A 41185-nucleotide genomic window follows, 5' to 3' on the forward strand; every position below is an offset into this window, starting at 1 on the left:
GGGAGAAAAATACTGGTATATAGATTCATGGCATATCGATCTGTCATGCTGGCAATCATATCACATACGGATCGTTTAAGGAGATTTTTTTCAGCATCCCATGGGGCCATTTCCATTTTTTCCAACTCCCGTTGAAGGGCATTGGAATCGTTTAAAAAATAATTATATAGATCAATGATCACTTTTTTTGCCTTTGAAAATTCGTTATGAACCGCAGGCGATCGATAGACTTTCTCATATAAAAATTTGCGCAGGATGATCATGGCATGAAAGGTATCTTCACCCATATTCAGGATTAATTTGCCATTTTTGGGTCCACTGTTATAAACCAATTGTTCGATCATGATGCTGGCTCTCTGGGAGTGTGTTTTTCCCAGCTTTTTAACACAGATATCAGGAACGTCTCGCAAAGAGACGACTTTGCCCCTTAATGCATCATCAAGGTCATGGTTTAAATAGGCGATGATATCAGCAATCCGGACAATTCTGCCTTCGATGGTAATGGCAGTTTCTCCGGGGGTCGTGGGAATGATATTGCCAAAGCCTTTGGAATGTTTGAGAATGCCGTCTCTGACCGCCCAGGTCAGATTAAGGCCTTCCCCCTTGTTCTCCAGGGAATCCACCACCCTTAAGCTTTGATCAGCATGGGAAAAATGAGGGGAATAAACCTCGATTAATGCAGCTTCGCCGCCATGACCAAATGGTGTGTGACCCAGATCATGGCCCAGTGCAATCGCTTCGGCCAGGTCCTCATTAAGGCGCATGGCCCGGGCAATATTCCTTGAAATTTCGGCAACTTCAAGCGTGTGGGTCAACCGGGTCCGATAATGATCACCCAAAGGGGAAAGGAATACCTGGGTTTTGTGTTTCAATCGTCTGAAAGCGTTGGAGTAGACAATTCTATCCCTGTCGAGCTGGAAGGGTGTTCGAATATTACAGGTGATGGTTTCCTGGGCCCGCCTTCGGGCATCAATACTTAACGTTCCGTATTCGGAAAGAAAGTTTTTCTCTCTGATCTGGAACCGCTCCCGTATGGACAATGTTTCATCCAATGGGTTTTCATTGGCATATCGATTTTTTTTTGCTTTCATAAATTTTTATTGAATATTTATTAAAATTCAATACAATACCATAATTAATTAAAAAAAATAAGTTTTTACGCAAGTATACTTGAGCATACGGTGCCCATTTTGTAAAGGCCAAATTTACGGACAAGAGAGGTTTTAAATTGGAATATGAACACGGCATGGGGCTGGCATTGGAACAGGCCCGGATAGCATTTGCAAGAGGGGATTTTCCCGTGGGGTGTGTGATTGTCCAGGAGGGACGCGTGATGGCCGTCGGCGCAAGGCAGGGAACGAACAGGGAAAGGGGGGTTTCCAGTGAAATAGATCATGCTGAAATAAATGCTTTAAAACATCTCGAAACCATTGATCTGCCGGTTGATCCTAAACGATGCATCCTTTTTTGTACCATGGAGCCTTGTTTGATGTGCTTTGGCGCCATTATCCTGTCCGGTATAAAAAAGATCGTCTATGCGTATGAAGATCCCATGGGGGGCGGGACCCGGTGTGATTTAAAAAATCTGCCGCCGCTGTATGAACAATGCGGTATTGAAATTGTCTCTGGTGTATTACGCGAAAAAAGTCTTGACCTTTTTTATAATTTTTTTAATAAAGAGAGCAATCGTTATTGGAAGAACAGTTATTTGGAAGCCTATACCCTTACTAATCATCAACGAGAACGCGTGACAAAATAAAAATGCTTGCATTTTTATAGGCAAGCTCATATAATAGAAGGGTTATACTTGTTCTGTCAAAAGATAAATAAGAATCGGATAGTTGCAGGAGGTGTAGGATATCTAAGCAAGGAAGACAGGATCAGACAAATGTGAATAAGGGAATCCGGGCCAGTCAGGTTCGTGTCATTGGCTCTGATGGGGAACAGATTGGAATCATATCCATTGAAGAGGCCTTAAAGGTTGCAGGGAATGAATCTCTTGATTTGGTTGAGGTCTCTCCGGATGCAAAACCACCTGTCTGCAAAATCATGGATTATGGGAAATTTAAGTACGAGCAGACCAAGAAAAAGCAGGAGACCCGACGGAAACAGAAAAGTACTCAGATTAAGGAAATAAAGGTACGGCCAAAAACAAATGACCATGACCTTGAAACCAAAGTAAAGCATGTTGAGAAGTTTATCAGTAAAAATGATAAGGTCAAGATTACGCTGGTTTTCAGGGGGAGAGAATTCATGCTCAAAGAACAGGCCAACGACGTACTGAATAAAATTATTGCCCTGACTGAACCGTTTGCGCAAGTCGAGCAGCATCCAAAGTTTGAGGGCCGTGTCCTCACCATGCTTTTGGGACCCAAATAATCTAAATTGCTTTTTTAAAACAGCAAAACTGTCTGAAGATACATAATAAATGTATGGTGGTACATTGTGCGTTTCGGCTTTGTACCACCATATCTTTTTATAAATGAAATACAGGAGAGGATAAAATGCCTAAGATTAAAACATGTAGAGCGGCTGCAAAGCGGTTTAAAAAAACAGGATCAGGGAAGTATAAATTCCGGAAATCCCATGCCAGCCATATCTTAACCAAGAAAAGTACGAAAAGAAAAAGATCGTTAAGGTTGGATCAGATGGTCGATAAAGATAATATGCAGGAAGTCAGGCGTTTGTTACCCAACGGATAAATACCGTCTGGATCAAAATTAACAAAAAATGATCCAAGAGAATACTTAAGAATTTAGGAGTTTGACAAAATGAGAGTCAAAAGAGGATTTAAGGCCCGAAGACGCAGAAATAAAGTGCTTAAACTGGCAAAAGGGTTTAGGGGCGGAAGAAGTAAACTATACCGCACTGCAGCAGATGCTGTTGATAAAGCATTGATGTATGCTTACCGGGATAGACGGGTTCGTAAGAGAGAGTTTCGAAAGCTTTGGATCGTTAGAATTAATGCCGCAGCAAGGATGAATAACCTGTCATACAGCAAATTTATAAACGGCCTTAATCTGGCAGGCTGTGAATTGGATCGTAAGGTATTGGCGGATCTGGCAATTTGTGATCCTGCAGGTTTTTCTCAGTTGGCATCACATGCCAGTGCTCAGTTTAATTAGATTAAACGGGTTGTGGGGGTATTTTGCAAAACAATATTATCGATATTGAGAAAGAAGCCATTGAAAGCATAGCACAGGCAGACGATTCAGACCAACTGGAACAGCTTTCCATTAAATATCTTGGCAGGAAGGGAGTGCTGACTAAATTTTTAAGAAACATTTCTTCTCTTCCTGAGTCGGAGCGCCCAAGTGCCGGTCAGAATGCGAATATTCTTAAGGGAAAGCTTGACACCGCATTTAAGGCAGCCTTTTTAAGACTTGAGGCGCTGGATGACAAAGGGCCTGCCGGTATTGATGTGACGCTTCCGGGGCGCCCGGTCCAACAAGGGGCACTTCATCCGATAACCCAGGTGGCCAAAGAGATTAGTGATATTTTTTTAAGACTTGGGTTTGATATAGCAGAAAGCCCGGAAGTTGAAACGGATTATTATAATTTTGAAGCCTTGAATATTCCCAAATATCATCCTGCCAGGGATATGCAGGATACCTTTTATGTGTCGGAAAACATCGTATTGAGAACGCATACGTCTCCCTCCCAGCCCCGGGTAATGGAAAGTACGAATCCGCCGGTGAGAATTATTTCACCGGGAAAGGTGTTCCGATGTGATTCAGACCTCACCCATACCCCCATGTTTTATCAGATTGAAGGCCTGATGGTGGATGAAAATATCTCCTTTGGTGATTTAAAAGGCATATTGACCACCTTTGTCCATCAATTCTTTGATAAGGAAACATCTTTAAGATTTCGGCCCAGTTTTTTTCCGTTTACTGAACCCAGTGCTGAGGTGGATATTCGTTGTGTTATGTGCAAGGGCCAAGGCTGTCGAATCTGTTCAAAAACCGGGTGGCTGGAAGTATTGGGTTCTGGAATGGTTCATCCGGCGGTCTTTGAAAATGTTGGCTATGATACCGACAAGTATACGGGGTTTGCATTTGGCGTTGGGATTGAGCGTATGGCCATGCTTAAATACGGTATTGATGATATCAGAAAATTTTATGAAAACGACATTCGTTTTTTAGGGCAATTTTAATATGAAAGTCAGTTTAAGCTGGTTGAAAGAGTATATTCCGGTTGACCTTGAACCTTCTGTGATCGCAGAAAAGTTGACCATGGCAGGTCTTGAAGTTGATGCGGTGGAAGAAAGATATGACTATCTTAACCATGTTGTGGTGGCCAGGGTAGATGCGGTCAAAAAACATCCCAATGCAGACAAGCTTTCTGTCTGCACAGTTGATGCGGGCGGGGAGCAGCAGATTCAAATCGTTTGCGGTGCGCCCAATGTCCGGGAAGGTATGTTTGTGCCGTGCGCACTGCCCGGAGCGGTGCTGCCTGGCGATGTGAAAATAAAAAAGGGTAAGCTTCGGGGAGAAGTTTCCCAGGGCATGTTATGCAGTGCGGCTGAATTGAGACTCAATTCAGATGCATCCGGAATCATGGATCTTGATGGTGAATTTGTTACGGGAATCCCCCTTGCACAAGCCCTGAATGTATCGGATACGGTGTTTGAAATTGACTTGACCCCCAACAGGCCGGATTGTTTGAGTTATATCGGTGTGGCCCGGGAGGTAAGGGCTTTCATGGAGCCGAAACAACCGTTAAGATTGCCGGATTTTACCCTTGCCAATGACAAAATAGGGAATGAATCCATTCATGAGTATGCAACCGTCCAGATCAAAGATCCGGATCTTTGCCCGAGATATTCAGCCGGCCTTTTGCTGGATGTTACCATAAAACCGTCTCCGTTCTGGCTCCAGCAAAGGCTTGAATCCATAGGGCTTACACCCATCAATAATGTGGTGGATATAACCAACTTTGTCATGATGGAGACGGGTCAGCCCCTCCACGCCTTTGATTTTGATGAGGTGGCAAAAGGGCAGATTATCATCAGGCGGGCTGGCAGTGATACGGATTTTACCACCCTTGACAGTAAAGACCATACACTTGAACCGGATATGCTCATGATTTGTGATGGTGAAAGACCGGTTGCCCTGGCCGGGGTAATGGGGGGGGAAAATTCAGAAATTTCAGATGACACCACCCGGGTGCTTGTGGAAAGTGCTTATTTTAATCCTGTTTCCATCAGGAAAACGGCTAAGAAAACCGGGATCGCCACTGACGCCTCACATCGGTTTGAAAGAGGGGGAGACCCGGACGGAACCGTCAAAGCCTTAAAAAGAGCGGTTTCACTTATGGCTCAACTTTGTGATGCAACCATTGCCAGGGATATCATTGATGAATATCCGAATAAGGCTGTACCCCTTGAAATTGACGTGAATACGGATCGTTTGAATATCCGGCTGGGCACAGATTTAGACGCGGATGCCATCCATGAGATACTCAGTTCAGTGGGATTTGAAGTGGAGAAGACCCATGCGGCACAGCTTAAAGTGGGGGTACCGTTTTTCAGGGTTGATGTCACCCGGCCGGAAGACCTTTCTGAAGAAGTGGCCCGGTTATGGGGCTATAACAATATCAAGACCCGTTATCCGCTGGTCCCTGCGGAAGGCAGACCATTGGACCCAAAGATTCTTCTTAGAGAAAAACTCAGACAGATCATGATCGGATTTTCTTTTTTTGAAGCCATCAACTATAATTTCATTCATGAAAAGTTTTGTGACAATTTGAATTTAAGGGGTGACGACCAAAGGCGACGGGTGGAAACGATTTTAAACCCGATTTCAGATCAGATGTCGGTTTTAAGAACCTCCATGATTCCAGGGCTTTTGGAAACCATGAAAAGAAATATTTCCCAGCAGACCATTTCGTTAAAGGTTTTTGAAATCGGGAAAATTTTTTATGCCACCCAGAAAGGGTTTTTGCCGGAAGAACATGAAATGATGGCCGGTCTGATGACCGGGAACCGATCGGTTCAGTCCTGGCATTCAAAAAAATCTGATGTTGATTTTTTTGATTTGAAAGGTGTGGCTGAAGGCCTTCTTGGAGCGTTTAAAGTCAAGAACCCGGTTTTTGAACCAGTGGTAGATGACACCTGTCCGTATTTTAAAACCGGGTATACCGCCCTTGTTAAATCCGGTGACCATTTGATCGGCACGCTGGGAAGGATTGATGATAAGGTGTTAAAAAATTTTGGATTAAAGCAGGCGGCATTTGTGTTTGATTTTAGTCTGAAATCCATACTGGAGGTCCTTCCCGACGTTGTAGAAGCCGAACCGCTGCCACGATTCCCTTCTGTTTCAAGGGATATTACCATTATTGTTGACAGATCCGTAATGGTTGGCGCAATATTAAAGCAGCTTGACCTTATTTCCCAACGAGAGACCCTGATTGAACGAGTCTTTCTTTTTGATGCCTTTGAAGGACACCCTTTGGCTGAAGATAAAAAATCCCTGTCTTTCAGGGTTATTTACAGATCAGCCAATAAGACCTTGACAGAAAAAAATATTAAAAAACTGCATACAAAAATTTCAACGGCTGTTCTTGATCAGTTTGATGGAGATTTGCCGGAATAAGTGTAACCGATTAATAATCGGTATTTTGACCGTTGCTAAGGCAAAGGTTGAAATCTGTTATTGACAAAACACATAAAGATTGGTATGTTGTTCCGCTAATGCGGGCATAACTCAGCTGGTAGAGTGCAAGCTTCCCAAGCTTGATGTCGCGAGTTCGAATCTCGTTGCCCGCTCCATCTTTATACGGTTGGGATGGCGGATGTGTTCCATTATGGAGTTAATATATGATCTGAACCAGTGATTGTGTTTTTTGGGGAAGATTTTGTAAGTGTTGTACTTAGGAACGGGCATCTGCCCGTTTTTGTATTTGAGGACTTTATAAAAAATAGGTATTTAAGGCGATATATGGGTGCCAGGCAGAAGCGAGACAATCACATTTTAGTGAAAGAAATTAAAAAAGTTGCACAGCCATTGTGCCAGGCTGAAAATTTCGAGCTTGTCCATCTGGACCATGTTCAAAGTGATCGGGAAACCATTTTCCGCATTTTTTTGGATAAGCCCGGGGGGATTACATTAGATGATTGTGTTGATATCAGCCGTCAACTGGGTGATTTGATTGATGTTCAGATTGAGAATATAGGCAGTTACCGGCTTGAAGTTTCTTCACCCGGGCCGAAACGGCCTTTGAATAAAAAAGAAGATTTTCATCGTTTCAAGGGCGAGCGGGTAAAAATTGAGACAAATGAATTGATTGAAAATAAAAAAAAATTTACCGGAATTCTTGAGACGATTAATGATGATTCTGTTGTGATTGCTGTTGATGAAAAACGGCTGGAAATATCAGATCATGTGATCAGCAAAGCAATGCTTGCAGGTCAGTAATATGGAGAATGCTTAGTAATGTTTATCACAGATATTAAAAGGGTTATTGATCAGGTAAGTCGCGAAAAGGGTATTGAACCGGAAGTTCTCATTAACACCCTGAAAGAGGCCATTATTTCTGCAGCCAGAAAAAAAATTGGACCCCGAGCTGATATAGAGGTTCATTATGATAATAAGACCGGTGAAGTTGAAGTTTTCCATTTTAAAGAAGTGGTGGAAGAGGTTGAATACCATGACAGTGAACTGACGCTTGAAGACGGATATGAATATGATCCGGAATGCGAGATTGGCGACAGTCTAGGTATCCGGATAGATACGGAAGAATTTGGACGAATTGCTGCCCAGTCCGCCAAACAGGTCATTATACAGAAAATGAGGGAAGCCGAAAGAAATGCCGTTTATGAGAATTTTATCCAGAAAAAAGGAAAAATTATCAATGGTATTGTTCAACGGTTTGATCGCGGCAGCATTATCGTAAATCTGGGGCAGACTGAGGCGGTTTTAAGGCCCAGGGACCAGATGCCAAAAGAGAATTACAAACGGGGTGACAGGGTCAGGGCATATGTCCTGGATGTACTGGAAGAATCAAAGGGTGCACAGATCATTTTGTCCAGAACCCATCCGGAATTTATTGTGGAATTATTTAAAACGGAAGTGCCTGAAGTTTCCGAAGGAATTGTCACTGTGCGCGCCGCTGCAAGGGTTCCCGGCCTCAGGGCTAAAATTGCCGTATCCTCCATGGATTCGGATGTGGATCCGGTGGGGGCCTGTGTTGGGATGAAGGGAAACAGGGTTCAGAGCATTGTTCAGGAACTTCGGGGTGAAAAAATTGATATTGTTCAATGGAGTCCGGACATTGCCAGATTTGTGTGTAATTCCCTATCGCCTGCCGAGATTTCCAGGGTCATTATTGATGAAGATAATCGATCCATGGAAGTCATTGTAAGCGATGAATACCTTTCTATTGCCATTGGCAAGGGAGGGCAAAATGTTTCTCTGGCCTGTGAAATAACCGGCTGGCATCTTGAAGTGACCAGTGAAGAGGACTACAGCCGGGAAGTTAAAGAAGGGTATAACAGCTTGATGAAGCTTGCCGGGGTGGGCTTGTCCCTGGCGGAAACGCTGTTTAAGGGGGGATATTCTTCTCTTGAGGATATATGTGAAGCCAATGTTGAGGATATCGTTTCCATCACAGATTTTGACGACGCTAAAGTTGAAGAAATGATTGAAGATGCAAAAAATATCCTGGAAATGGAATTAAGCCAGGAAGCGCAGGATCAAGGTCCGGAGGGCAGCCAAGAGATCCAGGGCAGCCAAGAGATCCAGGACAGTGAAGAAATTCAGGACAGTGAAGAAATTCAGGACAGTGAAGAAATTCAAGATGCCGAAGACGGAGATGAATTAGTGTAAACGGCTGATGAATAAAGGTTAGCAGGCGAAAAAAGAATATAAAAAAGAGTATTACTTGGGGGCAACAAATGGCGAAGGTCAGAGTATATGAGTTAGCTAAAGATCTTAACATGACGAACAGAGCGCTTCTTAATAAAATGAAAGAATTGAAAATTGACGTTAAAAGCCATATGAGTTCTCTGGAAGATAGTGATGTTAATGTGATCAAAAGAAGTCTTTTGGGAAAAGAAAAAAGAAAGACCGATGTTAAGATAAAATCATCTGTCATCCGCAGAAGAAAGCGGAAGGTTGAAGAGATTGTTGCGCCAAAAGAGGAAGAAGAACCTGAGCAGGTTGTCGTACCAGAAAAAGAGGCACCTGTGACCGATGAGGGAACTGAAGCTGTATCCGCTGTTGAGCAAACAGAGGGTGAAGAATCATCCAAATCATTGGAAAGTAACGTTTCGTCTGATATGCCGGATTCTGTGCAAAAAAAAGACAAATCCAAACCAACGAGCAAAAAAAGCCAGCCTGCAAAGATTATCAAACCTGCCATCATAGTGAAACCCGTCGAAAAACCTGAAACAATCGTCCCAGCCCCTGAAATAGACGTTATCGAACCGCCCCTATCAACAGAAAAAGACCCCAAGATCGAAGAAACGAGTATTGAAAAAGAAGGAAAGGCCTTGGATATCCCGCCTGAAGACAGTATCGAAAAAGAAACAAAAGAGGCCGTCATACAAGAGGAGACAGAGTTGGTAGACGTTGAAGATATAGAGAAAACGGTTAAAAAGAAAAAGAAAAAGAAAAAGGCCACCCCTGCAAAGATTGTTAAAATTGCAGATCCTTCTGTGCTTGAAAACTTAAGGAAATCCTCATCTGGTGAAGATAAAAAATGGGCAAGTACAAAACATGAGGTCAAAAAAGACGGGCCACCTAAAAAATCGTTTCAAAAGAGAGACCCTGTGACATCAACTTCTGGGATTCCTAAAAAGAGTTCAGTAGTGAAAAAGGATGTTTCGGCAGAAACAGATATTGGAAAACGCAAAAAAGAGAAACGAAAAGTGGTTTTTGGCGAGGACAAGCCCGCCGCCGGCAAAAGAGTGCAACGCAAGAAAAAATCCGTCATTGAAAAGGATGCGCTTTACAATAGTCCCCGGGGTAAAAAGAAACGCGGTAGAAAAGAGCCCAAAGGCGGCAAAAAGGGAAAATTTCAGAAAACCCAGATTACAACCCCCAAGGCTATTAAAAGACGGATTAAAATTGATGATGCCATTGAACTTGCCGAACTTGCCAAACGAATGGGTATCAAGGCCAATGAAATGATTGCCAAGTTGATGACGTTAGGGGTTATGGCAACGGTGAACCAGACCATTGATTTTGAAACAGCCGTATTGGTTGCAACAGAATTTGATTTTGAGGTGGAAAAAGCGTCTTTTGAGGAAGAAACCCTTCTTAATATTGAAGATGGGGAGGATGACGAAGCTAAAAAAATGGGAAGGGCGCCAGTGGTGACGATCATGGGGCATGTAGACCATGGGAAGACCTCGCTTCTGGATGTCATTCGGAAATCTAAAATCACCAGTGGGGAAGCGGGTGGAATTACCCAGCATATTGGGGCCTATAATGTTGAAACCCCCAATGGTGGTCGGGTCACATTCCTTGATACGCCCGGTCATGCCGCGTTTACGGCCATGCGATCCAGGGGTGCCAAGGTGACGGATATTGTGATTCTTGTTGTGGCTGCCGATGATGGGGTCATGCCCCAGACCATAGAAGCCATCAATCATTCTAAAGCTGCCGGTGTACCGGTTTTGGTTGCAGTCAATAAAATGGATAAACCCGGAGCTGATCCGGATAGAATCATGCGGGAGTTGTCAGAGTTAGATTTGCTTGCCGAGGAATGGGGCGGCAGTGTCATTTTTGTAAAAGTATCTGCAAAAACCGGTAACGGTATTGATGAACTTCTTGAAATGGTTCTACTGCAGTCTGAGGTTCTGGAACTCAAGGCAAACCCAGACAGAAAAGCATCGGGCTATGTGGTGGAATCACGGCTGGATATCGGGCGCGGTGCAGTGGCAACGGTACTGGTAAAAGAGGGCACCTTAAAAGAGGGTGATTCGGTTGTCTGCGGGCTCTATTCCGGTCGGATCAGGGCCATGATGGATGATACGGGAAACCGGATCGACTTGGCAGGTCCCAGTACACCCGTCGAGATCGTGGGTTTGAACGGTGTGCCCGATGCCGGGGATGAGTTCATTGCGGTGGCTTCAGATAAGGATGCAAAACAGATTGCCGGTCACAGGATGCAGAAACAAAGGGCCAAAGAGCTGGCTAAGAAAAGTCGGGCAAATCTTGAAAAAATGTTTGAAAATCTGGGATCTGCTGAAGTCAAGGAACTCAAGCTGATTGTTAAGGCCGATGTTCAAGGTTCCATAGAAGCCTTGAATGATTCATTAAAAGAGTTGGCCAAGGAAGAAGTGGAAGTTAAAATTGTTCATTCCGGCGCTGGAACGATTAATGAATCGGATGTGGGGCTTGCCGCCGTATCCGATGCCATTATCATCGGGTTTAACGTTCGGCCGTCACCCCAGATCCGACGGCTTGCCAAGGATGAAAATGTGGACATGCGTTTTTATGATATTATTTATAATGTCATCAATGATATTAAGGCTGCATTAGATGGTATGATGCCGTCCACATTCCATGAAATTATTATTGGGCGGGCAGATGTCCGTGAAACCTTTGTCGTTCCAAAGATGGGAACTATTGCCGGCTCTCATATTTCAGAAGGTAAAATGATCCGTGGTAAAAAAGTCAGGCTCCTGAGAGATGGTATTATCAAGAGTGATACACAGTTGTCATCTTTGAGACGATTTAAGGATGATGTCAAAGAGGTGGAACAGGGATATGAATGTGGTATCGGTCTTGACAAATACAATAATATCAAGGTCGGTGATGTGATTGAGTGTTATGAAGTTGAAGAAAGAAAGTATAAGGCAGATTGATTAAAAAATGAAACCCTACACAAGAGCTGAAAGAATCAGCGTTAAAATTCAATCTGTTCTTACTGAACTTTTGACCAAAAAAATTCAGGATCCGAGGATTGAGATGGTTACCATCAGCGGTGTCAAGTTATCTCCGGATCTTAGGATAGCCCAGGTGTATTTTGCGGTGTACGGTGATGACAAGCGGATCAAGGATGCCCTGGAAGGATTTAAGCGATCCAAGGGGTTTATCAAGAAGCGCATTGCTCCGGAATTAGGATTGAAGTTTATGCCGGATTTAAGGTTTGTCCATGATGATACCTTTGACAAGGCTGCCCGAATGGATGCGTTGATTAAATCGGCTTCAACCGGACCGTCAGACGAGCAAGCATCTTAAATATATTCCCATGAAAAGTGGTCTTCTCCCCATACATAAGCCCGAAGGGATCTCTTCCGCCCGGGTGGTTGCCCGGGTTAAACGGCTATTGGGGGCAAAAAAAGCAGGGCATACAGGGACCCTGGACCCTTTTGCCACCGGATTGCTTCTCTGCGGTATTAACCAGGGGACCCGGATATCCCGATTTTTTCTTGAAGGCCACAAACGGTATACTGCCAGAATTTGTCTGGGGGTTGAAACCGATACCTGTGATTTGACAGGCAATCCGACCTTTACTGCACCGAAAAATAGTCTGGATACCCTCAAAACAGAGGATGTCGCAGCTGCAATAGTATCTTTCGCCGGTCTTCAGGATCAGATTCCCCCGGCCTTTTCGGCCTTGAAACATGAAGGTCAGCCGCTGTATAAACTGGCCCGCCAGGGCATAAAAATACAAAAACCACCCCGGCAGATTGAGATTTATGATATCCAGATCCTTGATATGGAATTGCCCTATATTGATGTGGACGTTTTTTGTTCAGCCGGCACTTATATCCGGACCCTTGCGTTTGATATCGGCAGAAAGCTTGGATGCGGTGCGCATCTGTCAAAGCTTTGCAGAACCCAGTCCAGCGCATTTACACTGGAAACTGCCATTGACCTGGAAGCGCTTGAAAGACTGGATAAAACAAGTGCCGAACAAAGAATTGTACCGTTGGCAGATTGTCTTGATTTTATGCCCAAAATTTCGGTGGATGAATCAATAGCAAAAAAAATTCAGTATGGTCAGCGACTGACCATAGATGAGATTGGACCGCCACCAGCAGGTCCAGATCAATCCATCCGGCTGATCGATGAAAACTATCAGCTTCTGGCCATCATCCAATTTGCTGAAAATAGACGGGAATTTAATTATTCTTGTGTTTTTTCACGTTAACTGGTATTGACTTAAGGTTATATATATTTGTAATGGTATGATGATCTGTTTTGCATTTCCTTTTTCTGAATGGAATATTGGATGGGAAATCATAAAAATTTAGATCAATCAAGCATATCATGTTTTTTTTATTCCAGATAAAGGAGTTGTAAAGTGGTTTTATTAGTAGAAAACAAAGAGGAGATGATTGAGCAATTCAAGCTCCACGAGTCTGATACCGGCTCACCGGAAGTTCAGGTTGCTATTCTAACCCATCGTATCAGTTATCTAACCGAACATCTTAAAGTTCACAAAAAAGATCATCATTCAAGGCGGGGTCTGTTGATCCTTGTTGGAAGACGCAGGAGCCTTTTGGATTATGTTAAGAAAAAAGATGTGAACCGATACCGTTCTTTAATTGAAAGACTCGGACTTAGAAGATAGAATGACAGACAACCGGTTTTTGACACGGTGTGGGTCAAAGGCCGGTTTTATATTTTTACCGATTTTATTTTTATTGGGGCGGCAATTTTTAAGGAATTTTTCAAATAAGTTCGCATGTTTGCCATTAAATGAAAATTTAATGGCAAACATGCGGGTTTATTATCTTTGAAAAATTACCTTACCATTTGCTGCCTTTTTTTATTACAGGAGACGTTATGGAAAAAAAATTTACAACAACCATTAATGGAAAAGAATTTTCCATCAGTGGGGGGAAAATTGCCAAGCAGGCATCAGGGTCAGTAATTGTACAATATGGAGAAACCATTGTGTTGGTGACGGCTGTTTCTTCCAAAGACCCCAAAAAGGATATCAGTTTTCTGCCGTTAACGGTGGAATACCAGGAAAAAATTTATTCAGCAGGCAGGATTCCGGGAAATTATTTTCGGCGGGAGATCGGCAGGCCTTCTGAAAAGGAAACGCTGACAGCCAGATTGATTGATCGACCCATTCGTCCGTTGTTTGTGGATGATTATAACTATGAGACCCAGGTCATTGCCACGGTTCTTTCCATGGATAAAATTCATGAACCTGATACCCTGGCCATTGTTGGGGCATCTGCCGCCTTACAAATTTCTGATATTCCCTTTGCAGGACCCATTGCCGGTATCAAGGTGGGGCGCATAGAGGGGCAGTTTGTTGCCAATCCGACCATTGAACAGATGAAAGACAGTGATATCGAACTGGTTGTGGCGGGGTCAAAAACCGGTGTGGTCATGGTGGAAGGCGGGGCAGATATTGTTTCGGAAAAAGATATGCTGGATGCGATTTTCTTTGGCCATGAAGCCCTTCAGCCCCTCATTGAACTGCAAGAACAGGTCAAAGAAGTTTTTGGACGGGAAAAACGCGTGTTTGTTTCCCCTGCCAGGGATGAAGAACTGAAAGCCAAGGTGATAGCGTTCTCAAGGGATAAAATTTATCAAGACGTTCAGATCAAAACAAAAATTGAACGTCAAAACGCGTTGAGTGCTTTAAAAGATCAGGTGGTTGAACAGTTTACAGAAGCCTATCCCGAGCAGACCAAAGAGATAAAAGAAGCCTTTAGTAAATGTGTTAAAATGGTCAGTCGGGATATTGTTTTAAAAGAGGATAAACGGATTGATGGCCGGGCATTTGATGAAATCAGACAAATCGACTGTGAGGTGGGTAAACTTCCCAGACCGCACGGGTCAGCACTTTTTACCCGGGGTGAAACCCAGGTGCTGGGTGTTTTGACCCTTGGCTCGGGTATGGATGAACAACGGGTTGAAACCCTTATGGGAAATGAAACCCGGGCCTTTATGCTGCATTATAATTTCCCGGCCTTTTCCGTGGGGGAAGTCAGACGTGCAGGCGGCCCCAGCCGAAGGGATATTGGTCATGGAAATCTGGCGAGCCGGGCCATTCAAAGAGTTCTTCCTTCCCCGGAAGACTTTGAATATACCATTCGACTGGTGGGAGAGGTCATGGAGTCCAACGGAAGTTCATCCATGGGAACCGTATGTTCAGGAATTCTGGCATTGATGGATGGCGGCGTTCCCATCAAAGCGCCGGTTTCCGGGATTGCCATGGGTCTGGTAAAAGATGACAATAAAACCGCTGTACTTTCGGATATATTGGGCGATGAAGATCATTTCGGTGATATGGATTTCAAGGTGGCGGGAACGGCTGAAGGCATTACCGCACTCCAGATGGATATTAAGATTAAGGAATTGTCAAAAGAAATCATGGAGACCGCCCTTAACCAGGCCAAAGGCGGCAGGATTCACATTTTAAACAAGATGCTTGAAACACTTAAGGATGCCAGACAGGAAGTCTCACCCCATGCCCCCAAAATCGTCAGTATTCAAATTAAACCGGATAAAATAAGGGATATCATCGGTCCTGGCGGAAAAGTGATCAGAGCGCTTCAGGCAGAAACCAATACCATCATTGAGGTAAATGATTCCGGTATCGTCAAGATTGCGGCTGAAAACGAAGAAGATGCAGCCATTGCTTTAAAAATGGTATCCGATATCGCCCTTGATCCTGAGATTGGTGAAATCTATGAAGGTACTGTTGTTAAAATTACCGATTTCGGGGCTTTTGTAAATATCAAACAGGGCACGGACGGTCTGGTGCATATTTCCGAACTGGCCAATCACCGGGTTAAAAAAGTAACCGATGTGCTGAAAGAGGGAGATGTTATCCCGGTAAAGGTTCTGGATGTTACCCGGGATGGAAAAATAAAGCTGAGTTACAAAGCTGCCCTGAGCGATGAAAAATAAGTCGTTCAGTGTCTGTCCCCTTGCCAGTGGCAGCAAGGGGAACAGCCTGTTTGTGTCCTGCAATAACAGTTCTCTATTGATTGATGCGGGACTTTCAGGGATTGAAATTCAACGGCGGCTGAACACCATCGGTGTTGCCCCTGAAAATCTTACGGCTATTATTATTACCCATGAGCATTCCGATCATGTTAAAGGTGCCGGCATATTGAGTCGCCGATTTAAACTTCCTGTTTATATCACACAAAAGACCTATCAGGCATGCCGGGACATTGGAAAAATTGAAGACCTGTGCTTTTTTGAATGCGGCACCCCTTTTCAGATAGATCAAATAAGGGTCCGCCCGTTTTCCATTTCCCACGATGCCAAAGATCCCTCCGGACTGACCATGGAATATAATGGTCACAAGGTTGGCATCGCCACCGACCTGGGCATGGTCACGCGTCTGGTCAAAGAGCATTTAAAGGACAGCAGTCTTTTATACCTGGAATCAAACCATGATCCGGACATGTTGATTAACGGCTCTTACCCATGGCATCTCAAACAAAGAATCAAAGGCAGGACCGGGCATTTGTCCAATATGGATGCGGGGGCACTAATATCGGAACTGAAGACCGAGGCCTTAAAACATGTTATTCTTGCGCATTTGAGTGAAGAAAACAACTGCCCTCAAAAAGCGTTTCAAGAGGTCTCAAAGCACCTGAACGCTTCAGCGATTGCCCTGCATGTTGCCGGACCGGATCAACCGGGGAACGTTATCCACCTGTAATCCCCCGGGATCGGTCTGTTTTTTCTGCCCATGGAGAATCCTCTAAGAAAGAAGGGCATGTGACCTCAATACCGATCAGATTTGTTCTTTTTTCAACAGGTGGTAATATTCACCCTTTAATTCAACCAGTTCCTGGTGAGAGCCCTTCTCCCTTATGGCACCCTCCCTTAAAAGGATGATGGTATCACATTCTTTGACCGTGGACAGCCTGTGGGCAATGATGATGGAAAGTCTCCCTTGCATCAGCTTTTTCATGGCATCATGGACTTTTTGTTCGGACTGTGAATCCATATAGGATGTTGCTTCATCAAAAATGATCAGGTCCGGGTTAAAGGCAAAGGCCCTTGCGATACATACCAGTTGTTTTTCTCCACTGGACAACGGTCGCCCGCCTTCTTTTATAACGGTTTCAAGGCCTGAAAATTTCTCAAATAAAAAATTACAATTGGCATTATATAATGCCGTTTCCAGAGGGGAATCCGTCATGTCAAATCCGGATGGTTTGATATTCTCCCTGATACTGCCGGAAAAAAGAACCGGGTCCTGCATGACCAGGGCGGTTTTATTTCTGATGTCTCTGATGTTTACGGCGTGATAATTGATATGATTAATGAAAATGTTTCCATGATCGGGTTGATAAAATCCAGTGATCAGATTGATAATGGTACTTTTTCCTGAGCCTGTCTGCCCGACAATACCAATGGCGTTTCCTTCGGGGAGATGAAAAGAAATATCTTTTAAAATGCGTTTGTTTCGTTCATAGGAAAAATTTACCTGGTCAAACGTAACACTGGAGATAGTATCAATACACGTTCTTTCTTTGCTGACGCGTTGTTTTGCCTGGTCATGATTCAGCACTGTGATAATTCGTTCTGCCGAAGCCAGGGCATTCTGGAGCAGGTTAAATTTTTCAGACAGTTCTCTTAAGGGCCTGAAAAAAAGTTTCATATACGTTAAAAAAACCACCAGTTGGCCGAGGGTCATTGTCGTTTTAATGACGTTGGAGCTTCCGGTCCATAAAATAATCGCCACACTTAATACCCCCAAAAAACCGATAAAGGGCATAAAGATAGAGAATATTTTTATCTGGAACAGGGCAGCGCTGAAATGTTCGAAATTTAAAGTTTCAAATCGTTGCATGAACCTGTCCCGGCTGGAGGTTGTCTGGATGATTTTGATGCCGGTGATGGCTTCGGAAAAACTGTGGTTGATCTCTGCAATTTTCTGTCGGATGGTCCTGAACGCCCGTCTTAAAATATTTGAGGACATGCTGACACTGATCCCGATCACCGGAATCAGAATGGACAGATAGAGTGTGAGGGTATGGTCAATGGTAAACAGGATTACCAGAATGCCAATCATGAGCAAAAGATCCTTGAAAATAAAGATGAGGATACTGGTAAACATTTCATTCATGTTTTCAATGTCGCCAGCCACCCGGGACACCATCCTCCCGCTGGAGTTGATATCATAAAAGGCGACCGGCAGAAATGTCATGTGGGCGAAGAGGGCGCATCTCAGGTTTAATATGATTTTTTGTCCGGTGTATTCCATGAAAAAGGTCTGGATAAAATCAATGACAAATGAGATGAGGATAAATCCGCAAAAAATGAGGCAAAAGGTTTGGAAAGACGTAATTTCAATTCCAAAGAGGTCGAGTCCGCTTCCTTTCACGGGAACGATAAAACCGTCAATGGCCTTTTGGGTAAACAGGGGCATGAGCAATTCGAAAAACGTTACCAGAAAAACCAGGAGTGTTGACACGATCAGCATCCATAAATAGGGTCTGATAAACGGCCATAACTTTTTAATCAGCTTTAGATTGGCAAGCTTGATTTCCTTTTCTTCCCGGGGGGCTTCAGATGTCATATTCCTCCTCAAACTGTTGGACCCGGTAAGAGTGTTCGTAGAATCGATCTGTTTTAATGAGCGCTTCATGGGTTCCGAAATGATCAATCCGCCCTTCTTTTAAGACAAAAATGCTGTCACAGGCAGCCAGTGCGGAGATCCTGTGAGATATAATAATGAATGTGGCATTTAAATTCATCCGGCCTAACTTTGAAATGACGCTGGCGGCAGTATGGGAGTCCATCTGGCTGATGGGGTCATCCAGGATGATGATGGGTTTTTCCAGTATCAGGGTCCGGGCAAGGGCAACCCGTTGTTTTTGTCCGCCTGAAAGCGTTATCCCCCTTTCACCAACAAGGGTTTCCAGTCCATCTGGCATTTCCTCAAGGGTCTCTTTCAGGTTGCAGACGTTGATAATTCTGTCGAGTTTTTTTTGATCCAATGGTTTGCCCAGGAGAATGTTTTCTTTGATGGTGCCGGAAAAAAGGAACGCTTCCTGGGGCATCAATGCCACCTGCTGCCTTAAAAAATCCAGATCAAGGGTTTTTAGATCAAGACCATCCAGATAAATGGTGCCCTTTGTTGTATTGTAAAGTCTTGGAATCAATTGGACCAGGCTTGTTTTACCGGAACCCGGGGGGCCGGTGATGCCAACGGAGGTCCCCGGATGGATATCAACACTGATATCTGAAAGCACGGGACTGCCCTTGCCATAAGCAAAACCGACGTTTTTAAACCGGATGTTTCCCTTTACGCTTGAAAGGGGATGGGGGGTTTCAGGGGAGGTCACGTCAGGCGTTGAGTCTAAAAGGGTATTAATCCGTTTTAAGGATGCCATTCCCCGTTGAAAGAGATTGGTCATCCACCCAATGGCAATGACAGGCCATGCCAGAATCCCAAGGTATTGCAGAAACGCGACAAGTTCACCCGGTGTGAGCACCTGTTCCATGACCAGATATCCGCCGTAAAATATAACCACCAGGGTGGACAGGTTGAAAAACAGCCCCAATAAAGGTCTTAACAGGGCAGTAATAACCGCCCGTTTCAGGTTTTTTTTAAAATAATCGGTTGAAGCCCCCCTGACCTTTTGGCCGACAATGGTTTCAAAATTAAACACTTTTATGATGCGAATACCAAAAAAACTCTCCCTTACCAGCTCTGTCAGTATGGAAAAAGATTCCTGGGCTGTTTTATGAAAACGATACATTTTTTTGCCCAGGGTTCTTGTCACAAGAATCAAAAACGGCATGGGGATCATGGCCAGGGCAGTCAATTTCGGATGGGTCAGGAGCATGATGGCAAAGGTGGCACCGCCCAGCAGGATCGTGTCCACCAGCACGATCAGGCCAAAACCGAATGCCATGCGGATATGATTGATGTCGCTTACGGCATGGGCCATGATATCCCCTGTCTTGATGGTGTCTAAAAAGGCCATGTCCAGGTTCAAGACATGTTTGAAAAGATCATCCCGGATGCCCTTCTCAACATCCCTGGCACTTCCCATGAGAAGATTGCGCCATACATACCTTAATCCTGCCATGACAAGACCCAGGAAAATAATAAACATACACTTTAACAACAAGGTGTTGCTGTCAAAAGGGGTTGACTTTAAGGCGTCTATGGCGGTTTTAATAATCTGGGGAATGACCAGCTGTGTGACGTCCACAATAATCATGCAAAAAATACCCAATAGTATTTTATACAGATTTTTTTTAAAGTACGGATAAATCAGTTTCAAAATAATTATGTCATTGTCCGGGTTTTTACCTGGAAAACATCTCCAAATCAGATTAAGTCACTGGGAAAAAATCATACCAGATATGCCGAAGACCGTCAACGCGTCTCATCGTAACCCAGCCATTCTCATTAGGGTTTAAATCATTGACCCTGTTCCCGGGAAAGTTGCGTTTCATAATGAGAATGGCTGATCATAACCCGGCCAGCGTTAATGGGTGACTATCGGCGCTGTGCCAGTGATTTCACCTGAATGGCGGTGACCGGGAGGGGTGTGAACACATCCAACCAGTTTATGGTTGACTTTCAGCGGCTGAACCTTCTATAAATAATGACTGTTATTTTATACATTATTTTTGGAGATAAACAATGAAAATACTCAAAATAGATCATCTGGGAATTGCCGTCTCCAGCATTGATGGAAAGAAGAATTTCTGGACAGATGCATTGGGACTTAATCTTGAGGGTACAGAAACCATTGAAGCTCAGAACGTGACCACCGCATTTTTGCCTGTGGGTGAAAGCGAAATCGAGCTGTTGGAATCCACATCCACGGATGGACCCGTGGCCCGGTTTATTGAAAAAAAAGGTGAGGGGATTCAGCATGTGGCATTCAGAGTTGAAAATATAGAAGATGCTCTTGCTGAACTGAAAGAGAAGGGAATCGCCCTCATTGATAAAACACCGCGTATGGGCGCCGGGGGTGCCAAAATTGCGTTTTTACACCCCAAAGCCACATCCGGAGTCCTGGTTGAGCTGTGTGAAAGATAGGGGTTTATTTTATAAATTTTAGTTGGACCGGAGGAAAACCATGTCTCAAAAGTCTGATCTGAATCGCTGGCAGGATCTTGCCACAAAAGAATTGAGGGGAAAGCCCCTTGATGCCCTGACAAAGAAAACCATGGAGGGGATAGATATTAAACCGTTGTACACGGCCAAAGACCTTGATAATGTGGAATTTATGGATAATCTTCCCGGGTTCGAGCCCTTTGTGCGGGGGCCCAAGGCCACCATGTATGCCGGCCGTCCCTGGACCATTCGCCAGTATGCCGGGTTTTCCACTGCCAAGGAGTCCAATGCCTTTTATCGGAAAAATCTTGCAGCAGGACAGAAAGGCCTGTCTGTGGCCTTTGACCTGGCCACTCACAGGGGATATGATTCCGATCACCCAAGGGTTGCCGGTGATGTGGGAAAAGCCGGCGTTGCCATTGACTCTGTGGAAGATATGAAAATTTTGTTTGACCAGATTCCCCTGGATCAGATGTCGGTCTCCATGACAATGAATGGTGCGGTTTTGCCAATCCTTGCCGGGTATATTGTGGCAGCAGAGGAACAGGGAGTGAAACAGGAGCAGCTCACGGGCACCATTCAAAATGATATCTTAAAGGAATATCTGACCCGGAATACCTATATCTATCCCCCAACCCCTTCCATGCGGATTATTTCCGATATCATTGGGTTTTGTTCGGATAACATGCCAAAGTTTAATACCATCAGTATCAGTGGGTATCACATCATGGAGGCCGGGGCAGATTCAGTTCTCCAGACGGCCTTTACCCTGGCGGATGGTCTTGAGTATGTCCGGGCGGCCCTGGCCGCAGGGCTGGATATTGATACGTTTGCCCCCAGGTTGTCTTTCTTCTTTGGGATCGGTATGAATTTTTTCATGGACATCGCCATGCTCAGGGCCGCCAGATTTCTTTGGGCAGAACTCATAGCCGCGTTCAATCCAAAGAATCCAAAATCCAAAATGCTTCGAACCCACTGCCAGACATCGGGCTGGAGCCTGACCCAGCAGGATCCCTATAACAATATTGTCAGGACCACCCTTGAATGCCTGTCCGCGGTATTGGGGGGTACCCAGAGCCTTCATACCAATTCTTTTGACGAAGCCGTTGGTCTGCCCACGGAATTGTCCGCCAGAATTTCTCGAAACACCCAGATCCTGGTTCAGGAAGAATCCCATATCTGTGACGTGGTGGATCCCTTAGGCGGATCCTATTATGTTGAAACCCTGACCCAGAATATCGTTGATGAGGTCCGCAGCATCCTGGCGGAAATCCAGGAACTGGGGGGTATGGCCCGGGCCATTGAATCCGGGATGCCGAAAATGAGGATTGAAGCAGTGGCAGCCCGGCGCCAGGCAAGGATTGACATGGGTAAGGATGTGATTGTGGGGGTGAACAAATACCGGATGGCGGATGAAATCCCCATCCCGGTGCGGGAAGTGTCTGAAGATGTTCGGGAAGAACAGGTGGCACGACTGACAGAGATAAAAAAACAACGGGATAATAACCGGGTTCAACAGACCCTGGCAGATATCACAAAGGCTTGTGAGTCCGGTGACAACCTTTTGGCTGCCTGCCTGCCCGCCGTAAGGGCAAGGGCCACGATTGGGGAGATATGTGATGCCATGGAAAAAGTGTTCAAGCGGTTTGTCGCCACCACCCAGTGCATTTCCGGGGTGTATGCCGCAGAAAGTCCAGATTCTGAGATTATTGCATCTCTGCGACAGCGGACGGCAGCGTTTAAAGACAAGACCGGTCGCCGGCCAAGGATTTTGCTGTGCAAGATGGGGCAGGACGGCCACGACCGGGGGGTAAAAGTTATTGCCACGGCGTTTGCGGATTTTGGGTTTGATGTGGACCTGGGCCCCATGTTCCAGACCCCGGTGGAAGCCGCCCGGATGGCGGTGGAAAATGATGTCCATGTGGTGGGCGTGTCCAGCCTTGCGGCAGGACACAAAACCCTGGTGCCCCAGGTCATTGCTGAATTGAAACGGCAAGGGGCTTTTGATATTCAAGTGGTGGTAGGCGGCATCATCCCCCCCGGGGATTATGATTTTTTGAAAACCGCCGGGGCGGCTGATATTTTCGGTCCGGGAACGGTGGTAACAGATGCCGCCAACAGGACCCTGAAGATGTTAGGGGCATAATGCGGATGATTGAAACCGATCCTGAACCGTTTGTCCGGGGGATTATAGACGGCAACCGGCGCATGATCGCCAAGACCATTACATTGATAGAGTCCAATCTCAGGGCGCATCAACAGACGGCTATATCGGTTATGGAAAAGATTCTGCCCCGAACCGGAAACAGCATCCGGTTGGGGGTCACAGGGGTGCCTGGTGTCGGTAAAAGTACGTTTATTGAAAACCTGGGGGTTTATCTGGCGGACAAGGGTCATCGTGTGGCCGTCCTTGCCGTAGATCCATCAAGCCAGCGAAGCGGGGGGTCTATTCTGGGAGATAAAACACGCATGGAAAAACTGTCTGCCCATGCAAATGCCTTTATCCGTCCGTCTCCGGCAGGAGAAACCCTGGGTGGTGTTGCTGCCAAAACCCGGGAAATCATGCTGATTTGTGAAGCAGCCGGGTTTGATGTCATCCTGGTGGAGACCGTTGGCGTTGGTCAGTCTGAAACCAGTGTGGCCGCCATGGTGGATTTTTTTTTAGTCCTGATGATTGCCGGCGCAGGGGATGAGCTCCAGGGTATTAAAAAAGGGGTCCTGGAACTGGCGGACGGCATTGCCATTAACAAGGCAGACGGAGAGAATCTTAAGGCAGTGGAAAAAACCAAAGGCGGGCTTGAAGCAGCCATGCACCTGCTCAGGCCTGAAACGCCCACCTGGTTCACGCCGGTTTTGACCTGCTCGTCTCTTGTTGAGGGCGGCACGAAAAAGGTCTGGGAGACGGTCCTGGATCACCATCAAAAATTTAAGGCATCCAAAGAATTTTTGCAGCGGCGGAAAAAACAATCCTTGAACTGGATGTGGACCCTTGTTGAAGAGGGCCTGAAACAAAGATTTAAACGGAATGAGAAAATTAATCAAGCCATACCCCTTATTTCCCGGCAGGTAGAAGATGAACGAATGACTCCAGCAGCAGCGGCGGAAAAACTGCTGTCCTACCTGTAAAAACAGGAGAAAAAAACATTATCAGACCTATCCAGACCATTATAACCGTCCTTTTTTCATCCTCATTGCAGCAACTATCCCCGCCCAGGGCATCTTTATCCGATAACCTGTCCTGGCCGTTCGTGGTATCACGTCTTTTTCAGTCGTTTCATGGCATACGCAAGGCTTGTCTGCATTCTGACAATTGATTTGGCGAGCATTCCGATTTCGGTTTTTGATTGAATATTGATTTGGACATCAAGATCTCCAAGACTCATACGGGTTGCCGCGTCTGTCATCTCCAGTATCGGCCGGCTGATTGACTTGGCAGAAAACCAGGCAATAATGGTCACCATTACAATGGTGAAGACAAAAACCAGGAGAATATATCTCTGGAACTTGAACAGGGTTTCATATGCTTCGCTTTTTCCCTGCTGGACAAAGATATTCCAGCCCAGCGCATTCTTCTTGAAAGAAGCAATATTCTGTTGTCCCGCCTTGTCAACGAATTCTCCGAACCCGGCTTGTTTTCCGGTGGAGAGTAAAAAGACCTGATGATCGGAAAGGTCTTTCTCTTCTATCACATATGTCTTTATCTGGTGGGCGATCACCTTGTTTTTTTCGTCCACAAGAAAGGCAAAACCGGTTTTGCCCTTTGTCCATTTTGCAACGGATTGTGAAATGGCCTCTGTGGTCATTGCCGCCGCAAGCACACCCACCATTTTTCCGGCATTCATGATGGGCACTGCCAGGACAAGGGCAGGCTTCCTGGATGTTTTTCCGATCAGTGTCTGCCATGAAAATGCCTTACCGCTTTTAATATCCTTGAAATATGCCCGATCCGAGTAATCTTTCAACGGTTTCCCGTCACTCCTTGCCGTGTTTATCCCATGTTTATCCAAGGTAAAGACAAGATACATCCAGGGGTATTGTTCCTGTATTGTCTTCAACGTAGTGGTCTGTTCGACCCGCTCCAGATTTGTGATTGAGCCGAGCCTGGAAGCCGTCAGCAGCACCCGTTTGTTTTTGTCCACCCACTCATCAATATGGTCCAGGAGCCCGGATGTGGCCTGCTGCATCAGACGCTGGGTATCCTTTTTTACCCTGTCTCCGGTTTCATTGTAAGTTGCCATGAAAAATAAACCGACCGGGACAAGGCTGATGAAAAGCATGAGAAGGATGGTCCTGGGAAAGAGCCCGAACCTGATACCGCCTTTTTCGTCTTTTTTGACCCCGGGGGAGATGTCCTCTGAATACGCAACACTTTCATAACTGGCCACTGGTTTTTCCACTGTAAAAACCGTGTCGCAGACTCTGCATTTCAGTTGCACCGTATTTTGTTTGAATTTTGTTTCATCCACCGTGTATTTTTTTTTACACTTTGTGCAGGCAACAATCATAATACCCTCGCATGTTTTGGATTATCAAGTTCTTAACAATAATTTTTTTACCTTATTGTTGAAGTCAATCTTCTGGATCGGGTCTGAAATCTCATCATCTATTTTGGAAAGCAGCGCCTCAAGGTCGTTGACCGGTATTTTATTATCCGTGATGTTCATGTCTGAAAGGATATCGGTGATGATGATATTCGCTACAGGACCGACATGATACGTAAGGATTGCCGTGAGTTCCTCTAGAAAATTGGCACTGTATCGTTGGATTATTTTTTTAACGACAGGCATAATGAGACCCATCTTATACAAGGCTGTCAGATTCCGTTTGAAATCATCAGGCGCCATACCCGATTCCCGGGCTATCAACCCAATTTCTTTGTTTTCATCAATCAGGGCTAAAATGCTAAACTGTTGCGCCGAAAGGGTGATATCACCATGGAGATGTGATGCCCTTTTTTTAAAATATTTGAATTTTGCCATTTTAATTCCCACCCGTATATTGATTTAAGGTCATAATAATAATCATGACACCGGTAAACGGCAATATCAAAAGAATACAGTCTGAACAGGTGTTATATGACTGTGGTCCAATAACAATAAACCAGCGGTTTTTTCCTTCTTTCAAAAAACATCATTAGTTGCATATGAACAGCAAAAAGCGTACCATATAGTCTTGTGATGCCACAAACCAAAGCCTCACGATTTTCCAGTATTATCCTCCCCCATTAGCGGTGGATCTATATTGAAAAAAGGGCATGAATCATGACAATTTGGGGACTAAATGGCTGAAGATTGACAAAATTCATACTCGGGTCATTGAAACCCGACCAGGAGTTCAGAAAAAATGATGACGCAAAGGGCCCAATGATGAACAATTCTTCTTCAGGCGTTCTTTTTTTACTCTCCATTGCTGTTGGTGTTGCAATGATGGGGCTTGGCATCATCTGGCCGCTGGTCCCGGTATATGCCGTTGAATTGGGGGCTGGGGGAACCATGGTGGGGCTTATAATCGCCAGTTTTAATTTTTCCCGGGCCCTTTTCAGCCCCTTCACCGGTGGGATCTCCGACCGGTGGGGCAGAAAAATATTCATCGTAATCGGGTTGTTTGTTTATGCTGGAATATCGATTCTTTATGTCCTGCCGGAAAGGGCTGAAACGCTAATTGTCATTCGGTTTTTTCACGGTTTGGCATCCCTTCTCGTTGTTCCCATTGCCATGGCCCTTGCCGCTGATATCGCCCCGCCGCGCAAATTGGGGGTGTATATGGGAACCCTTAACATGGCGGTCATGGTTGGTTTGGGATTTGGTCCGGCAATGGGGGGTGCCCTCCGTGATTATCTGGGTATAAATGCCGCGTTTTATACGATGGGTGCCCTGGCATTTATAACCTGCCTGCTGGTAATGATATTTATTCCTCCAGACGTCAGGTATTACGGGAATAAGGCAAAAAGCAAACCGTATTCCATAAAAAAAATATTATCCAACAGGATTGTTCTGGGTATATTCACCATGCGTTTTTTTGCCGCATCCGGCCAGGGTGCTGTGTATACTTTTTTGCCAATTCTTGCCATGCAGCTGGACCTGTCCAGTACCCAGGTCGGTATCATCTTGACAATGAATATTTTTCTTATAGCGTTTCTTCAAAGACCCTGCGGCAGATTGGCTGACCGGATTAATCCCAAATACCTGGTGATTATCGGAACGTTCGCCTCGGGGGTGACCGTATTTGGAATGCCGCTGGTGGATGGCTTTATATTCATCCTTGGACTGAATATTCTCATGGGCATTGCCAACGGGATATCCCTGCCCGGTGGTCTGGTGATTACCGGACGACTGGGGCGTGAGATGGGGATGGCGTCCATCATGAGTTTGAATGATGCTGCCTGGAGCCTGGGGATGATTGTTTCACCGATCCTTTCCGGGATAATACTGGATGCTTTTGGCCTTTCCTATGTTTTTATCATTGGCAGCCTTTTGATTTTAATGGGGGGCATTACCGTGATAATTTTCCTTTGGCATTATGAATAGAACAATAGATTGAATGTGTGGCAAATATGCTGGGGGGCCGTGCCGTTGACATCTGCAGGCCTTAATAACGGCTACTCTTCCCTAAGCTTTGAAATTGCCGGCAAGGGTTGGAAGGCTGTTTGCAAAGACGATTTTTCATGAAGAATCCATCATGATTCATACAGATCAACAATTTTTAACTGCAATACACCCTTTCTTATTTTCAGAAGCTGGAATGTTGAATCTCCGAGTTGGATTCCTTTGTAGGCATCTGCCTTTGAAATATAGTGGGGATAAGCGTATTCTGGATCAAGTTCGAGCAAATAGACATCCAGATGAATCATTTTATCTTTCAATCCTTTGAAAACCAGTCTGTTTTTGTTCACGGTGATACTTTTATCTTTCCTTAATACGATCCGGTTATCGAAAATTCTGGAGTCTTCCTGAAATTCCGGGATGACTTGCCTCTTGGCAATGTCTTGGGAAAAGCGGTCATTTTTCCAGTCAGTGAAATAATAGGCATAGAAGCCGGGTATCGATATTAAAAAAAGTATAATTAACAGTGAAATAATGCTGATTTTGTCTATTTTCGGTTTCATAATCGTTCCAAATTTAATACGGTTTGAAAAAAAATGCGAGTGTTATTGTAATACAACATACCCGGGTAGGTCAAGGTCTAACTTGATGGACTTGTTTTATGCCAGTACTCAGTGCCATGACTGGATCAAAATTGAAACAGACAGCGTCATTGTCTGGTTGGTGCCTCTATATTAAATGAACCCCTTTACAGGCGTTGAAAATGTTGCTACAGATTTTACCGCAAATTTGGCAGACGTTTTAACAACCGCTTTATTAAACGCCATGACGTTCCGACTCAAGGTTGTGCATCATGTCATAGCCATATCCCCATCCGGGCCGGTTAATAATTTTTTTTGAGGAGCAATCACATGGTTGAACAATCAATGGATTCTGCATTAAAAATACGAATCAAAACCCTTGAAAAAGAACTTGTTTTGGTGAAAAAAAATGAAACTGAACTGAGGCGCAATAAATTGCGTTACGAGGAAGAGGTCAATAATTTTCCGGTTGGGTTTTTCAGGCTCTCTCTCAATAATCTGGATTATTTTAGCATGGGCAATCTGGCGGTCATAAAAATGTTCGGGTATCAAACGCTTGATGAATTTACCCATACTCCGGCCCAGGATTTTTTCTGGAATCCTGAAGACTATAAAACTTTTTCACAAAAACTCAAATCATGTGGTGAAGTGGCCAATGAGGAGATACAGCTGAAGAAAAAAAATGGTACTCCTATCTGGACCGCCATCACGGCCAATGCCATTTTAAACGACACAGGTGGCATTATATATTATTACGGCATCATGGCTGACATCGACGAACGTAAGCGAGCCGAGCAACTCCTGATGCAGGAAAAAAAATTTTCAGAAACAATTATCGAAAGTATGCCGGGTCTTTTTTTTATGTTGGATGAAAACTATCGTTACGTAAAATGGAACCGGAATGCAAAAAAGGTATATGGTTATGATATAGAAGAAATAGCCAGCACGGAACTTAAAGATGTCATCGCGGAAAAGGACATACCTGTGTTGATTAATTCTTTTGAACAAGCCAAAAAGGGGAAATCCGGTTATGCGGAATACACGGTCATCGCCAAAGACGGTCGCAGAATCCCTCTTGCAGGAGAAGCCTGCAACATCAGAATTAACGACACCGAATATCTTATTGGTATGGAGATTGATATCAGCAAGCTCAAAAATGCCGAAAAAAAATTAAAAACCGCCCTTAAAGAACTGAATAAGCTTAAAAACCAGCTTAAGGCTGAGAATATCTATTTAAAGGAACAGATCAACTTTGAGAGTGTTTCCGATGAAATCATTGGCCACAGCCGTGAACTCAATTACGTCATGTTTAAAATCCACCAGGTGGCGCCAACAGACAGCACCGTCCTGATTCAAGGTGAAACTGGTGTGGGAAAGGGCATGGTGGCCCAGGCCATCCATGATCTGAGCATGTTAAAAGACCACCCTTTGGTAAAGGTCAATTGTGCCGCACTTCCCGCATCGCTGATAGAAAATGAGCTTTTCGGCCATGAAAGGGGAGCCTTTACCGGGGCCGGTGCAAGAAAACTCGGCCGTTTTGAGATTGCGAATGGTTCCACAATTTTTTTGGATGAGATTTCGGAATTGCCCTTGGAATTGCAGGCCAAACTACTTCAAGTGGTTGAAGATGGTGAAATGGAACGTCTGGGGGGCACACGCACCCTAAAAGTCAATGTCAGGATCCTTGCAGCAACAAACCGAGATTTGGAAGATGAGGTGCGCACCGGTCGTTTCAGACAAGATCTCTGGTATCGTTTGAATGTCTTCCCCATCACTGTCCCTCCACTTCGAGACCGCAAGGAGGATATACCACTGCTTGTTGAATATTTTGTCAAGCAATTGGGCATGCGGATGGGCAAATCCATCAATCTGATCCCCCAAAAAATGATACGTACTTTTAAGAAATATCCCTGGCCGGGCAACATCAGGGAATTGCGAAATGTCATCGAAAGGGCCGTGATAGAGACGGTTGGGAATGTATTGCAGTTTAATGACCTGCTCAGCCCCCCTGGGTTAAACAGGTCGAAAAAAGATAGCGACAAACCCCTTGCGGAGATGGAACGGGAATACATTACCCGGATTCTGGAGAAGATGGACTGGCGCATCTCGGGCCCCAGAGGTGCTGCAAATGTGCTTAAATTTAAAGAGAGTACCCTGCGAGCCCGCATGAAAAAACTCGGTATCAGTCGTCCCCTGAGCTAGCGCAGTTTTAAGGTGACTATTTGTTATTCACCACAGTATGGTATTCGAATTGAATTTGATGGCATTCAATATCCCTATATTCGCAATATTTTGCGTTTCTCGTAAAATATTGCGAAACCAACCTGAGCTTTTTTCTGTCCGAAAAAAATTAAAAATTTATTACACCTTTAATATCAGCATGTTGGCACATTAAACGATTCAACCACACCATGGCATGCAAATTGAAGTATAATTAAAGTATGATTGACTCGAAAGTCCAAGCAAACCGTTGGAAAGCCATCATCCGGCCTGCCTGGGCGTTGTCAGGATAATTTTTTTTCGTGAAGAGGAGTTGGTTATGATCATCATGACACAAATTTTGAATGTAAAACCCAAAAAACGAAAGGAGTTTATCCAAACCATATGCGACTTGATGGTCCCTTTCCGAAAGATAAATGGATGTATCAATCTCCATTGCTACCAAAGCATCGAGGACCAAAGCAGTTTTATCCTTATTAGCAAGTGGAAGACCCAGGCAGATATGGATGCCTATATGAAATCGGATGAATTTGAAGTGCTACAGGGAGCCAAAACACTTTTAAAGGGTCACATGGAACAAAAATTTGATGTGGTCTCATTTAGTTCCCGATTATAATTCTATGCTATAAAAACAGGAGGTAGGATTTTGAAAGTTACATTAGAAAATAGTCTGGCAAAGTTTTCGGATAAGTTCAGACTTTCAAAAGAATTTACAGAGGAGTGCAAAAAACAAATACCCGGTGCCTACAGCAGGGTCAGTTTTAATTACGGCCCCCATGCCATATTTGTGGACCACGGAGAGGGCCAGTACATCCATACCATCGACGGGCATCGCCTGCTTGATCTCAATAACAACTTCACCGTCAACATCCTGGGTCACAACCACTCGAAAATATCGGCGGCATTGATGGAAGCCATTCCCAAAGGATTTTCCTTTGGAAATCCCATGAAGCATGAAAAGCATCTTGCGGAAATCATCTGTGAACGCGTGGCCTCGGTGGAGAAAATAAAATTTTCCTGCTCTGCCAGCGAGTCCTGCCTGAGCGCGGCCCGAATTGCGCGGGCATATACCGGCAAGAATAAAATTGCCAAATTTGAAGGGGGGTATCATGGGTTTATCGATGACCTTCAGATTTCCGCCCACCCTTCCCCGGAATGCTTACCCGGGCCTGATAACCATCCGGCACCCCTGGCAGATTCCGCCGGGATTCCTTCCTACACCATTGAGAATACCCTCATTTTACCCCAGAACGATTTTGAAGCCTGTGAAAAGATATTGCGGGAAAACGCCCATGACACTGCCTGCGTCATGATGGAACTTCAATCCGGTGCCGGTGGCGTGGTAGTTCTTGATAAAGAATTTGTGGCTGGCATCCGTAGCCTGACCAGTGAATTGGGCATATTGATGATTATTGATGAGACCATTACCCTGCGGGCCGATGTGGGGGGACTGCAAAAGATCTATGGTGTAAAACCCGATCTGACCGTGATGGGTAAAATCATCGGCGGAGGTCTTCCTTTAGGCGCTGTGGGCGGGCAGGCCAAATATTTTAATGTGGCGGAGAACGGCCAGGTTCATCTTTCAGGCACCCATCATGGTCATCCCTTAGCTGCCGTAGCAGGGATCGCATGCCTGGAAGTGATGGATAAGGCAGCCTATGACCGCCTGAACCAAATGGCCGGCCGCATAAAGAATGAACTCAACCAATGGGCTGATGGAAATGGCTATCCATTTATTGTATATGGAGAATTCTCATTTTTTGGTTATGCCTTCACCGACAAACCCGGAAGACAAATAAAATCCCACAGGGATTTCTGGCGTTATACCAACAATGACCACATATTGACCTTTGCTCTGGAAATGGCAAATCGTGATTTTTTTCCGGTACACCGTGGGCAAATTGCGTTGTCACTACCCATGTCGGACGAAGATATTGATGGTTTAATAATGACGACAAAAGAGATTGTAGCAGGAATTTTAGGATAATTTAAACCGGGTGAGACGGGATTTGGTTCGATCTTGTCTTATCATTATTTTGCATTAAAACAGCCAAAAGGAGGTAAAAATGAAAAAATGTGTATTGGTATTTATCACTATCCTGTTTACCGTTGTCCTGATCGGTGGGTCAAGTGCAGTTCTGGCCAAGGACAAAAAGGTTACCTGGAAGATTCAGAGTTCATTTCCGGAAAGTGATTGCGATTGGTATGTGACCCTCAAACGGTATAAAGAGATCGTGGAAAGCGCCAGCAACGGATTGGTAGCGTTTGAAATTTTCCCCGCAGGCACATTGGTTGAACCCGATTCCATCGTGGATGCGGTGGCGAACGGTGCCATCCAGGGTGGTCACATCATCGGCGGCACTGCAGCCGACCGGGCCCCCTCCTGCCTGGGTAGCGAGATGCCCTTTGCCGCCCGGAATATGAAAGAGCACTACGAAGTCCATTTTGATTGGGGACTAATGGACATCATGCGCGAGGAGTATGAAAAGCGCAACCTCTTTTTGCTTACAGTGGGTAACAGCGGCCAAATCGCCTTTGAAAGCACCTTCCCGGTCAATACCCTTGATGATTTAAAAGGCAAAAAAATCTGGGCCATTCCCAATGCCCTTTGGTTGACCAGGTTTGGGGCATCTCCGGTGGAAGTGCCGGGGATGGACATGTATTCGGCTCTGAAACTCGGCACCATCGATGGGTTCACCTGGACCATCGGAGAACTGGAGTTCGGTAATTTCAAGGAGGTTGTTACGTCTGTCATGCAACCCAGGCTTTTGACCCCGGGAACCCATCTGTTGCTGAATCTCAAGGCATGGAAAAAGCTGAGCCCGGAAATCCAACAAAACATTTTAACCGCTTTTAAGGAAAAACAGCTGAGTATTTCAGAAGAATATGCAAGCTATGATGAAAAAGCAGTCAAGGCTTCAAAGGCGTATGGGGTTAAATTCATAGAACTACCCCCCGCAGAAGTGGCCAGACTCAAACAGGCTTCCCAGGGATTTTGGAAGGAAGTCGAAGGGATGAGCCCGGCTGCGGCTAAGATGGTCAAAAGATACAAAGAATTTTTAAAAGCCAAAGGAATCGAATAGAGTCATCTATTCCAAGGGAGTGTACCGGACATGCTAGAAAAATTTTTATATATTATAGATAACGTCAACCGTTGGTTCGCCCGGGTGCTCGCCTGGCTCGTGGTGCCTATGCTTCTCATCAGTATGTATGAAGTCATCGCCCGCTACCTGTTTAACAGCCCCACCTTATGGAGTGGGCAGGTCATCTCCATATTGTTTGTGATCCTGGTGGTTCCAGGCGGGGGGTATCTTTTATTAGAGGATGAACATGTCCGAATGGATGTGTTCTACTCCCAATGGAACCCTAGAAAAAAAGCCGTTATCGATGCTGTGACATTTATAATTTTTTTTGCATTTGCCCTTATGCTTTCCTGGAAAGCGTTGGAAATGGCCTGGTCGTCGGTGAGCATGCTGGAAAGGAGCTGGGGGGTATTTAAAGGCCCCATCTATCCAAAAAAAATCGCCCTTGCAACAGGGGCTGTGTTGCTCCTGTTGCAAGGGATTGCTCAATTTATTAAAAATATCAAATTAATAAAAACCGCCACAAAAACCAACGGAGGTGAGATATGAGCATTACGATCATCACCATTCTCCTGCTGGCCTGCATGTTTACTCTTTTGGCTCTGGGAGTCCCTATATCCTTTGCCCTGGGTGGTGTGAGTGCCATTTTTGCTGTCTTCTTCTGGGGGTTTGACCATCTCTATATTCTAGCATCTGCCGCCTATGGCAATTTGCAGGACCTGAACCTGGCGGCCATTCCTTTATTCATAATGATGGGATGGGTCCTCCAGTTATCCGGCATTGCAGACGATCTGTTTGAAACCATGAGCGTCTGGCTGGGTAACATTCGAGGGGGCCTGGCCATGGGGGTCATCCTCGTCGCCACCCTTTTTGCAGCTATCTGCGGGGAACTGGTGGCGGCTATCTTTACCATCAGCACCATTGCCATACCCCCCATGATCAAACGCGGTTATGATAAGGTCCTCACGGTGGGGTGTGTCATGGCGGGCGCTCTTTTGGGTCTCATCATACCCCCGAGTATCGAAGTGATTGTCTATTGCTCAATGACCGGAGAATCCATCGGGCGCATGTATTTGGGAACCTTCCTGCCGGGCCTGTTGCTTGCTACGTTATATATCATCTACATCGCCATTAGATGTCACATGAATCCGGAACTGGGCCCTGCCATTGACCGCAAAATCACCTGGAAAGACAGATTCATGAGCCTTAAAGGAGTTGTGGCGCCTGTCATCTTGCTGCTGGTCATCATCGGCGGCATCTATTCGGGCACGATTACTCCCATGGAGGCCTCTTCTGTGGGTGCTACCGGGGCGTTTATCTGTGCCATTATCTATCGCCGTTTTAATTTAAAGATGCTGAAGGAATCCATGTTTATGACCATGAAAGTCAGCACCATGATCGCCTGGTTATTGATCGGGGTGGGTACTTTCAGTGCGGTTTATAACGGGATCGGGGCGCTTGATATGGCAAAGGACATCTGTCAGGCCATACCAGGTGGCGGCTGGAGCGTTATCCTGCTCACCCAAGTGGCATTGATCTTTTTTGGCATGTTTCTGGATGATTTTGCCGTCATTATGATTTTTGCCCCTATATTCGTTACGGCGGTCAAATCCCTTGGTTTTGATCCCTTATGGTATGGGGTTTTGTTTATGATCAACATGCAGCTTTCATTTTTAACACCACCATACGGATTTGCTTTGTTCTGCATGAGAGCCGCAGTACCCAAGGGAATAGATCTCTCCATGAAGGAGATCTATCGGGCGGCGCTCCCGTTTATTTTAATCCAACTTTTCTGCCTGATCTTGGTGATGTTATTCAAACCCATCGCTACTTGGCTGCCCCATTTACTTATTCGATAATAGGGTAATGCAATACTGATTCTACCCCGAAAAAATGGAGTGTCCGCAGGCCGGGCACTCTTTGTTTCGGGTCACCGTCATAATATCAAAATGGATGTCCATCAGATCAACAAAAAGAAGTCTGCCGGTCAACAGTTTTCCTGTATCCAGCAAATATTTCAATGCTTCTGCGGCCTGGAGGGTTCCGATCAATCCCGGGGCAACCCCCATTACGGCCGCGATTCCTTCTGATGCTGCCGGGGCAGACGGATACAGACACCGGTAACACGGTGTTGTCCCGGGGATGAGGGTCATCACCTGACCTTCAAATTCCGATACCGCACCGTATATCCATGGTTTCTGCTGATGGATGCAGGCCTGGTTGATGGTATACCGGGTGGGATAATTGTCTGTGCAATCCAGCACCAGATCGTAATCCGTTATTAATTCTTCCAGCTGGTTTTCAGAGGATATTTTTATGGGATGGGGGGTAATCGTTACGTCTGGATTGAATCGTTTCAGGGTTTCCCGTGCAGAGGCCACTTTTGATTTTCCAATGGTGCCGGGGGTATGAAGGATCTGACGATTCAGGTTGCTTTGATCCACCACATCGTCGTCCACCAGGCCGATATGTCCCACGCCGGCTGCGGCAAGATAAAACGCTGCCGAAGATCCCAACCCGCCGGCGCCAACCAATAAAACGCTTGAATTTTTGAGGGTTTCCTGTCCCTGGATGCCGACTTCGGGCAACAGGGTCTGGCGCTGATATCGTTCAAACATGTTGTCTGGTTTCATGGAAAAATCTTATTGTTCCACACCTTTGAAAATGGCGGTCTCATCTTCAAACATATCTTTGAATCGTAATTTTGACCCTTCCCGGACACTGTCTGCCTGCTCCTGGGTAAGATTGTGGGAGGCAATCCATTTTTCAAGCAGCAGTCCGCCGGGCAGCCATTTTTCCATGGTCTCCCGTTCATATCCCCAGGCTTTGTCTTCAACCCCCAGGGTGTGTAAAATATCCCACACCTCGTCTCGTTGTCTTACATCGCAGTAGACACACATCACACATTCACCAATACCAAAGGCATCAATGATTTCCCGATCATATTTGACCGCAGGAATATCATGGGTGTCCACATGGGGAGATATCTTTTCGGCCAGCAGGTCCAACTCTTCCTTTGTTCCGAAAATCAACCATTTTCCCCAGTGCTTCAAATAGTCTTTGTTGGTCAGGGGCTTGCCTTTATAATTGATATAATTGTATCGCTCGTATACATGCTCCGGTGGGAATATGAAAATAAAATGAGATTCTGGTCTGTCAACGATCATTTTTTTTCCTTTTTCAAACAGTGTCGGGGGGGTATGATTAACCTGCAGCAGCGGCAGGAATGATACCGACGTGGTCTCCATTTGATAGTGGTGAGCGGGTTCCTTGAAGATATCGGATGTTTTCTCCGTTAATATAGATATTGATACTCTCGGAAATTTCACCGGTTTCATTCAAAAGGGTGGCTTTTATTCCGGCCATGTCTTTTTCCAGAAGATTTATCAGACCGGCCATGTCGCATCCCTCCTCCAGCGTGCGAACCGCATCTTTTTGGCCCTTGTTCAAGCGGGCAAGGGCTTTTGTCAGCCGCAGGGTAATCTCCATGTATACACACTCCGTTTGAATCCATCGTCAGTTTAACACAGGGGCAACGGATTGACCCGATGGCTTGATGTTATCGTGAAAACGTTCGTTTGCCCCGGTTGAGAAGATTTCTCATCAATGCGGGCAGCATATCGATACGATTCACAAATTGAACCAGCTTGCCATATTCTTCTTCCAATAATTTTGTGTCTGCCTCAGAGCAGTTAACCCCTAAGGTTAACAGCAGTGCCCTGTTTTTATGGCATAGTGAAATCGCTTCTTTAACCGGGCAGCCCCAGTTTGATGCACCATCTGTAATGTGAATAAAGATGGGTTTTTTATTTCGGCTTTTCACTCGTTTGATCATGGTCTTGATAATTTCACCCGATGCTGTTTTACCATGGGGTTGTATGTTATAGAAAGTGCCCTGCCGATAGAGTTCCGTTATCAGGCAGGTATTTCTGACTTCATTGTAGGCGAAAAGGCCGGCATTTTTATTAAATTTACTGACAGCCAGATAAAGGGTTTGAAAAATTTCCTGTGTGTGTTCCCATTTGTTTGTGGCCGCCATTGAACCGGTTGCATCCACAATGATGGTAATGTCATTTAACAGGTTGAATTCATTTTTTTTAATATTAAAAATCGTTCCCGTGGTCTGTGCCCGGTACAGTCGTCTTCGGTCAATCCCCCCGCTGGTGAGTCCCCGGTTGTAGATGCTTTTTCGAACGGCCACAGACTTGAATACCACGGACAGATCCTGAAGCAGCTTTTTATTGACATAGTCCCTTGCCGGCAGGACAATGTGATTTGTTTGTACCGTGACAATGGAGCTGTCAACGGCCGGTTTCTTTTTTTTTGGCTTTGGGGGCTCCTTTTCAACCACTTTTCCATGTTGTTTTGAAAATACCAGTTGAGGAATGGATAATGATTTTTTAATACCCTTTAACTGATGCTTTTCGTGGTCCCGTGCCTGTAAAAAGATATCCTTTGAATCAACGGCCCAGAATTTAATATACGCAAACAGTTTTTCCCAGGTGACAACGTACAGCTTGGCGCGAAACTCACATCGTTCCGTGACCCCGGAAATTTTTGAACACTCGTCCAGCAATGGGGGGATCATTGAATTCAGAATCTTAATGGGTTTTGTATAATATTTTTCAAGGGCTGAGTCACCCATTTTGCTTCTGACGGAAGTGTCCTTATAGTCTTCTAAATACCGGGGGGCAGTTCTGTCGGCAGCAATGTCCCACCAGATGGAGAAGAGTTCTGCCAATGCGGGAGGATGGGAAATGACATCCAGGCTTTTAATGATATCCTGTTCCCTTGATTTTTCAGTATAGATGCCAAAAACCCGCTTGTTGGACAGACAATCAAAATAAACCTTTTCACACGTGTCAAAATATAATTCAAATTTGTACAAATACCGATAGGATAAATCTATTTTGGCGATGGCAAGTTTTTTGGCATAATCGCTCATTTCGATATTTTTGTACGCCCGCCAGACCGCTTCACCCACAAGTTTATCGGTTTTGGCGGCAGGGACGGGATACTTCCCCATTACCGGTGCCGGGTCAATAATAATTTCACTGTCCATGGTGTCTTTCCATGAAACCGTGCCGGCATTTCGCCCGATGTGGGAGACCACTTTTCTTAGGGAGCGCAGCAGGTTTGCCAATTCCAGTGTTTCAACCGGCGATTTGTCTCTTCGCCAGAATTCAGAATATCCTCGCTCTCCTTTTATCCTGAAACATTGAATGACGGAGTCGTCAACGGCTTTGCTAAAATCGTCCATTGTCCGGCCTGGAAAAGGAGGCGTTTTGATGGGTGTTTTTTTAGAAAAGTCTGTATTCATGGTTGCCTTTTTCAAGATATCCATTTTTTACATGTAAGGCCAGGAGAATGGATTCAAGGGTTTCCTTGCTGGTCTGCAAGCTTGTGATCAGTGCTCCTTTCAGCGTGGCCCCGGCAGCGACCATTTCTCCGATCATCAGCACGGTGCGGGTGGAAACCTCCACGGCGAGTTCAAAATCACCTCGAAGCGTGTTCACAGCATCGATAATTGCATTGGCCTGTTCATCAGTGACCTGGGTTTTTTTAATCAAAACTTCTTTTTCAACTTCATTGGGCAGGTGGTCCATTAAGATAACATAGAACCTGTCCCGAAGTGCCGGGTCAAGCAGTTCTGTCCCGACAAAATCATCGCCTTCATTTAACGTGGCAAAAAAAATGACCCCAGGGGCCACTTCCAAAAGACCTAATTCGTCCATCCATACCTGCCGGTCATCGGATAGAATTGAAAACAGCATGTTCAGGGCCTTGGGGTTTTCAGGCCGGTTGATTTCTTCCAGGTGTATGACGCAATTGGGTGTCTGGAGCGCCTGGGGGAAAAGAAATTGTTTGTATTTTGTCTCTCCATCTTCCAGGGTATATTCCCCAAACAGCTGGCCCGGTTCAGAGAGTATCCCTACTTGAAACGTGGCCAGAGGTTTATTATGAACGGCTGCAAATTGCCGGACAATAGAAGATTTACCACAGCCTTGCCGGCCTGCCACAAGGATATTCACTGGATGTTTTTTGGAAATGGTGTGAAAATTGTCCAGAACGTTAAGGATATGACTGTCTGCATAGAAATACGGATCTATTTCAGGCGATTCTATTTCATGTGTTAATGGTGTGATATTTTTTTGATATGTCACTTGATTACCTATAAATTAAAGAGTTGAAAAATAATGAACCGTCCAAAACCCTGGTTCGATCATCCGGTAATATGAAATTTCATCACAGAAAATAGTCTTATGTACCGGTTGTTGGGAGTACAGCCGGTTCTTTTAAGGGTGATTTGTCAGAAATATTGTCCTCCACCCAGGCGATCCACATTTTCACGTCCAGTCCATAAGATTCCAGTATGGTCTTTGCCACAGTTGCCTTTTCCTCCGGGTAACTTTCACCAATGGGGAACGGATAATCGATTCCCACAAGCCGATAGGACTGCCCGGCAAATGGATGGGCCGGCAGCAGGTAAACGGTTTTAAGTCCTAAGGATTGAATAAACGCCCCGGTTGCCCGGATATTCTCCTCAGAATCATTCACCCCGGGAAGGAGGGGAAGCCGAATATAGGTGGTAACATCCTCCCTGAGGACGATTTTTTTGAGATTTTCCAGAATCAGATCATTGGGAACCCCGGTAAAGGCAATGTGCTGATTCCGGTCAAGGTGTTTCAGGTCATATAACACATAGTCCGTATAATCGAGAATTTTTTCCAATAGGGACCAGGATTGGAAACCGCTGGTATCCAGGGCCGTATTGATCCCCTTTTCCTTGGCCGCTTTGAACAGGGCCAGGGCAAATTCCGGCTGGGCCGTGGGTTCCCCGCCGGAAAGGGTCAATCCGCCGCCGGATTCTTTATAAAACGGAATGTCTTTTTCAACTTCCGTTATCACCTCATCCACTGTCATGAACTTACCACTGACAACCAGCGCGTCGAAATCACAGGCATCAACACATTGAAAACAATTGATACATTTCTCTTTGTTGATCTGGATGATTTTCGATCCCAGTTTGCCTTTCCAGCCTTTCTGGTCCGGATATGTGGGGGGGTTTTTAATCTCCGTCATGGCATCGGTGGGACAGGCCGCAGCGCAATTGCCGCAGTTAATGCAATTGGGCCAGAAATGAAACACTTCCGGAAAATGTCGCACCCCTTCCGGGTTATGGCACCATTTGCAATTTAACAGGCATCCTTTGAGAAAAACAGTGGTTCGGATACCCGGGCCGTCATTTGCTGCAAATTGCTGAATATTGGTAACGATTCCAAAATCATTTTTCATTTTGCTGAACTCCTATTAGTCCGCCAACAGTCGTTTGCCAGGGGCCACCAGTGCTGATGATTTTTCTATAGTCTTCCACTTCTTCTTTGTAGATATTGGGAAAATGATCAAAATATCCTTCCCTGCCCAGGGTGTTGAATTTTTTGGCCGCAAAGCTGTGGAACGGAAGCAAGTCAATGCCAAGGACACTCTTGCCCAGGGGCTTTGCAAATTCAACAATATCTTTGGGGTATTGCAGATCCCAAAAGTTAACCGAGTGGACAATGGGCAGTCTCAACCGCATCTGGGTATTGCCGTCGGCCATCTTTTTAGCATTTTCAAGAATCAACCGGTTGGATACGCCGGTCCATTTTTTATGTTTTACATCGTCCAATTGTTTGATATCCAGCAGCACAAGGTCCACATATTTTAAAATGGATTTGATAATGTTCCAGTTGGCAAATCCTGTGGTATCCAGCACCGTATTCAGGCCTTGTTTTTTAGCTCTTTTTAA

36 protein-coding genes, 1 tRNA gene and 1 pseudogene (1 of these 38 only partly in view) are annotated in these 41185 nt (G+C 45.2%); 25 read left to right on the forward strand and 13 right to left on the reverse strand.

Going from position 1 to position 41185, the window contains the following annotated elements:
• Positions 1 to 1091, reverse strand: partial view of a deoxyguanosinetriphosphate triphosphohydrolase gene (locus Q1Q15_RS06250; RefSeq protein WP_300457735.1) — the 5' portion only. 16 nt of this gene lie to the left of the window's left edge; 1091 of the gene's 1107 nt are visible here — the first part of the coding sequence; the start codon lies at positions 1089 to 1091; its stop codon lies off the left edge, out of view.
• Positions 1092 to 1228: 137 nt separating this feature from the next.
• Between Q1Q15_RS06250 and Q1Q15_RS06255 the strand changes: the two genes are divergently transcribed.
• The 15 genes from Q1Q15_RS06255 to Q1Q15_RS06325 all read left to right on the forward strand — a co-directional run bounded on the left by Q1Q15_RS06255 (position 1229) and on the right by Q1Q15_RS06325 (position 16599).
• The gene (locus Q1Q15_RS06255) at positions 1229 to 1759 is read left to right on the forward strand and encodes a nucleoside deaminase (protein WP_300457736.1); all 531 of its coding nucleotides are present in this window, start codon (positions 1229 to 1231) and stop codon (positions 1757 to 1759) included.
• Between the two features lie 98 nt (positions 1760 to 1857).
• The gene (infC, locus tag Q1Q15_RS06260; protein WP_300457789.1) at positions 1858 to 2379 is read left to right on the forward strand and encodes a translation initiation factor IF-3; all 522 of its coding nucleotides are present in this window, start codon (positions 1858 to 1860) and stop codon (positions 2377 to 2379) included.
• Positions 2380 to 2504: 125 nt separating this feature from the next.
• Positions 2505 to 2702 carry a 50S ribosomal protein L35 gene (gene rpmI / locus Q1Q15_RS06265; RefSeq protein ID WP_300457738.1) on the forward strand — a complete coding sequence of 66 codons (198 nt, stop codon included), beginning with the start codon at positions 2505 to 2507 and terminating at the stop codon, positions 2700 to 2702.
• Positions 2703 to 2771: 69 nt separating this feature from the next.
• Positions 2772 to 3125 carry a 50S ribosomal protein L20 gene (rplT, locus tag Q1Q15_RS06270; protein WP_300457739.1) on the forward strand — a complete coding sequence of 118 codons (354 nt, stop codon included), beginning with the start codon at positions 2772 to 2774 and terminating at the stop codon, positions 3123 to 3125.
• Positions 3126 to 3148: 23 nt separating this feature from the next.
• A complete protein-coding gene (pheS, locus tag Q1Q15_RS06275; protein ID WP_300457740.1) occupies positions 3149 to 4156 on the forward strand; it encodes a phenylalanine--tRNA ligase subunit alpha in 1008 nt (335 codons plus the stop codon).
• A gap of 1 nt (position 4157) precedes the next feature.
• Positions 4158 to 6596, forward strand: coding sequence for a phenylalanine--tRNA ligase subunit beta (gene pheT / locus Q1Q15_RS06280; RefSeq protein ID WP_300457742.1), 2439 nt, complete (start codon positions 4158 to 4160; stop codon positions 6594 to 6596).
• 100 nt (positions 6597 to 6696) lie between these two features.
• Positions 6697 to 6772, forward strand: a tRNA-Gly gene (locus tag Q1Q15_RS06285).
• 169 nt (positions 6773 to 6941) lie between these two features.
• Complete coding sequence (gene rimP, locus Q1Q15_RS06290) at positions 6942 to 7418, forward strand: ribosome maturation factor RimP (protein ID WP_300457743.1); 477 nt, start codon at positions 6942 to 6944, stop codon at positions 7416 to 7418.
• A gap of 18 nt (positions 7419 to 7436) precedes the next feature.
• Entirely contained in the window at positions 7437 to 8828 is a 1392-nt protein-coding gene (gene nusA, locus Q1Q15_RS06295) for a transcription termination factor NusA (RefSeq protein WP_300457745.1), read from the forward strand.
• Between the two features lie 68 nt (positions 8829 to 8896).
• Entirely contained in the window at positions 8897 to 11815 is a 2919-nt protein-coding gene (infB, locus tag Q1Q15_RS06300; protein ID WP_300457747.1) for a translation initiation factor IF-2, read from the forward strand.
• 7 nt (positions 11816 to 11822) lie between these two features.
• Positions 11823 to 12191, forward strand: coding sequence for a 30S ribosome-binding factor RbfA (gene rbfA / locus Q1Q15_RS06305; protein ID WP_300457748.1), 369 nt, complete (start codon positions 11823 to 11825; stop codon positions 12189 to 12191).
• Between the two features lie 10 nt (positions 12192 to 12201).
• On the forward strand, positions 12202 to 13107 hold the full coding sequence (gene truB / locus Q1Q15_RS06310) for a tRNA pseudouridine(55) synthase TruB (protein ID WP_300457750.1): 906 nt from the start codon (positions 12202 to 12204) through the stop codon (positions 13105 to 13107).
• Between the two features lie 153 nt (positions 13108 to 13260).
• Positions 13261 to 13530 carry a 30S ribosomal protein S15 gene (rpsO, locus tag Q1Q15_RS06315; RefSeq protein WP_300457752.1) on the forward strand — a complete coding sequence of 90 codons (270 nt, stop codon included), beginning with the start codon at positions 13261 to 13263 and terminating at the stop codon, positions 13528 to 13530.
• Between the two features lie 215 nt (positions 13531 to 13745).
• Positions 13746 to 15833, forward strand: a complete 2088-nt coding sequence (pnp, locus tag Q1Q15_RS06320; protein WP_300457754.1) for a polyribonucleotide nucleotidyltransferase — start codon at positions 13746 to 13748, stop codon at positions 15831 to 15833.
• Positions 15823 to 16599: an MBL fold metallo-hydrolase gene (locus Q1Q15_RS06325; RefSeq protein WP_300457755.1), complete on the forward strand. Its 777-nt coding sequence runs from the start codon at positions 15823 to 15825 to the stop codon at positions 16597 to 16599. The genes pnp and Q1Q15_RS06325 overlap by 11 nt, the downstream gene beginning before the upstream one ends.
• Positions 16600 to 16674: 75 nt before the next feature.
• On the opposite strand, the gene Q1Q15_RS06330 is transcribed toward Q1Q15_RS06325, so the two are convergent.
• On the reverse strand, positions 16675 to 18468 hold the full coding sequence (locus Q1Q15_RS06330; RefSeq protein WP_300457757.1) for an ABC transporter ATP-binding protein: 1794 nt from the start codon (positions 18466 to 18468) through the stop codon (positions 16675 to 16677).
• Positions 18458 to 20185, reverse strand: coding sequence for an ABC transporter ATP-binding protein (locus tag Q1Q15_RS06335; protein WP_300457758.1), 1728 nt, complete (start codon positions 20183 to 20185; stop codon positions 18458 to 18460). Before Q1Q15_RS06335 ends, Q1Q15_RS06330 begins: the two co-directional genes overlap by 11 nt.
• A 365-nt stretch (positions 20186 to 20550) precedes the next feature.
• Between Q1Q15_RS06335 and mce the strand changes: the two genes are divergently transcribed.
• The 3 genes from mce to meaB are packed head-to-tail and all read left to right on the forward strand — an operon-like array spanning position 20551 to position 24096.
• Entirely contained in the window at positions 20551 to 20952 is a 402-nt protein-coding gene (gene mce / locus Q1Q15_RS06340) for a methylmalonyl-CoA epimerase (RefSeq protein ID WP_300457760.1), read from the forward strand.
• 40 nt (positions 20953 to 20992) lie between these two features.
• A complete protein-coding gene (gene scpA, locus Q1Q15_RS06345) occupies positions 20993 to 23116 on the forward strand; it encodes a methylmalonyl-CoA mutase (protein WP_300457761.1) in 2124 nt (707 codons plus the stop codon).
• 5 nt (positions 23117 to 23121) lie between these two features.
• Positions 23122 to 24096: a methylmalonyl Co-A mutase-associated GTPase MeaB gene (meaB, locus tag Q1Q15_RS06350; RefSeq protein WP_300457762.1), complete on the forward strand. Its 975-nt coding sequence runs from the start codon at positions 23122 to 23124 to the stop codon at positions 24094 to 24096.
• A 128-nt stretch (positions 24097 to 24224) separates the two neighbouring features.
• On the opposite strand, the gene Q1Q15_RS06355 is transcribed toward meaB, so the two are convergent.
• Together Q1Q15_RS06355 and Q1Q15_RS06360 are read right to left on the reverse strand one after the other, a co-directional pair.
• Positions 24225 to 25475 (reverse strand): cache domain-containing protein, encoded by a 1251-nt coding sequence (locus Q1Q15_RS06355; protein WP_300457764.1) that lies wholly within the window; start codon positions 25473 to 25475, stop codon positions 24225 to 24227.
• A gap of 24 nt (positions 25476 to 25499) precedes the next feature.
• The gene (locus tag Q1Q15_RS06360) at positions 25500 to 25949 is read right to left on the reverse strand and encodes a hypothetical protein (RefSeq protein ID WP_300457765.1); all 450 of its coding nucleotides are present in this window, start codon (positions 25947 to 25949) and stop codon (positions 25500 to 25502) included.
• Positions 25950 to 26261: 312 nt separating this feature from the next.
• On the opposite strand from Q1Q15_RS06360, the gene Q1Q15_RS06365 reads away from it, so the two are divergent.
• Complete coding sequence (locus Q1Q15_RS06365; RefSeq protein WP_300457766.1) at positions 26262 to 27497, forward strand: MFS transporter; 1236 nt, start codon at positions 26262 to 26264, stop codon at positions 27495 to 27497.
• A 149-nt stretch (positions 27498 to 27646) separates the two neighbouring features.
• On the opposite strand, the gene Q1Q15_RS06370 is transcribed toward Q1Q15_RS06365, so the two are convergent.
• Positions 27647 to 28075: a hypothetical protein gene (locus Q1Q15_RS06370; protein WP_300457768.1), complete on the reverse strand. Its 429-nt coding sequence runs from the start codon at positions 28073 to 28075 to the stop codon at positions 27647 to 27649.
• A 348-nt stretch (positions 28076 to 28423) separates the two neighbouring features.
• Between Q1Q15_RS06370 and Q1Q15_RS06375 the strand changes: the two genes are divergently transcribed.
• From Q1Q15_RS06375 to Q1Q15_RS06400, 6 genes are all read left to right on the forward strand, one after another.
• Positions 28424 to 30295, forward strand: coding sequence for a sigma 54-interacting transcriptional regulator (locus tag Q1Q15_RS06375; protein WP_300457769.1), 1872 nt, complete (start codon positions 28424 to 28426; stop codon positions 30293 to 30295).
• A 337-nt stretch (positions 30296 to 30632) separates the two neighbouring features.
• Complete coding sequence (locus Q1Q15_RS06380; RefSeq protein ID WP_300457770.1) at positions 30633 to 30929, forward strand: antibiotic biosynthesis monooxygenase; 297 nt, start codon at positions 30633 to 30635, stop codon at positions 30927 to 30929.
• A 30-nt stretch (positions 30930 to 30959) separates the two neighbouring features.
• Positions 30960 to 32300 (forward strand): aminotransferase class III-fold pyridoxal phosphate-dependent enzyme, encoded by a 1341-nt coding sequence (locus tag Q1Q15_RS06385; protein ID WP_300457771.1) that lies wholly within the window; start codon positions 30960 to 30962, stop codon positions 32298 to 32300.
• A gap of 79 nt (positions 32301 to 32379) precedes the next feature.
• A complete protein-coding gene (gene dctP, locus Q1Q15_RS06390) occupies positions 32380 to 33396 on the forward strand; it encodes a TRAP transporter substrate-binding protein DctP (protein WP_300457773.1) in 1017 nt (338 codons plus the stop codon).
• 30 nt (positions 33397 to 33426) lie between these two features.
• Positions 33427 to 33945 carry a TRAP transporter small permease subunit gene (locus tag Q1Q15_RS06395; RefSeq protein ID WP_300457775.1) on the forward strand — a complete coding sequence of 173 codons (519 nt, stop codon included), beginning with the start codon at positions 33427 to 33429 and terminating at the stop codon, positions 33943 to 33945.
• Positions 33942 to 35255 (forward strand): TRAP transporter large permease subunit, encoded by a 1314-nt coding sequence (locus tag Q1Q15_RS06400; RefSeq protein ID WP_300457777.1) that lies wholly within the window; start codon positions 33942 to 33944, stop codon positions 35253 to 35255. Before Q1Q15_RS06395 ends, Q1Q15_RS06400 begins: the two co-directional genes overlap by 4 nt.
• Positions 35256 to 35276: 21 nt before the next feature.
• Here the strand turns inward: Q1Q15_RS06400 and Q1Q15_RS06405 are convergent, their stop codons facing one another.
• From Q1Q15_RS06405 to Q1Q15_RS06435, 7 genes and pseudogenes are all read right to left on the reverse strand, one after another.
• On the reverse strand, positions 35277 to 36029 hold the full coding sequence (locus Q1Q15_RS06405; RefSeq protein WP_300457778.1) for a HesA/MoeB/ThiF family protein: 753 nt from the start codon (positions 36027 to 36029) through the stop codon (positions 35277 to 35279).
• A gap of 9 nt (positions 36030 to 36038) precedes the next feature.
• Positions 36039 to 36563: a hypothetical protein gene (locus Q1Q15_RS06410; protein WP_300457779.1), complete on the reverse strand. Its 525-nt coding sequence runs from the start codon at positions 36561 to 36563 to the stop codon at positions 36039 to 36041.
• Between the two features lie 37 nt (positions 36564 to 36600).
• Positions 36601 to 36885 carry a MoaD/ThiS family protein gene (locus tag Q1Q15_RS06415; protein WP_300457780.1) on the reverse strand — a complete coding sequence of 95 codons (285 nt, stop codon included), beginning with the start codon at positions 36883 to 36885 and terminating at the stop codon, positions 36601 to 36603.
• Between the two features lie 70 nt (positions 36886 to 36955).
• On the reverse strand, positions 36956 to 38716 hold the full coding sequence (locus Q1Q15_RS06420; RefSeq protein ID WP_300457781.1) for a vWA domain-containing protein: 1761 nt from the start codon (positions 38714 to 38716) through the stop codon (positions 36956 to 36958).
• Positions 38697 to 39560 carry a MoxR family ATPase gene (locus tag Q1Q15_RS06425; RefSeq protein ID WP_300457783.1) on the reverse strand — a complete coding sequence of 288 codons (864 nt, stop codon included), beginning with the start codon at positions 39558 to 39560 and terminating at the stop codon, positions 38697 to 38699. The genes Q1Q15_RS06420 and Q1Q15_RS06425 overlap by 20 nt, the downstream gene beginning before the upstream one ends.
• Positions 39561 to 39657: 97 nt before the next feature.
• Positions 39658 to 40692 carry a glycyl-radical enzyme activating protein gene (locus Q1Q15_RS06430; RefSeq protein ID WP_300457784.1) on the reverse strand — a complete coding sequence of 345 codons (1035 nt, stop codon included), beginning with the start codon at positions 40690 to 40692 and terminating at the stop codon, positions 39658 to 39660.
• A pseudogene (locus Q1Q15_RS06435) lies at positions 40682 to 41185 on the reverse strand (glycyl-radical enzyme activating protein); the annotation flags it as partial. The gene Q1Q15_RS06430 and the pseudogene Q1Q15_RS06435, both read right to left, overlap by 11 nt.

The organism is Desulfobacula sp. (genome assembly GCF_030145145.1).
Lineage (GTDB): Bacteria > Desulfobacterota > Desulfobacteria > Desulfobacterales > Desulfobacteraceae > Desulfobacula.

Bases quoted from the DNA above. Each gene is read 5' to 3' on its own strand.
- rpmI (WP_300457738.1), top strand. From the start codon at position 2,505: ATGCCTAAGATTAAAACATGTAGAGCGGCTGCAAAGCGGTTTAAAAAA.
- rplT (WP_300457739.1), top strand. From the start codon at position 2,772: ATGAGAGTCAAAAGAGGATTTAAGGCCCGAAGACGCAGAAATAAAGTG.
- pheT (WP_300457742.1), top strand. From the start codon at position 4,158: ATGAAAGTCAGTTTAAGCTGGTTGAAAGAGTATATTCCGGTTGACCTT.
- rimP (WP_300457743.1), top strand. From the start codon at position 6,942: ATGGGTGCCAGGCAGAAGCGAGACAATCACATTTTAGTGAAAGAAATT.
- nusA (WP_300457745.1), top strand. From the start codon at position 7,437: ATGTTTATCACAGATATTAAAAGGGTTATTGATCAGGTAAGTCGCGAA.
- infB (WP_300457747.1), top strand. From the start codon at position 8,897: ATGGCGAAGGTCAGAGTATATGAGTTAGCTAAAGATCTTAACATGACG.
- rbfA (WP_300457748.1), top strand. From the start codon at position 11,823: ATGAAACCCTACACAAGAGCTGAAAGAATCAGCGTTAAAATTCAATCT.
- truB (WP_300457750.1), top strand. From the start codon at position 12,202: ATGAAAAGTGGTCTTCTCCCCATACATAAGCCCGAAGGGATCTCTTCC.
- pnp (WP_300457754.1), top strand. From the start codon at position 13,746: ATGGAAAAAAAATTTACAACAACCATTAATGGAAAAGAATTTTCCATC.
- Q1Q15_RS06325 (WP_300457755.1), top strand. From the start codon at position 15,823: ATGAAAAATAAGTCGTTCAGTGTCTGTCCCCTTGCCAGTGGCAGCAAG.
- Q1Q15_RS06330 (WP_300457757.1), bottom strand. From the start codon at position 18,468: ATGACATCTGAAGCCCCCCGGGAAGAAAAGGAAATCAAGCTTGCCAAT.
- mce (WP_300457760.1), top strand. From the start codon at position 20,551: ATGAAAATACTCAAAATAGATCATCTGGGAATTGCCGTCTCCAGCATT.
- scpA (WP_300457761.1), top strand. From the start codon at position 20,993: ATGTCTCAAAAGTCTGATCTGAATCGCTGGCAGGATCTTGCCACAAAA.
- meaB (WP_300457762.1), top strand. From the start codon at position 23,122: ATGATTGAAACCGATCCTGAACCGTTTGTCCGGGGGATTATAGACGGC.
- Q1Q15_RS06355 (WP_300457764.1), bottom strand. From the start codon at position 25,475: ATGATTGTTGCCTGCACAAAGTGTAAAAAAAAATACACGGTGGATGAA.
- Q1Q15_RS06360 (WP_300457765.1), bottom strand. From the start codon at position 25,949: ATGGCAAAATTCAAATATTTTAAAAAAAGGGCATCACATCTCCATGGT.
- Q1Q15_RS06370 (WP_300457768.1), bottom strand. From the start codon at position 28,075: ATGAAACCGAAAATAGACAAAATCAGCATTATTTCACTGTTAATTATA.
- Q1Q15_RS06375 (WP_300457769.1), top strand. From the start codon at position 28,424: ATGGTTGAACAATCAATGGATTCTGCATTAAAAATACGAATCAAAACC.
- Q1Q15_RS06380 (WP_300457770.1), top strand. From the start codon at position 30,633: ATGATCATCATGACACAAATTTTGAATGTAAAACCCAAAAAACGAAAG.
- dctP (WP_300457773.1), top strand. From the start codon at position 32,380: ATGAAAAAATGTGTATTGGTATTTATCACTATCCTGTTTACCGTTGTC.
- Q1Q15_RS06395 (WP_300457775.1), top strand. From the start codon at position 33,427: ATGCTAGAAAAATTTTTATATATTATAGATAACGTCAACCGTTGGTTC.
- Q1Q15_RS06400 (WP_300457777.1), top strand. From the start codon at position 33,942: ATGAGCATTACGATCATCACCATTCTCCTGCTGGCCTGCATGTTTACT.
- Q1Q15_RS06405 (WP_300457778.1), bottom strand. From the start codon at position 36,029: ATGAAACCAGACAACATGTTTGAACGATATCAGCGCCAGACCCTGTTG.
- Q1Q15_RS06410 (WP_300457779.1), bottom strand. From the start codon at position 36,563: ATGATCGTTGACAGACCAGAATCTCATTTTATTTTCATATTCCCACCG.
- Q1Q15_RS06415 (WP_300457780.1), bottom strand. From the start codon at position 36,885: ATGGAGATTACCCTGCGGCTGACAAAAGCCCTTGCCCGCTTGAACAAG.
- Q1Q15_RS06420 (WP_300457781.1), bottom strand. From the start codon at position 38,716: ATGAATACAGACTTTTCTAAAAAAACACCCATCAAAACGCCTCCTTTT.
- Q1Q15_RS06430 (WP_300457784.1), bottom strand. From the start codon at position 40,692: ATGAAAAATGATTTTGGAATCGTTACCAATATTCAGCAATTTGCAGCA.